General features: G+C 66.8%; 54 protein-coding genes (2 of these 54 cut by a window edge). 29 read left to right on the forward strand and 25 right to left on the reverse strand.

Annotated features, from left to right (window positions below):
- Window positions 1-325, forward strand: the 3' end of a protein-coding gene (locus tag C9412_RS13050; RefSeq protein WP_107232010.1) for an autotransporter outer membrane beta-barrel domain-containing protein. Its footprint begins 2699 nt before the window's first position; 325 of the gene's 3024 nt are visible here — the last part of the coding sequence; the start codon falls outside the window, past its left edge; its stop codon occupies window positions 323-325.
- A 332-nt stretch (window positions 326-657) separates the two neighbouring features.
- Here the strand turns inward: C9412_RS13050 and C9412_RS13055 are convergent, their stop codons facing one another.
- The gene (locus C9412_RS13055; protein ID WP_107232011.1) at window positions 658-1092 is read right to left on the reverse strand and encodes a hypothetical protein; all 435 of its coding nucleotides are present in this window, start codon (window positions 1090-1092) and stop codon (window positions 658-660) included.
- A gap of 396 nt (window positions 1093-1488) precedes the next feature.
- Between C9412_RS13055 and C9412_RS13060 the strand changes: the two genes are divergently transcribed.
- From C9412_RS13060 to C9412_RS20925, 11 genes are all read left to right on the forward strand, one after another.
- On the forward strand, window positions 1489-2508 hold the full coding sequence (locus C9412_RS13060; RefSeq protein ID WP_258190227.1) for a S41 family peptidase: 1020 nt from the start codon (window positions 1489-1491) through the stop codon (window positions 2506-2508).
- A complete protein-coding gene (locus tag C9412_RS13065) occupies window positions 2505-2843 on the forward strand; it encodes a hypothetical protein (protein ID WP_107232013.1) in 339 nt (112 codons plus the stop codon). The genes C9412_RS13060 and C9412_RS13065 overlap by 4 nt, the downstream gene beginning before the upstream one ends.
- 55 nt (window positions 2844-2898) lie before the next feature.
- Window positions 2899-3201 (forward strand): type II toxin-antitoxin system HigB family toxin, encoded by a 303-nt coding sequence (locus C9412_RS13070; RefSeq protein WP_107232014.1) that lies wholly within the window; start codon window positions 2899-2901, stop codon window positions 3199-3201.
- Window positions 3198-3557: a transcriptional regulator gene (locus tag C9412_RS13075; protein ID WP_107232015.1), complete on the forward strand. Its 360-nt coding sequence runs from the start codon at window positions 3198-3200 to the stop codon at window positions 3555-3557. Before C9412_RS13070 ends, C9412_RS13075 begins: the two co-directional genes overlap by 4 nt.
- Window positions 3558-3643: 86 nt before the next feature.
- Window positions 3644-4078: an SseB family protein gene (locus C9412_RS13080; protein ID WP_107232016.1), complete on the forward strand. Its 435-nt coding sequence runs from the start codon at window positions 3644-3646 to the stop codon at window positions 4076-4078.
- 250 nt (window positions 4079-4328) lie between these two features.
- Window positions 4329-7085 (forward strand): type VI secretion system Vgr family protein, encoded by a 2757-nt coding sequence (tssI, locus tag C9412_RS13085; RefSeq protein ID WP_107232017.1) that lies wholly within the window; start codon window positions 4329-4331, stop codon window positions 7083-7085.
- Entirely contained in the window at window positions 7075-8013 is a 939-nt protein-coding gene (locus C9412_RS13090) for a DUF4123 domain-containing protein (RefSeq protein WP_181358688.1), read from the forward strand. The genes tssI and C9412_RS13090 overlap by 11 nt, the downstream gene beginning before the upstream one ends.
- Window positions 8000-10921 (forward strand): T6SS effector BTH_I2691 family protein, encoded by a 2922-nt coding sequence (locus C9412_RS13095; protein WP_258190214.1) that lies wholly within the window; start codon window positions 8000-8002, stop codon window positions 10919-10921. Before C9412_RS13090 ends, C9412_RS13095 begins: the two co-directional genes overlap by 14 nt.
- Window positions 10918-11670, forward strand: coding sequence for a putative type VI secretion system effector (locus tag C9412_RS20915; protein WP_146160142.1), 753 nt, complete (start codon window positions 10918-10920; stop codon window positions 11668-11670). Before C9412_RS13095 ends, C9412_RS20915 begins: the two co-directional genes overlap by 4 nt.
- A 383-nt stretch (window positions 11671-12053) precedes the next feature.
- Window positions 12054-12767, forward strand: coding sequence for a putative type VI secretion system effector (locus tag C9412_RS20920; protein ID WP_146160141.1), 714 nt, complete (start codon window positions 12054-12056; stop codon window positions 12765-12767).
- A 169-nt stretch (window positions 12768-12936) separates the two neighbouring features.
- A complete protein-coding gene (locus C9412_RS20925; protein ID WP_146160140.1) occupies window positions 12937-13683 on the forward strand; it encodes a putative type VI secretion system effector in 747 nt (248 codons plus the stop codon).
- Window positions 13684-13728: 45 nt separating this feature from the next.
- Here C9412_RS20925 and C9412_RS13115 read toward each other — a convergent pair whose 3' ends face one another.
- Window positions 13729-14949, reverse strand: a complete 1221-nt coding sequence (locus C9412_RS13115) for a multifunctional CCA addition/repair protein (protein WP_107232022.1) — start codon at window positions 14947-14949, stop codon at window positions 13729-13731.
- A 29-nt stretch (window positions 14950-14978) separates the two neighbouring features.
- The gene (locus C9412_RS13120; RefSeq protein WP_107232023.1) at window positions 14979-16964 is read right to left on the reverse strand and encodes a transglycosylase SLT domain-containing protein; all 1986 of its coding nucleotides are present in this window, start codon (window positions 16962-16964) and stop codon (window positions 14979-14981) included.
- Window positions 16965-17114: 150 nt separating this feature from the next.
- On the opposite strand from C9412_RS13120, the gene C9412_RS13125 reads away from it, so the two are divergent.
- Both C9412_RS13125 and C9412_RS13130 read left to right on the forward strand, forming a co-directional pair.
- Window positions 17115-17522 (forward strand): biopolymer transporter ExbD, encoded by a 408-nt coding sequence (locus C9412_RS13125; RefSeq protein WP_107232024.1) that lies wholly within the window; start codon window positions 17115-17117, stop codon window positions 17520-17522.
- A gap of 310 nt (window positions 17523-17832) precedes the next feature.
- Window positions 17833-20694 (forward strand): TonB-dependent receptor, encoded by a 2862-nt coding sequence (locus tag C9412_RS13130; RefSeq protein WP_107232025.1) that lies wholly within the window; start codon window positions 17833-17835, stop codon window positions 20692-20694.
- 154 nt (window positions 20695-20848) lie between these two features.
- Here the strand turns inward: C9412_RS13130 and C9412_RS13135 are convergent, their stop codons facing one another.
- The 5 genes from C9412_RS13135 to C9412_RS13155 form a co-directional block, all read right to left on the reverse strand.
- Complete coding sequence (locus tag C9412_RS13135; protein ID WP_107232026.1) at window positions 20849-21529, reverse strand: hypothetical protein; 681 nt, start codon at window positions 21527-21529, stop codon at window positions 20849-20851.
- Window positions 21530-21573: 44 nt separating this feature from the next.
- Complete coding sequence (locus C9412_RS13140; RefSeq protein ID WP_107232027.1) at window positions 21574-22065, reverse strand: hypothetical protein; 492 nt, start codon at window positions 22063-22065, stop codon at window positions 21574-21576.
- Between the two features lie 172 nt (window positions 22066-22237).
- Window positions 22238-24400 carry a ferric-rhodotorulic acid/ferric-coprogen receptor FhuE gene (gene fhuE / locus C9412_RS13145; RefSeq protein WP_107232028.1) on the reverse strand — a complete coding sequence of 721 codons (2163 nt, stop codon included), beginning with the start codon at window positions 24398-24400 and terminating at the stop codon, window positions 22238-22240.
- A gap of 176 nt (window positions 24401-24576) precedes the next feature.
- Window positions 24577-25128 carry a M23 family metallopeptidase gene (locus C9412_RS13150; protein WP_107232029.1) on the reverse strand — a complete coding sequence of 184 codons (552 nt, stop codon included), beginning with the start codon at window positions 25126-25128 and terminating at the stop codon, window positions 24577-24579.
- A 118-nt stretch (window positions 25129-25246) separates the two neighbouring features.
- Window positions 25247-25729, reverse strand: coding sequence for an Lrp/AsnC family transcriptional regulator (locus tag C9412_RS13155; RefSeq protein WP_107232030.1), 483 nt, complete (start codon window positions 25727-25729; stop codon window positions 25247-25249).
- 72 nt (window positions 25730-25801) lie between these two features.
- Here C9412_RS13155 and C9412_RS13160 point away from each other — a divergent pair, with 72 nt between their 5' ends.
- Window positions 25802-26677 (forward strand): EamA family transporter, encoded by an 876-nt coding sequence (locus C9412_RS13160; protein ID WP_107232031.1) that lies wholly within the window; start codon window positions 25802-25804, stop codon window positions 26675-26677.
- Window positions 26678-26755: 78 nt separating this feature from the next.
- On the opposite strand, the gene C9412_RS13165 is transcribed toward C9412_RS13160, so the two are convergent.
- The 4 genes from C9412_RS13165 to C9412_RS13180 form a co-directional block, all read right to left on the reverse strand.
- Window positions 26756-27493: an endonuclease/exonuclease/phosphatase family protein gene (locus C9412_RS13165; protein WP_181358691.1), complete on the reverse strand. Its 738-nt coding sequence runs from the start codon at window positions 27491-27493 to the stop codon at window positions 26756-26758.
- A gap of 53 nt (window positions 27494-27546) precedes the next feature.
- On the reverse strand, window positions 27547-28380 hold the full coding sequence (locus C9412_RS13170; RefSeq protein WP_107232032.1) for a thiol:disulfide interchange protein DsbA/DsbL: 834 nt from the start codon (window positions 28378-28380) through the stop codon (window positions 27547-27549).
- 107 nt (window positions 28381-28487) lie between these two features.
- Complete coding sequence (locus tag C9412_RS13175) at window positions 28488-29135, reverse strand: thiol:disulfide interchange protein DsbA/DsbL (protein WP_057497386.1); 648 nt, start codon at window positions 29133-29135, stop codon at window positions 28488-28490.
- Between the two features lie 106 nt (window positions 29136-29241).
- On the reverse strand, window positions 29242-30042 hold the full coding sequence (locus C9412_RS13180; RefSeq protein WP_107232033.1) for a c-type cytochrome: 801 nt from the start codon (window positions 30040-30042) through the stop codon (window positions 29242-29244).
- 156 nt (window positions 30043-30198) lie between these two features.
- Between C9412_RS13180 and yihA the strand changes: the two genes are divergently transcribed.
- A complete protein-coding gene (gene yihA, locus C9412_RS13185) occupies window positions 30199-30801 on the forward strand; it encodes a ribosome biogenesis GTP-binding protein YihA/YsxC (protein ID WP_107232034.1) in 603 nt (200 codons plus the stop codon).
- A 97-nt stretch (window positions 30802-30898) separates the two neighbouring features.
- Here the strand turns inward: yihA and C9412_RS13190 are convergent, their stop codons facing one another.
- From C9412_RS13190 to C9412_RS13200, 3 genes are all read right to left on the reverse strand, one after another.
- A complete protein-coding gene (locus C9412_RS13190) occupies window positions 30899-31873 on the reverse strand; it encodes an MBL fold metallo-hydrolase (RefSeq protein WP_107232035.1) in 975 nt (324 codons plus the stop codon).
- 703 nt (window positions 31874-32576) lie between these two features.
- A complete protein-coding gene (locus C9412_RS13195) occupies window positions 32577-33401 on the reverse strand; it encodes a helix-turn-helix transcriptional regulator (RefSeq protein WP_107232036.1) in 825 nt (274 codons plus the stop codon).
- Complete coding sequence (locus C9412_RS13200) at window positions 33398-34102, reverse strand: VIT family protein (RefSeq protein WP_107232037.1); 705 nt, start codon at window positions 34100-34102, stop codon at window positions 33398-33400. Before C9412_RS13200 ends, C9412_RS13195 begins: the two co-directional genes overlap by 4 nt.
- A gap of 152 nt (window positions 34103-34254) precedes the next feature.
- Here C9412_RS13200 and C9412_RS13205 point away from each other — a divergent pair, with 152 nt between their 5' ends.
- Entirely contained in the window at window positions 34255-35619 is a 1365-nt protein-coding gene (locus C9412_RS13205) for a glutamate--cysteine ligase (protein ID WP_107232038.1), read from the forward strand.
- 91 nt (window positions 35620-35710) lie between these two features.
- On the opposite strand, the gene C9412_RS13210 is transcribed toward C9412_RS13205, so the two are convergent.
- Complete coding sequence (locus tag C9412_RS13210; RefSeq protein WP_005419275.1) at window positions 35711-36769, reverse strand: NAD(P)-dependent alcohol dehydrogenase; 1059 nt, start codon at window positions 36767-36769, stop codon at window positions 35711-35713.
- 107 nt (window positions 36770-36876) lie between these two features.
- Here C9412_RS13210 and C9412_RS13215 point away from each other — a divergent pair, with 107 nt between their 5' ends.
- Entirely contained in the window at window positions 36877-37761 is an 885-nt protein-coding gene (locus C9412_RS13215; protein WP_107232039.1) for a LysR family transcriptional regulator, read from the forward strand.
- A gap of 68 nt (window positions 37762-37829) precedes the next feature.
- Here C9412_RS13215 and C9412_RS13220 read toward each other — a convergent pair whose 3' ends face one another.
- Window positions 37830-38246 (reverse strand): VOC family protein, encoded by a 417-nt coding sequence (locus C9412_RS13220; protein ID WP_107232040.1) that lies wholly within the window; start codon window positions 38244-38246, stop codon window positions 37830-37832.
- A gap of 115 nt (window positions 38247-38361) precedes the next feature.
- On the opposite strand from C9412_RS13220, the gene C9412_RS13225 reads away from it, so the two are divergent.
- A complete protein-coding gene (locus tag C9412_RS13225; protein WP_107232041.1) occupies window positions 38362-39039 on the forward strand; it encodes an SMI1/KNR4 family protein in 678 nt (225 codons plus the stop codon).
- 127 nt (window positions 39040-39166) lie between these two features.
- Here the strand turns inward: C9412_RS13225 and C9412_RS13230 are convergent, their stop codons facing one another.
- The gene (locus tag C9412_RS13230) at window positions 39167-40270 is read right to left on the reverse strand and encodes an alkene reductase (protein WP_107232086.1); all 1104 of its coding nucleotides are present in this window, start codon (window positions 40268-40270) and stop codon (window positions 39167-39169) included.
- Between the two features lie 130 nt (window positions 40271-40400).
- Here C9412_RS13230 and C9412_RS13235 point away from each other — a divergent pair, with 130 nt between their 5' ends.
- From C9412_RS13235 to C9412_RS13260, 6 genes are all read left to right on the forward strand, one after another.
- The gene (locus tag C9412_RS13235; protein ID WP_107232042.1) at window positions 40401-41306 is read left to right on the forward strand and encodes a LysR family transcriptional regulator; all 906 of its coding nucleotides are present in this window, start codon (window positions 40401-40403) and stop codon (window positions 41304-41306) included.
- Between the two features lie 70 nt (window positions 41307-41376).
- On the forward strand, window positions 41377-41652 hold the full coding sequence (gene frmR, locus C9412_RS13240) for a formaldehyde-responsive transcriptional repressor FrmR (protein WP_107232043.1): 276 nt from the start codon (window positions 41377-41379) through the stop codon (window positions 41650-41652).
- A 58-nt stretch (window positions 41653-41710) separates the two neighbouring features.
- On the forward strand, window positions 41711-42820 hold the full coding sequence (locus tag C9412_RS13245; protein ID WP_107232044.1) for an S-(hydroxymethyl)glutathione dehydrogenase/class III alcohol dehydrogenase: 1110 nt from the start codon (window positions 41711-41713) through the stop codon (window positions 42818-42820).
- An 8-nt stretch (window positions 42821-42828) separates the two neighbouring features.
- The gene (locus C9412_RS13250) at window positions 42829-43185 is read left to right on the forward strand and encodes a YqcC family protein (protein WP_107232045.1); all 357 of its coding nucleotides are present in this window, start codon (window positions 42829-42831) and stop codon (window positions 43183-43185) included.
- A gap of 63 nt (window positions 43186-43248) precedes the next feature.
- A complete protein-coding gene (gene fghA, locus C9412_RS13255) occupies window positions 43249-44079 on the forward strand; it encodes an S-formylglutathione hydrolase (protein WP_107232046.1) in 831 nt (276 codons plus the stop codon).
- A gap of 173 nt (window positions 44080-44252) precedes the next feature.
- Window positions 44253-45698, forward strand: coding sequence for a GGDEF domain-containing protein (locus C9412_RS13260; RefSeq protein ID WP_107232047.1), 1446 nt, complete (start codon window positions 44253-44255; stop codon window positions 45696-45698).
- Window positions 45699-45736: 38 nt separating this feature from the next.
- Here C9412_RS13260 and C9412_RS13265 read toward each other — a convergent pair whose 3' ends face one another.
- Both C9412_RS13265 and C9412_RS13270 read right to left on the reverse strand, forming a co-directional pair.
- Window positions 45737-46207 carry a hypothetical protein gene (locus C9412_RS13265; protein ID WP_107232048.1) on the reverse strand — a complete coding sequence of 157 codons (471 nt, stop codon included), beginning with the start codon at window positions 46205-46207 and terminating at the stop codon, window positions 45737-45739.
- 5 nt (window positions 46208-46212) lie between these two features.
- Window positions 46213-46659 (reverse strand): universal stress protein, encoded by a 447-nt coding sequence (locus C9412_RS13270; RefSeq protein ID WP_107232049.1) that lies wholly within the window; start codon window positions 46657-46659, stop codon window positions 46213-46215.
- 141 nt (window positions 46660-46800) lie between these two features.
- Between C9412_RS13270 and C9412_RS13275 the strand changes: the two genes are divergently transcribed.
- From C9412_RS13275 to C9412_RS13290, 4 genes are all read left to right on the forward strand, one after another.
- Window positions 46801-47709: a LysR family transcriptional regulator gene (locus tag C9412_RS13275; RefSeq protein WP_107232050.1), complete on the forward strand. Its 909-nt coding sequence runs from the start codon at window positions 46801-46803 to the stop codon at window positions 47707-47709.
- Window positions 47710-48048: 339 nt separating this feature from the next.
- Window positions 48049-49578, forward strand: a complete 1530-nt coding sequence (locus C9412_RS13280) for an MFS transporter (RefSeq protein ID WP_107232051.1) — start codon at window positions 48049-48051, stop codon at window positions 49576-49578.
- Window positions 49579-49598: 20 nt separating this feature from the next.
- Window positions 49599-50681, forward strand: a complete 1083-nt coding sequence (locus tag C9412_RS13285) for an HlyD family secretion protein (RefSeq protein WP_107232052.1) — start codon at window positions 49599-49601, stop codon at window positions 50679-50681.
- Window positions 50678-52090 (forward strand): efflux transporter outer membrane subunit, encoded by a 1413-nt coding sequence (locus tag C9412_RS13290; RefSeq protein ID WP_107232053.1) that lies wholly within the window; start codon window positions 50678-50680, stop codon window positions 52088-52090. The genes C9412_RS13285 and C9412_RS13290 overlap by 4 nt, the downstream gene beginning before the upstream one ends.
- 111 nt (window positions 52091-52201) lie before the next feature.
- Here the strand turns inward: C9412_RS13290 and C9412_RS13295 are convergent, their stop codons facing one another.
- From C9412_RS13295 to C9412_RS13315, 5 genes are all read right to left on the reverse strand, one after another.
- On the reverse strand, window positions 52202-52540 hold the full coding sequence (locus C9412_RS13295) for a hypothetical protein (protein WP_107232087.1): 339 nt from the start codon (window positions 52538-52540) through the stop codon (window positions 52202-52204).
- Window positions 52541-52617: 77 nt separating this feature from the next.
- Complete coding sequence (locus tag C9412_RS13300; protein ID WP_107232054.1) at window positions 52618-53559, reverse strand: DegV family protein; 942 nt, start codon at window positions 53557-53559, stop codon at window positions 52618-52620.
- 95 nt (window positions 53560-53654) lie between these two features.
- The gene (locus tag C9412_RS13305; RefSeq protein WP_107232055.1) at window positions 53655-54287 is read right to left on the reverse strand and encodes a 2-hydroxychromene-2-carboxylate isomerase; all 633 of its coding nucleotides are present in this window, start codon (window positions 54285-54287) and stop codon (window positions 53655-53657) included.
- Window positions 54288-54307: 20 nt separating this feature from the next.
- The gene (locus C9412_RS13310; RefSeq protein WP_107232056.1) at window positions 54308-55591 is read right to left on the reverse strand and encodes an amidohydrolase family protein; all 1284 of its coding nucleotides are present in this window, start codon (window positions 55589-55591) and stop codon (window positions 54308-54310) included.
- Window positions 55591-55775: the final stretch of an amidohydrolase gene (locus C9412_RS13315; protein ID WP_107232057.1), read on the reverse strand. The gene runs 1225 nt beyond the window's last position; only the last 185 of its 1410 coding nucleotides appear in the window; its start codon lies beyond the right edge, outside the window — the gene reads right to left on this strand; its stop codon occupies window positions 55591-55593. The genes C9412_RS13310 and C9412_RS13315 overlap by 1 nt, the downstream gene beginning before the upstream one ends.

The raw sequence follows: 55775 nt of genomic DNA on the forward strand, positions 1-55775 counted from the left end.
CTTCGACAACGACAACGCCTGGACCGGCCGCATCGGCCTGCGCCTGGCCGGTGATTACCCGCTGGCCGACAACGGCTGGCAGCCGTATTTCAAGCTGAACTACTGGCACGGCCGCTCCGGCGAAGACCGCATCCATTTCGATGACGACGTGATCATCAATTCGCAGCGCTCGCGCGCACTGGAGGCCGGTGTCGGTGTGGTCGGTCGTTTCAACCGCACCATCAGTGCGTACGCCGTGGCTGATTACACCCGCGAACTGGGCGGCGACCGCAACGAGAAGCGCCGCATCATCGAAGGCAACATCGGCCTGCGCGCGGACTGGTAGCGCCGTCGCGCCCTGGGAGGACCCCGCACACTCCCCACCGACGCCATGACCCCGCTCTGGTAGGTGCCGACCTTGGTCGGCACAACTCCCCCCCGACACCTTGACCCTGCTCTGGTAGGTGCCGACCTTGGTCGGCACAACCCCACCGACGCCATGACCCCGCTCTGGTAGGTGCCGACCTTGGTCGGCACAACTCCCCCCGACGCCTTGACCCCGCTCTGGTAGGTGCCGACCTTGGTCGGCACAACCCCCACCGACGCCATGACCCCGCTCTGGTAGGTGCCGACCTTGGTCGGCACAGGTCCCCCGCGCAGCCGAGCACAGGCTCGGCTCTACAACAACGGTGCGCACGCATCGGGTTCCACCAGCGCACCGGCATGATCGGCCAACACCACCACCGCATGCAGCAACCCTTCCTCCACCTGCGGCGGACACTGCGCCTGTGCATCATCCATCTCGCGTGCGGACTGCGCCGCCAACAACACACCGCCACACGCAACCACCGCCGCCATACAGCGCGTCGCCTCGGCCAACTCCCGACCGCGTGCCTCGCTGAGCTGCCGTTCGCGCCACGCCTCCCCATCGGCGGCGTGACCACGCGCAATGCCACGCAATCGCGCGAAGAACGCCGAGGGCGGCGCGTGTTCATGGGCGTCGGTGAGCGCATCTTCCAACGCTTCGGCGGCGGCAGTGGACAGCTGCAGGCCGGGCAGGGCAGCGCCGAGCAGCGCGTGCAGGCGGGGATAGGTGGGGTAGAGCGTGGTCATGGCAGCAACCTCACAAGGCAAGGCCACCTGCGGGATGCAAGGTGGCGGGCGGTGCGGGTTGGCGTGCCGGTCAAAATCCAAGGGAAAAAAAGCCGACGGATCGCGAGGATCCCCACGCACCGCCCGCCATGGGCGAGCCGGTGCATTGTCGTGATTGCCGCAGTGACGGCAACTCATTCCCTTAGATGTTTGATTCAGGACGCCAATCCCGGCCGGCACAAAGTGCGTTGGCGGAGCCACCTTCGCGCTTTCATTTGAGCAACGACATGAGCAAAGTTGTAAATCGCGCGCCACATTGGGCGTGCTAAAGCCGACATACAACGGCGGCGGCAAGCGCGTATGCTGCGGTACTTGCTCACGACGAAGGAACGTCGAATGTCTGTTGATCTCCGCGTGATGGCCGCTGCACTGGGCGCCCTGTTCTGCACCACCGCACAGGCCGCCGCACCAGACGCCATCGACCTGCCGACGGCACAGGCACAGGCCCAGTTGCTGGACATGCTGGAGAAGGAATCGCTGTACCGCGACCGCGTGGACTGGCGGGCCATCCGCACGCGCCTGGAGGCGGCGCAGAACGACCCGGCCGAGGCCCGTGCGGTGCTGCAGGAGGCCACTGGCCGCAGTTCGGGCGGGCACGGCGCTTGGATCAGCGCGAAGCAGCTGCAGGCGAAAGCGGAACGCTTGGCGCGCGCCAATGGCGCAGTGACAGCGGCTCCGAAAGCAACGACGGCCCCGGCCGAAGCACTGGACCCGCGCATCGGCCGGCTGGAAATCGGGGGCTACGGCGTCATGCAGGGCCCGACGGCGCATCAGCAGATGAAGGAGCGTGCCAAGCGCTGGCAGGCGATCATCGATGATCAGGACAACGGCAGTCGCTGCGGGTGGATTGTCGATCTGCGCGGCAACACCGGTGGAAACATGTGGCCGATGCTGCTGGGCGCGGCGCCGCTGTTGCGTACCACACCCGGCGCCGATGAGAACGTAGGTTCCTTCGCTGCGGCAAAGGGTCCGTCGCTCTGGCGGCTGACACCGTCCAGCGTGCGTCTTGGCGAGCGCGTGCGGATTGATCTTGGCGGGCCCGGCTATCTGCTTAAACACCCGGGTGCGCCTGTGGCCGTGCTGACCGGGCCGCGCACTGCCAGCTCCGGAGAGGCCACCGTACTCTCCTTCCGCGGTCGGCCGCAGACGCGCAGTTTCGGCCAGCCCACCTCGGGGCTGTCCACCGCCAACGTGATGCGGCCGCTGGCCGATGGCAGCGCGCTGCTGCTGACCACCAGCGTGATGCGGGACCGCAATGATCGTGGCGATGGCTTGAAGATCGAACCCGACCAGCGCGTCGAGGGTGATGCCGCCACTGTGGCCGCCGCCCAGGCCTGGCTGCTGGCCCAGCCCGCCTGCCAGGGCAACCGGACATGATCCTGATCGGCCAACAGGAACGGGTGCTGATCGTCGGCCCCACCGAAGCGCACCACTGCCTGCGCTGCCAGACGGAAACCGAGTTCGCCCCGCAGCTGCGTTACAAGATGGCGCGCATCGACCTGCTGTTCGGCTTCACCTACCAGCGCCGCTACGAGCTGGCCTGCACCCGGTGCGAACACGGCTGGGTGCTCGATACCGAGACCATGGACCAGCAGCTGGGCGGGGTACCGATCCCGTGGCGGCACCGCTTCGGCCTGCCGTTGATGCTGGTGGGCGTGGCTGGGCTGGCGGCGGCCGGGTGGCTGTGGCGGCACGGATTCATCAGCGGCTGATGCTGATGAAAATAAGAGCGTTGCTTATATCCCATATTGGGACTAGGATGTCCGCATGAAAGTGGTTGCTTTGGCGACGCTGAAACGATTCTGGGAACGCAACCCCGATTCGGAAGCCGCGCTGAGGTCCTGGTACGACGAAGCCAGGCACGCCGTTTGGGACACGCCACATGACATACGCCAGCGTTACGCAAGCGTAAGTTTCGTGGCGAACAACCGTGTGGTGTTCAACATCAAGGGCAACAGCTACCGGCTCATCGTCGCTGTGGGTTACAGGTTTCAGGTGGTCTACATCAAGTTCATTGGCACCCACGCCGAGTACGACCGGATCGACGCAGACACTGTGGAGTTTCCATGAACATCCAGCCTATCCGTACGGAGAGCGACTACGAAAACGCGCTGCGCGAGATTTCGGCCTATGTCGACAACGAGCCGGAGCCGGGAAGCGAGGAGGGCGATCGATTCGAGATTCTCGTAACGCTGGTAGAAGCCTACGAGGCGAAGCACCACCCGATCGAACCGCCGGATCCCATCGAGGCCATCCGTTTCCGCATGGAGCAGGGCGGTCTGACCGTGAAGGATCTGGTGCCGTCCATCGGCCAGCTCAACCGTGTCTATGAGGTGTTGAATCGCAAGCGCGGTCTGACGCTGGAAATGATCCGGAAGCTTCACCGCAACCTGGGCATTCCTGCTGAAAGCCTCATCGGCCGCTGAAGCCCCGCGTGTCCCTGCCGATGCGCCGCCTCACCTCACCTTCGGCCTGCTAAAGTCTGCCCTGCAATCACGTACCGGAACCGACCATGGACCATGACACCCCGTTCGAACCCCTCAACGACCTCGAGGTAAGCCTGCTGCAGGCCCAGGACGGCACGCTGACCGCTTCGCAGTTCCTCGACGGCCTGCTGACCTCGACGGCGTTCGTGCTGCTGGACAAGGCCATCGGTGAGGACGGTGCGTGGGACGAGAGCATCTCGCCGCTGGTGCTGACCAGCGAGAGCGGCGAGCCGATGTTCGCGGTGTTCACCGCCCCCGAGCGCGCCGGCCTGTGGCATGAGCAGTTGCCGCAGTTCGCCCACGCGATGCCGATCGCGGTGCACGCGCTGCTGGCCGGTATCGGCGACGGCGTCGGCCTGGTGCTGAACCCGGGCCTGGACGTGGGCATGGAAATGATCCCCGACGCGGTGACCCAGCTGAAGCAGCGGGCGGCGGCGATTACGCGCGGCATGGCGCATTGATCCAGTGAGGTGGTTGCCGGCCAGCGGCCGGCACTACCGCGGCCCGCTGCCGTTTTCAGGCGGGCCTGCTGGCGGTTGAAGCCGCCCTGGCGCGCCGCTGACGGGTATTTCGTACTTTTCCTAGCGCGCCCGGCGCCCACGTGGCGCCTGCGTTTCACGGTGGCCCTGTCTGCCGTGTCGTCTTTGCCTCTTCATCGGCCCCTGTTCCCGCAACACGATCACAGCCCCTCGGCCCTGTGCGCGTTGCCCCATGGATGGCTCCGTACCTTCTTCGCAATGGATTGCCCTGCGCTCGGCGTTGGCGCCGCCTCGGAACGCGCGTCGCTTCCTGAGACTGCATACACCGTGTGGCCCCGACGTGCTGGTCGCCGAAACCCTCGATGGCGTCGAGCAGATCGACGGCCTCGGCTTCCAGTGGACGATCACCGCCCTGTCGTTGGACGCCGGGCTGCAGCTGGCACCGCTGATCGGGCAGGGCGCGCTGCTGCAGCTGCAACAGGCCGATGGCAGCGTGCGCCCGCTGCATGGCCGCATCACCGCCGCCGAGCGGCTGGGCAGCAATGGCGGCCTGGCCCGCTATCGGCTGCGGCTGCAACCGTGGCTGGCGTTCCTGTCGCAGCGGGTGGACAGCTACGTCTTCCACGACAAGACCGTGGTCGAGATCGTCGAAGACCTGTTCGCCGATTACAGCGGGCTGGCCCCGGCCTGGCGCTGGTCGCTGGGTGACGCCAGCCAGTACGCCCGGCGCAGCCTGACCACCCAGTACCAGGAGAGCGACCTGGCCTTCGTCCAGCGCCTGCTGGCCGAAGAGGGCATCTATTACTGGTTCGAGCATGCCGGCGAGCCCGGCGGCACGGACTTCGGCGCGCACACGCTGGTGCTGGCCGACCACAGCCACGACACCGCCGAGCTGGGCAGCGTGCGCTTCCATCGCCGCGACGAAAGCGAGCGCAGCGACAGCGTGCAGCAGTGGTCCACCGCGCACCGCTGGCGACCGGGCAAGGTCGAGCGCGCCACCTGGGACTACCGCACCCTGGAGCGCCGCCAGGCCAGCGCCGAGGCCGCGCAGAGCAACGACCTGGGCATCGTCGACCGCGACACCTGCGGGCCCTACGGCTGGCAGGACAACGCCCGCGGCCAGCGCCGCGCGCAGCAGCATCTGGACGCGCTGCGCGTGCGCGCGCATACCATCGACGGCGCCGGCCAATGGCGGGCACTGGCACCGGGCGCGCGCTTCGGCCTGTCGCAGCATCCGCAGGTGGGCGAGGACGCACAGTTCCTGTGCCTGTCGGTGCACCACCAGGCACGCAACAACCTCGATGCCGACGTGTTCGATGCACTGGAGCAGGCACTGGGCCCGTCCAGCGTGGTGGCACCGACCCTGCCGGGCGCACTGTCCGGTCTGGCCAATGGCCAGGCGTCGGGCGAAGTATCCACCGCGTTCTACGACAATCGCTTCGTCGCCATTCCGGCCGAGGTCAGTTACCGGCCGCAGACCCAGGACGGCCACGGTGCGCATCTGCATCCGCGCCCGACCATCACCGGCACGCTCAGCGCGATCGTGGTCAGCGACGGCGATCCGCTGCTGTCCGATCGCGATCACCGCATCAAGGTGCAGTTCCCGTGGCAGCGCGGCGGCAACGCCAGCAGTGGGCTGGCCCATCCCGGTGGCGACGACAACGCTCCGGCCAACGGCGGCGCCTGGACCTGGGTGCGGGTGATGACGCCCTGGGCCGGCGACAACTGGGGCGGCGTGGTGCTGCCGCGGCGCGGCCAGGAAGTGCTGGTGGCGTTCCTGGAAGGCGACATCGACCGCCCGGTGGTGGTCGGTGCGGTCTACAACGGGCGCGGCCAGCAGGACGCACAGCACAACCAGATCAATGGCGGCGGCGCCAGCGCCACCGGCAACGCCGCCGCCTGGTTCGAGGGCAATGACCACGCCGCGGTGTATACCGGCTTCAAGAGCCAGGCGTTGGCCGACAGCCAGGGCGGTACCGGCGGTTACCAGCAGCTGCGCTTCGACGACACGCCCGGGCAGGGCCGCGCGCAGCTGTCCACCACCCAGCACGAGACCACGCTGACCCTGGGCCACCTGAAGGGCGGCCAAGACAACGTGCGCGAGGGAGAGCGCGGCTTTGGCGTGGAGCTTGCCACCCAGGCCCAGGGCGCGCTGCGCGCCGGTCGCGGCCTGCTGCTGACCACCGAGCAGGGCACGCCGCAGATGGCCGCGCCGCAGGCATTGAGCCAGCTGCAGGAAAGCCAGCAGCTGCTGCAGCAGCTGGCCGAATCGGCGGTCAACCAGCAGGCGCAGTTGCCCGACGACCCGACCGAGCTGCCGGTGGACAGCACGCTGACCGAGTTGCAGGAGGCGCTGCGTGCCACCCACAGCGGCAGTGCCGCCGGCAGCATCGCCGGAGGCGACGGCGAAGCGCCCGGCTGGAGCGCGCCGGTGCTGCTGGGCAGTGGCGTGGCCGGCGTGCTGAGCCTGACCCCGGCCGACCAGGTGTGGGTAAGCGGCACCCACACCACGCTGGCCAGCGGCGTGGCGCTGAACTGGATTACGCAGGGCTCACTGACGATGGCGGTGGCCGGCGGGCTGGTGCTGTACACCGCCGGCGTGCAGCCCCGCGGTGAAAGCCCGAACCAGGAGCGCGGCATCGCGCTGCACGCGGCGCAGGGCAAGGTGAGTACGCGCGCGCACAAGCACCAGATGATCGTGGCGGCCAAGACCCAGGTGCGTATCGCCAGTACTGAGGCGGATGTGCAGCTGTCGGCACCGAGCAAGCATCTGCTGGCGACGGCGGCTGGCGCCTACATCCGCATTGAGGGCGACAACATCGAGCTGGGCGCGCCGGGGAAGGTGGAGTTCAAGGCCAGCCAGCGCGATTGGGTGGGGCCGGCGAGTGTGGCGGGGGCGGCGAAGGTGCGTGAAGGGCGCTTCAAGGGCTGTGAGCCGCACTTGAATGCCGCCGTGCGCCGGCAGGAGGCCTGCGCCGATGTCGGTTGAAGCATTGTGCGAACAGCTGGTCACCATCGACCGCAGCAGTGCGGGGCAATGCCACCTGCTGGTGCAGCCGGCGGAAGATCGATGCAAGAGCGATGAGGCCTTCGACGCGTTGCTGGAATCGGTCGGGATAACGCCGGTTCCCGTCGCCATTCGACAGATACCGAAGGCCCTCTGGCCGTCCCTGATCCCCCTCGACCTGGGCAAAGGTACGCATTCCCTGTTGTCTGGCCAGGCGGTGGAAATGGCGATGGCCCAGCGCTCGGCATCGTCGCTGCTGGCCGCGCGCCCACAACGTGCGTGTGCGTGGGTATGGACGTCGTTGCTGACACCACAGCTGGCCAGGCAGCTGGCCGAGCGTGCGGTCGCGCACTGCCCGCATGCGCAGGGCCGGAAGCGGTGGCTGCGCTTCTACGACCCGATGGTGACGGATCTGTTCCTGCAGTGCTCATCGCGTTCGCAGCGGGCGTATCGGTTTGAAGGTGTCACCACGTGGATGTTTCTGGATCGATGGGGAGAGTGGGCCATCAGCAACGCCGTCGCGCCTGCACTGCGCGGTGACCCTTCCGTGTCCTGGTCCGAGCTGGAATCCATCGGTGCCTTGAACCAGGCGTGGATCGGCGCGCTGCGAGCCGGAACGCTGCCGGATCGCGCCACGTTTGCGCAGCTGCAGCGCAGTGTCGGGGAGGGGCGTCGTTGCGGTGTGTCCAGCGGTACGGATCTGGATCTGTTCGCCACGCACGGGCTTTCCATCGGACCTCATTTCCACAGGCATCCCACGGTCCAGGCGCTGCTGGCGCAAGTCGCGCAGGGTGAGCGGTATGGCGAGCTGATTCGACGGATTGGCGACGCGGAGTGGAAGGACATCCGCATCGCGGCGTCCACACACGCAAGTGCGATCAAGGGAGACGGGGCACATGACGCGCGATAGCAGAGACGGGTACGACTCCAACGGTCCCTTTACGGGTGACAGCAACGTGGGGATCCGCAGCACAGGAAGTCCAGACATCGTCGATCTTCCGGCGGTTGCCGCCACGCTGCCGAACGAGACAGAGAAATCAGCCTGCGACGTCTGTCGCTCCACTGGACTGGCCATCCTGCCGGTGCGCTACACGGTGGTGCCTGCCAGCTGCAACGCCGGCCTTGGTGGTCTGTCGCCCGCACACGCCAGCGATGTTGATGTCAGTGCGGCGGAATACACCTACGCGCTTAGAACGTTGCGCCAGGGTCTGCTGTACCTGTACTACGAGCAGGGTCCCTACGGTCCGAAGTACTGGGAGTGCTACGCCATCGCCGAAAACGGCACCCTGTGGCGGCAACCCACCGCCTACAGTGCGCGCGCGATCGCAGGCGGTGGCCTGCCCAGCTGTGGCCGCAGTGGCCACGATCCGATGCGCACGGAGTTCATCACCATCCAGCGCCCGCATCTGTGCGGAACGGTCTGGCTCGCCTACTCCCAACATCCCTGGACGCCAGCGACGCTGGATCGCTATGGAGCTGATCCGGCCCTGCGCGCCGAGCGGATGCAGCCAATCGAGCCAGCTAGGTGGATCACGTCGGCGAGGGCAGAAGGTGATCAAGCGCCATTGAAGGATGCCGCCGGGCTGGCCTCGATCATGGAATATCGATGGCTGGACAACCCCTCAGGCGATCCGCCAGACCTTCCGTACAGCAGTGCGCTTCCGGGTGCCACTAATCCGGACGGAGCGCTTCGCAAGGCGCGGCTGCACGCGCATGGCACGCGCTACCCCTGGTCACGGCGGGACTATCCTCGCAGCGAAGGTATCGACCCACGCCAACAGCGCTTTGAACGCCTGCAGCAACACAGCAGCAACGGGCGCATCGGCGGTGATCGCCAGGAGTACCCGCCCATGCTGCTGGGCCTGTGGGATGCAGTTGGCGTTGTGCACGAGCTCAGCGGCTATTGCAATGACCTGGTTGCCTGCATCAACCAGTTCAAGAGCGAGCGCGAGCTGGAAGTCAGCGCTGTTGACCAGATCGAACAGATCTCGCGCCTGCTGGAGCTCAATGGTGCGGTAATGGCAGGGAACTACGCGGCACAGACGGTGCGCGAAGTGGAGCGTCAGCGCCGCCTCGGCAATCCGTCGCTTCCCTCATGGGATCCCAAGGTAAAGCTTTCCGAGGAGGAGAAGCGGGAACTCGCGCGGGAGTATGAGCGCCAGTTCCTGCCGCTCTATCTGAAGGACGCCCAGGACGCGTGGAAGAACAAGTACTGGCCACTGATTGACGAGCCCCGTTTCACCGCGTTCAAGAGGAACGTGGACGAGATGACGCAACAGGTACTCGACCGGCTGGGACCGAAGATGTCGGTGCTGGTTGCATGGCTCCGCCACGATCTGCTGCTGGCGACGCTGGAGGACTTTGATGGTCAGTCTGCGGCGCAGGGAGTGTGGTTCGAGGAGATCATCGCCGACGCCATCGCGGTGCTTGGCATGCACGAGATAGGCCGAACGCTGTTGACTGAACTGGCTGGCGATCTGGCTGTGACCGGAAGATCGTCTTTGCTGTGGCGAGTCATTGCACAGAATCAGGACGCTGCCCGGCTGGAGCTGCAGCAGACGCTCAAGGCGGCCGAGGCTGGGGCCAACACCATGCTGTCCGCTGCAGATGCGAGCTGGGCGGCCTTTGTGTCCGGGACGGCGCATCTGAAGACCTTCATCTCCAACTATCGCAAGATTGAGGCTGCGCAGAATGAGGCAGTGCCATCCACCGCCAGTGCCCGCATCCTCCGCGCCAGTGGTGTTGATCGCTTCGTCACCACCGCCGGCGCATTCCTGCTGAATCGATTCCCGATGAAGGGCATCCAGGACACCGCCGGCAATGCCATGGTCCGCTTTGTGCTTCTGACACGGGCGTTGATGGAGCGCGATGAGGCCATCAGCCTGGTGGCCGAAGAACTGAGCAGCGGCCAGCAGGGCAAGCGCTACTTCCTGGAGCGCATCCAGTTCTACCGAACCAAGGGCAGCGCGCTACCGATGCAGTTCGCGCTTCGGGACCTGGAGCTGCATCACGGCGCGCTGGCGATGCGCAAGCGTTGGCAGGCTGCGGCAGAGAGCAGTCGCAACGTGGTACGCCTGAACTCGCTGACCGGCGTGCTGGAAATGGCGAACTTCATCCATCTGGCCACGAAGGTGGATAAGCAGACGCGAGACTACGCGACGCTATTGGCCTCTGGAATGTCGCTTGTGGCTGTGTATACCGGTGTACACGAGGCAGTGGCGAAGGAGTTTTTTGGTGCGGGTAGCGCCAGTGCCATACGGATGAAGGTTGCCGGGAGCGTGATGGCAGGGGCGGGTAGTTTTATTGGGGCCTGCTACAGCTTCTCAGATGCGAACCTCGCGCTTGAACGAACAGACTATGCGGCCTATGTCCTTCTTAACATCCGGGGGGCGACGGTAGGGGCGGTGGGTGGTGCTCAGTTTCTGACCGCGCTTGCCTACACGGCTCCGGTGATTGAGCAATGGTTTGGACGCAACTCACTTAGCTTGGGGCTTAGGGGTTTAAGGGCTGGGCTGGAGGCGGCAGCTGCTGTGGAAGGTGCTGAAGTAGTTGCTTCGCAAGCGATGAAACGTGTCGGCGTATGGGTGCTGAGGCTGAGCGGGTGGCAGGTCAGCTTGGCAATTCTGGCTGCTGAGCTGCTTATCTGGACTCTTAGCCCCAATGAATTGGAGAAGTGGTGCATGAGCAGTGTGTTTGGGAAGAGCTCTCGCGACGTCCTGCAGAGAGGGCTTCATGGTGGGAAGCACTTTGCAACGACCCAGGAACAGCAAGTCACCTTTGACAAAGCCATCGGTTCAGTGTCTGTGAGACCGCGATGATCACTGAGCGGAATATGAGCGCAAGTGGGTGCGCGCCATTTAAAACCGAAACTGGGGTTATCTCCAATTTGCACGTTCAGCGCATACTGGAGAATGTGTTCTGGCGCGATGGGGATCGTGAGGGCATGGCCGCCACGGGCGCCGTTGCTGCTGTACTCGGTCTCAGCGGTTCTGCGGCCGGCATGGCCATGATGTCCGCTGAGGAGATGCGGGAGCCAGTCTTCCGAGTTGAGTTCGAGCTGGGCGATTTGCCTGTGAAAGGTCTGCTTTGGAACTGGCCTTTCAAAGAGGGCGATGTAGTGCGGGTCGTGGGGGCTCGCGACCCGGAAGGGGTATTTATTGCTGTCTCAGTCCTGGATGAGTGTAGGAGGTTGATTGTCTCCTATCCGCATATCTGTGCCGGCAGTCGGGCTCACTGGATTTCTGTATCGAGGTACACGCTACTGATTTCATTGCCAATATGTACGTTGTCCACCGTTGGAATTGGCCTGAATTCTCTCGGCATCCTCGAGGACGGATGGATGTTGTTGAAATTGCTACTTTGCATATTTGGTGGGCTTTTGCTCGTCTCTGCCACTGTCGGGATTCGGGTCGGCTATCGATTTCACCGGTTCGCGAGGCTCGCTGACGCCATTTTTGGTTCGCTTGGCTGGGATGACGGCAAGGGCGTGAATCTGAGGCGAATTACAAGAATGAAGAAAAGCCCGAATGATCCTGCTGCGCTTGGTGATACCTACTTCAGGTACTGAACGAAGATTAGTTTTGGTCGGGAGAGGTGCACTTACTTTAGGCCTGAGAGGGCTGCATGCTGGACTTGAAGTTACCGCAGGAAGGGAGGGCGGACATGTAGCCGCATCGCAAGCCATGAAACGTGTCTGCATGTTGATCTTGCGATTGAGTGGATGGGAGGTGGCTCTGGGTCTTCTGATCGTCGAATTTTTGATATGGGCTGTTAGTTCGAATGATCTGGAGAAGTGGTGTATGGCCAACGTCTTCGGCAAGAAGACCAGTGACAGGTCGAGAGGGCGTCGCTCGCCTGACGATGTCTATGCGACTGCACAGGAGCAGCAGCTGGCCTTTGACAGAGCTATTGGTTCGGTTTCGATTCGGTCTCAATAGGTGGGGTGCTCAAGTGAGTGTTGACGAGGACGGGTTGCTTGAAACAGAGATCGGAACTATTTCCGGCCAGAGGGTTCAGTACGTCATGGAGAATGTTTTCTGGCGAGAGGGAGAACGCGTGGGAATGGCTGCGACCGGTGCTTTGTCCGCTGCGCTGGGTCATAGTGGCGTCGCTGCCGGAATGGCGGTGATGTCTTCAGAGGAAATGGAAGAGCCGGTTGCGAGGGTTGAGTTTTTACTCGGTGAGGTGCCTGTTGAAGGGCTGCTTTGGAACTGGCCTTTCAGTGAGGGAGATTTCGTCAGGGTCGTCGGAAAGCGAGATGGTGAAGGGAGATTCTTCGCTCTATCAGTGCTTGACGAGAGTAAGAGATTAATCGTCTCCTATCCGCATGTAAGTGCGGGAAGTTGGGCGCACTGGATTTCTGTAGTGAAGTATTCTCTTATGTTCGCCGTTCCATGCTGGGCAGTTTTCTTGGGTATTTTGTATGTGGTCACATCATTGTCGGTTGAGATTCTAGTGTGCGCATATTTTGCGGGGATGGCTTTTTCTCTTGTGGTTGGTTGCCGGATTGGGCGCAGATTCACTCGCTATGCGAAGATGGCAGATTCTATATTCTCTGCGCTTAATTGGAATCGAGGGGCGGCAATTGACTTGCGGAAGATAACAAGGGCGGTGCGTCAAAAAGGTGATCATGTCGCATTGGGCGACACCTATTTCAGGTACTGAGCGATGTGAGTTTGTTGGGAAATTAAAGTCAGTTTTCCTTGGTCAGGGAATTTCGGATGGCCGCGTTGCACTTGGTGGCGCATGCTTCTATTAACGTTGCGAGGTTATGCGTGCTGAAGGCGGCTGATATCTGTCGCCTTTGGGAGGCCTGTGCCTTACGGAGATTGTAGTGAGTGCCCAAAGTCGATTGCGGACACCTGGCAAAGTGCTGTTCGAAACAGATGCCGGTGTCATTTCCAACCTACGGGTCAGACACGTGGTGCAGAACGTCTTCTGGCGCGACGGGGATCGCGAGAAGATGGCGGCCACGGGCGCCGTTGCCGCCGCGCTGGGCCTCAGCGGGCCCGCCGCTGGCATGGCGATGATGTCCAATGAGGAAACGAAAGAGCCCGCCACCAGAGTTGAATTCCGGTTTGGCGAAATGCTGGTGAAGGGGCTGTTCTGGAATTGGCCCTTCAAAGAGGGTGACTCCGTGCGGGTGGTCGGGCGTCGCGACAAGGCGGGGAACTTCATCGCCCTGTCTGTGCTTGATGAGCAGAAGAGACTCATCGTCTCTTATCCGTATGTCAGTTCAGGTAGCTGGGCCCACTGGATCGCGGTGACCAGGTACTCGCTGGCTCTATCTGTACCCTTGTACATGATCTACATCGTGATTTTTCTGATCAACGCTCTCACGGGAGACGGACTGGCACCCCTGGAGATGATCGCGGATGCGTACTTGATATGCGTTCTGGTTTGCTTCTACCTTGGATACAGAATTGGCCGCCATTTCACGCGGTTCGCAAAGATGGCTGATGCGATATTCGAAACGCTGGGTTGGCCCAATGCAAAACGCATCAATCTAAGGCGTATCACCAAGCAGAAGCGTCAGCCGGGCGACCACCCCGCCTTGGGCGACACCTACTTCAGGTACTGAACAACAGCTGCTGACACCGCACTGCCGTAAGCAAACCGTACATCCCTACCGCGCGGCCGCAATCGCCTTCACCCGCGCCTTGGCCAGCGCTTCACCAATTGCCGGGCCTTTCAGGTGCGTCGTATCCAGGTCCCGCGCCTGTACCGACAGTGCCGCCTGGTGCAGGCGCTTGAGCGTCTCGCCCTGCGGATAGTCGGCATCCTCGAAGCCGAGCCGGCCGCGCTTGTCGGCCTCGCAGCACAGGGCGATGCGGGCTACGCGCTCGGGGCGGCGCAGCGCATCACAACGGCCCAGCAGTTCCAGCACCGTGGCGTCGCGCAGTTCGTCGATGCGATGCACGTTCAGGTGCTCGCGGCAGACCGCTTCGGCCAGCTGCTGGTGTTCGGTGGGCACCTTCAGTCGTGCACACAGGGCCTTCAGCGGCTCGATGCCGCGTTGCTCGTGCATGACGTGGCGCGGCCATTCGTTCGGTGGCGTCAGGCCCTTGCCGAGATCGTGAGTGAGGGCGGCAAAGCCGACCAGGTCATCGCCCGGCGCCAGTTTCGCGGCCATGTCGCTGACCATTTCCTGGTGGATGCCGGTATCGACTTCCGGGTGGAACTCGGGACGCTGCGGTACGCCGTACAGGGCTTCCAGTTCGGGCAGGATCGGGCCCAGCGCATGCGCGTCGTGCAGCGTGCGCAGAAACGCCGAAGGCTGTGCGCTGACCAGGGCCTTGCGCAGTTCCTGCCACACTCGCTCTGGCACCAGTGCATCCAGCTCGCCACTGGCGGCGACCTCGCGCATCAGCGCCAGGGTCTCCGGCGCGACGGTGAACCCCAGCGGCGCGAAGCGCGCCATGAAGCGCGCCGCACGCAGCACACGCAGCGGGTCTTCGACGAAGGCGGGGCCGACATGACGCAGCACGCGCTGCTCAAGATCGCGCGCGCCGCCATAAGGATCGACCAGCGTGCCGGTGTCCTCGTCGCAGGCAATCGCATTGATGGTGAAGTCGCGGCGCAGCAGGTCCTCTTCCAGCGTCACTGCCGGATCGGCATCGACCACGAAGCCGCGATAGCCGCGGCCGGACTTGCGCTCGGTGCGCGCCAGTGCGTATTCCTCGCCGCTCTTCGGGTGCAGGAACACCGGGAAATCGCGGCCCACGGCGGTGTAACCCAGCGCCTCCATCTGCGCGGGCGTGGCGCCGACCACCACCCAGTCGCGGTCGCCGGCAGGATGCTGCAGCAGGCGGTCGCGCACGGCGCCGCCGACAAGATAGATCTTCATGGCGGGATCATCGCACGACCGCGGTGTGATCAATCCCCGCCCTGGTCGGCGTTGGCGGCGCAGCTGAAGTTCTTGCGCTTGTCGACCAGGCGACCCATCAGGCGGTCGCTCAGCGGCAGGGCATCGCCGTTGAGGCGCCAGTCGTAGATCACGCTGAAGGCCAGCACGCGGGCCACGTACTCGCGCGTTTCCTTGTAGCTGATGGTCTCGATCCACAGGTCCGGGTCGTAGCCCGGGCGCTGGCTCTGCCACCGCGCGGTCGGGGTCGGGCCGGCGTTGTAGGCGGCGATGGTCACGTACGGCAGGCCGTCGTACTTGTTCATCAGCTGGCGCAGGTAGGCCGTGCCGATGGCGATGTTGGTGTCCGGGTCGTACAGGCTGTCGGCACCGCCGTAGCCGGTCAGGCCGATCGACTTGGCCACGCCGGCGCCGGTGGTCGGTAGTACCTGCATCAGGCCCATCGCATTGGCAGGCGAGCGCGCGCGCGGGGTGAAGGTGCTCTCGGCGCGGATCTCGGCGGCCACCCAGGCCGGGTCCAGTGCATTGCGTGCGGCTTCACGGCGGATGGTGGCGTCGTGGTGCAGCGGGAAGCGCAGGTCGTACAGGCGCTGTTCCTGCGGCTGCTTGCCGAGCGCGAACACGGCGCGGTCGAACCAGCCGTTGTCCTGTGCTACGCGCACGGCAAGACGGCGCTGGGTGTCATCGAAGCGCGACAACGCGCTGTTCCATTCGGCCACGGCCCAGCCGGTGCGGTCGATCTGGTACAGCGCCATCGCCCGCTGGATGGCCGGGTCGCGTGCGATCGTGGCCTGCGCCTGGGCGCTGTCGTTGGGCTTCCACGGACACAGGGTGTAGCCCTGCTGCAGTTTGTCGGCGGCCAGGAAGCCGTGGAAGGTGGGCGCGCGGGCGGCGTCGCGGAACAGCGGCTGCGCCTGCGATGCCTGGCCGGTCTTTTCCAGCATGCGGCCTTCGAAATAGGCCCAGCGCGAATCGCTGCGCTGCTTGCTGCCCATCTTGCGGATCGCGGTCAGCGCTGCCGGCCAATCGCCGCGCGACATTGCCTCGCGCACGCGCCATTCGTGCAGCCGCTCGTCGTAGGCCGACTCCGGTACTGCGTTGAGGCGGCGTGCCGAATCGGGCAGGTAGGAGGCCACGGTCCACAGCGCGATCTGGTACAGCACCTGGCCCTGCTGCGCGGCGCTCAGGCCCAGCGCCTGCGCGTACTGCGGCAGCTGCTGTTCGGTGGCGCCCGGGTCGGCCTTGGCCAGCTTTTCCAGGCCATCGGTGGCGATGCGCCGGCTGCGCTCGGTGCGCGGCCAGTTCAGCGCGCTGGCATTGGGGGTGTCGACGAAGGCGGCGTAGCTGTTGGCCTGGGTCAGCTCGGCGGCAGGCAGGCCGCGCGCGGCGCTGCGCATCACTGCCGGTTGCTGTGCGTCGGCGGCGGCATCGATGCGTTCCCAGCGCAGGGCGTCACTCAGCCCCCCCTGCGCCTGCAGCACGGCGAACACCGCGTCGCAGCCGTCCGGCAGCGACTTGCCATTCTTGCGCCACAGATCCTGTGCTTCGCTGATCCACTGCGGATCGACCTTGCCGGTCACCTGGCGGGCCGTGAGCTGCGCGCAGCGCAGGCCCACGTTGTCGGTGGGCGCCCAGTTGGCCAGCAGCGTGGGCCAGTCCTGGCGGCGCGCGAGCGAGGGCAGCCACACGCTGCGGAAGGTCGTGGCCACGGCCTGGCCGTCGTAGCGCTTGAGGAAGGCCTGCGCCTGTGCGCGATCGACGGTGTCGATGTTGCGGCGCAGGTTGGCGTACTCCAGCCAGCCATAGGCGGGATGGCGGCTGAGCGCGGCGGCCTGGCCGGGATCGAACTGGCCACGTTCGGCAGCGGCGATGGCCGCCTTCAGTTGAGCGTTCTGGGCGTCGAGGGACTGGGCATTGGCGCAGCCGATCAGCAGCGTGGTGGCCAAGGGCAGCAGGGACAGGGCGGTCGAAGTGCGTCGGGTCATGGCGACCAGCATAGCGGGCGTTGGCTGAATTCAGTTTCGCATCGCGTGCACGTGCAGCGCCGGCAACGACAGCTGAATGACGCTGCAGCGTTGCTGCCGCGGGCACGGTCGCCCGTCGTAACGTCGGGCTTGGGCGAACCGCCCGGCTGCAGGGAGCGGCACATGGCGTTCAGTAGCGCAGGAAGGAGCGGCCCACTGGCGGAGATCAATGTCACGCCTCTGGTGGATGTGATGCTGGTGCTGTTGATCATCTTCATCGTGACCGCGCCGATCGTGGCCCGGCCGATTGCCGTGCAGTTGCCACAGGCCACCGATCGCGTGGTCGATCGCCCCGAACCGCCGCCGCCGATCGAGCTGCGCCTGGATGCATCCAACCAGCTCAGCTGGAATGGCCAACCGATGGCCTTCAACGAGCTGCAGGCGCGCCTGCAGGCACAAGTGAGCGAACACGCAGGCAACCTGCCGGAGCTGCGCATCGCCACCGATCCAGCCGCGGAGTACGAAGGCATGGCGCGGATCCTGGCCGCAGCCCAGGCAAGTGACATGCAGCGCATCGCGTTCGTCCAGTAGGGCTGACTGGGGGCGGCCTGCGTTCAGTGGGCCGCCGTTGCGGTATGGGCGCCACTACCTCTCTTTGAAAGCGGCGGAACTCGGCGCGTGTTGTCGCAGCCGGCATCAAGCTCGCTTCCAGTGAACAGTACCGTCCGGTCTTGATGGCTGGGTTTCTGACGCAATCAGCAGAAAATTGCGTCAAATCCACGTGAAAGGGTGTTCGTCATCACGCCGTGATTTTTACCGCTTGTTTACAAAGGAGACGCTGCCGCCATGCAGGGGGGAGCGCGGCAGCCCATGTCCCGACATTCCTTTGGAGAGAGAGCGAATGAATCACCTGCACCACCGCCCGTTGGCGGTTGCCGTTGCGCTGTGCGTGATGGCCCTGGCACCGTTGGGTGCCGCTGCGCAATCCACCACCAATCTGGACGCGGTGGAAGTCACCGGCACCCGCATCAAGCGTGCTGAAGTGGAAGGCCAGGTGCCGATCCAGACCCTGACCCGCGGCGACATCGAGCGCACCGGCCTGAGTTCGATTGGCGAAGTGCTGCAGCAGCTCACCGGTTCCGGCTCGGCGCTCAACGCCAAGTTCAATTCGTCCGGCAACTTCGGTTTCCCGCCTGATGGCAGCGGCGTGGGTGCCGGTTCGGCCCAGGTCGACCTGCGTCATCTCGGTGCCAAGCGCGTGCTGGTGCTGGTCGATGGCATCCGCTGGGTCAACGAGTCCTCGGCGTCGGGCGTGGGCGCGGCTACCGATCTGAACACCATTCCGCTGGCGATCGTTGAACGCATCGAAGTGCTGGAGGACGGCGCATCGTCGCTGTACGGCTCCGATGCCATCGCCGGCGTGGTCAACATCATCACCCGCCGCGAGTTCGATGGCGGCCAGGTCACGTTGAACTACGGCGAGTACAGCAAGGGCGATGGCACGCAGAAGGGCGTGGACCTGGCCTGGGGCACCAGCGGTGACCGCTACAGCCTGTTCCTAGGTGCCAGCTGGACCAAGCAGGACCCGGTGTTCGCCCGCGACCGCGAGCAGTCGCGTTTCCCGATTCCGGGCACCGGCCTGGCCTTCGGCAGCGGCGGCATTCCGCAGGGGCGCTTCGCCTTCGTCGACCCCAACACCGGTGCCGAGCAGGACATCGTGCCCAACACCGGCGTGAGCAACCCGCGCTATGACGGCAGCGCCGGCTGCAACCGCAGTGATGACTACCACTGCTTCACCAGCGCCGACCGCTTCAACTTCGCCGAATACAACATGGTGCTGACACCGTCGGAACGCAAAGGCCTGTTCGGCCAGTTCCGCTTCGACATCACCGACAACGTGCAGTGGTACATCAAGGCGTTGGGCAACCGCCGCGAGTCGACCAACCAGGCCGGCCCGGAACCGCTGTTCTTCGGTCCCGACGGCGCTACCGGCAATCCGCTGGCCGACAACATCGTGGTCTCGCGCCTGAACCCGTACAACCCGTTCGGCTTCGACCTGGTGTCTTCGGGCAACATGAGCCTGATCGGCCGGCGTCCGGTGGAAGGCGGCGCGCGCGTGTTCAAGCAGGAGGTGAACACCACCTACGTGGCCACCGGCCTGGTCGGTGACTTCCATGCTGCCGACCGCAACTGGTACTGGGACGTCAACGGCATGTACAGCAAGAACAAGGCCGAACAGACCAACTACGGCAGCTACAACATCTACAACGTCAACATGGCCCTGGGTGACCCGGCGGTGTGTACGGCCACTCCGGGCTGCGTGCCGCTGAACATCTTCGGCGGCGCCGGTTCGATCACCCCGGACATGCTGAAGTGGATCCAGCCGGTGGTGCGCGACCGCAGCCAGAACGAACTGAGCCTGTTCACCGCCAACCTGTCCAGCGAACTGTTCACCCTGCCGGCCGGCGCGGTGTCGTTCGCCAGCGGCTACGAGTACCGCAAGTACAAGGGCTGGTACCAGCCGGATCCGCTGACCGTGATCGGCCACTACAACGGCGTGCCGTCGCAGCCGACTTCCGGTTCGTATGACGTCAACGAGGCCTACCTGGAGCTGAGCGTGCCGATCTTCGCCGACTCCGCGCTGGGCAAGAAGCTGGACCTGAGCCTGGCCGGCCGCTATTCGGACTACTCCACCTTCGGCGGCGAGTTCACCCCCAAGTACGGCCTGCGCTGGCAGGTGACCGATGACTTCGTGCTGCGCACCACCTACGCCGAGGGCTTCCGCGCACCGTCGATCGGTGAGCTGTACGGCTCGGCCGCGCGTGCCGATCTGCAACTGTTCGATCCGTGCTCGGTGGGCCTGGGTGGCACGCCGCCGCGCGGCAGCGCGGCCAACTGCGCTGCGCTGGGTGTGCCGGCCGGCTTCCAGCAGGCCAACTCGCAGATTTCGGTGACCACCGGCGGCAACCGCGACCTGGAGCCGGAACGTTCGCGCAGCTTCAGCGCCGGCTTCGTGTGGAGCCCGTGGTTCGGCAACAACACCTCGTGGTCGGAGCGCTTCGACGTGGAAGTGACCTTCTACCGCCATGCCATCGATGGTGCGATCCAGGCGATCAACGCGCAGACCCAGCTGGATCTGTGCGTGGATACGCTCGACCCGGTCTACTGCGATGGCATCACCCGCGCCAGCACCGGTGCAGTCAGCAGCTTCAACAACCGCCTGACCAACCTCGGTTCGATCAAGACCGATGGCTGGGACGTGGACCTGTTCTGGACACTGCCGCAGAGCTCGATCGGCCAGTTCAAGCTGGGCTGGAAGAACACCTTCGTCGGCCGTTACGAGGCCACCGGCGCGGCCGGGCAGAGGCAGCCGCAGAAGCCGGGCGTGGAAGTGGCCGACAGCTCGATTCCGGAATGGACCAGCAATGCCAGCATCGCCTGGACCTTGGACCGCTGGAGCGCCAACTGGACGGTGCGGCATATCTCCGAGCTGACCGAGAACTGCGGTGACGCGGTGGCCTTCCCGGTGTGCAGCAACCAGGCGGCCGGTACCAATACGCTCTCGGCCACCACCTTCCACGACCTGCAGGTGGGCTACAAGATCGACTGGATGAAGGGGCTGCAGCTGAGTGCCGGCCTGAACAACGTGTTCGACAAGGATCCGCCGATCTGCCTGTCGTGCTCGTTGAACGGCTACGACGCTTCGACCTACGACATCCCGCGTGGGCGCTACTGGTACCTGCGCGCGGATCTGCGCTTCTGATGGTGGGATGCCGCGCCGGGATTCTCCCGGCGCGGCACTTGCGCTTGTAGAGTCGAGCTTGCTCGACTGTTCTGCGCGACCGGGTTGAGCAAGCCAGTCGAGCAAGCTCGACTCTACCGACGGCGCGGCGCCGTCGGGATCATGGTTGTGCGGTTCAGTTCCTGCCGCTTGTTGCCGGGAAACCCACCACCAGCGATGTTCCTCCCTGATCCGGTGCATAGTGCACCGAGGCGGCGACGCTCTTGTCGCAGCCCTTGAACGTCCAGCGCTCCTGGATACGGCGTTGCGCGCCGCTGCCGGCATCGCTGACCACCTCGGTCTGGATGCTCTGCAGGGCTGTGCAGTCGAGCAGCGTGGCCGCACCGGTAGAGGCCTGTTTGAAGATGTCTGCGCGCAGCGCGGGGCTGGTCAACGTCGGCCCCTGCATCTCCAGCGGTACATTGAAACGGATGCCGTTGAGGGCCTGCTGGCAGGAGGTCCGAGGGTTGGACGCCAGCCCCGCCTCCAGCTGCGTGGCGGTCTGCTCGCGTACGCGGCTGCGCTGTGTGGCGATGTCCGCCCCCAGCTGCGGGTAGAGCTTCAACGCTGCGTCGCTGCCCCGTTGCGCAGCGTCAGCGTTGTCGCGGCGCCACTGCGTGGAGGCGGTCTGCATCTGCTTGCCCAGCTCGGGCGAGCGCTGCAGGCACTGCCCGGTCACGTAGTCGATCTGCTCGGACTGGAAGAACGTCTTCAGGTCCTGCAACTGCAGCGCGGAGGGTGCATCCACGGCATGGGCGGAGAATCCGTTCATGCCCACCACGGCCATCGCCACTGACACATACATGCGCAGTTTCATCGTGTAAATCTCCGGTTGGAGTCGGTGTCGGCCTGGCCTGGGGGTCAGTCCAGGCGCTGGTCGATGGCGCTGCCGAGCTGGCGGATGTAACTGCCCAGTTTGTCCTTCTCGAGGGCCTGGCTGGTCGAGGCCGAGATGGCGATGGTGCTGCCGCCGGTGTCGGTGGCATACACAACGACAAACAGTTCCGCGCCCCAGCTGAAGGCGCTGGTGGGTGTCTTTGCCTGCAGATAGGCGGTGGGCTTCAGGCCGGCCTGATCAGACTTGCTCCACGCAAGCTGGTCGTCGGTTTCGCCACTGAAGTGGTTGTTGCTCTGGAAGCCGTGGTCGTCTTTCGGTCTTTCCGTTCCGCTGTAAAGCAGCTTCCACTTCTGTTCGGCAATGGCGGCTTTGGCGGCGGCCGCGGCGCTGTCCGGGCCGGACTGGAATTCCAGTCGCGATGCCTCGCCCGCTTCAGCCGATGACACGGTCCTGGGCTTCAGGGTTTCACAGCCACTCACTGTCAGTACGGCAACGATCAGAATCCACTTCTTCATCGCTCACTCCCTGCCTGGTCGGGTTGACTTCCCTGGGGCCGGCGCGATCCTGCGGCCGGCTGGCGGCAAGCTTAGAGGCTTCGTTGTTGCCGCGATAGTGCCCCTCCGCACAGGCCGGGAAGGGGCAGGGGAAGGACCGGACACTGCCGGTCCTTCCCACCTTGTCGGGGCGTCAGAACGACCAGGTGAAGGTCAGCGAGCCGTTGCGGCCATCACCGAACGCGCCGTAGCCGTTGATCTGCGACAGGTACTGCTTGTCCAGCAGGTTGTTGAGGTTGGCCTGCACGCTGAACTCCGGCGAGATGCGGTAGCGCACGAAGGCGCTGACCAGCGCATAGCCGCTCTGCTCGATGCGGCCGTAGGCCGGCACCGGATAGTAGATGCGGTTCTGCCAGTTGGCACCGCCACCGACGGTCAGTGCCTGCAGCGACTGCGGGGTGTAGCTGGTGAACAGCTTCAGCGCGGTCTGCGGCAGGTTGGTATTGATGTCGGCACCGTTGATGTCCTTGGCCACGTAGCGCGACGCACCGAAGGTGGCATTCCAGCCCGGGGCCAATTCACCGTTCAGCTCGAACTCGAAGCCACGGCTGACCGTGCCACGCGCGGCGCGGTAGGCGGTTTCGCCGCCGGTGCCGCCGATGACCGGCTCACCGGTGGACTGGCCGACGTTGTCCTGTTCGATGCGGAACACTGCCAGCGAGGCGTTCAGGCGGTTGTCGAACCAGGCCCCCTTGACGCCCACTTCGTAGCTCTTGCCATCGACCGGATCCAGGTAGCTGCCGTTGCGGTCCTTCAGCGTCTGCGGCTGGAAGATTTCGGTGTAGCTGGCGTAGGTCGACCAGGTGTCGTTGATGTCGAACACCAGGCCGGCATACGGCGTGGTGACCTTGTGCGCGCGGTCGGCGCCTTCGCCTTCGCTCTTCCAGTCGGTGTAGCGGGCACCGATGATCAGCTTCAGCGGATCGGCCAGCGACAGGCGTGCGGCGGCGTAACCGGCCTTCTGGGTGATGGTGCCTTCGCTGGCCAGTGCCAGCGGGTTCCAGTTCGGCTCGCTGATGTTGCCGGTCCAGTTCAGGTAGCTGGCAAACGGGTTCCAGGTCTGGCCGGCGCCGCCGATCTGGTAGTCACCGTAGTTGGCGTAGTCGCGCTTGTTGTAGCTCAGGCCCGCCATGAACTGATGTTCGCGGCCGAACAGCTGGAACGGACCGTCGACATAGCCGTCCACGCCGGTGACCTTGCGCTCGGTGTTGTAGAAGCCCGCCGAGGGCGAGATGCCCGCGCCGGTGGTCTTGTCGAAGTACGACGCGCCACTGGTCCAGTCGTTGTAGGCGGGGTAGAACAGCTTGTCGTCGGCCTTGGTCTCATCGTGGGTGGCGCCGACCTTGAACTTCCAGCCATTGCTGAAGGCATGCTGCAGGGTGGCGAAGGCGCGCTTGCTGGTGGTATCCCAGTAGGTCCAGTTCGGGCTGGCGTTGAACGATTCGTCGTAGCCGGTGCGCGAGCCGTCGGAGTACAGCATCGGGAATCCACCCCAGGTGGCGCCGTTGGCGCGCTTCTGCTGGTAGTCGTAGCCCACGCTCAGCTGCGTGTCCGGGGTCAGGTCGGCGTCGATCACTGCATAGCCCAGCGTCTTGTGCTGGTTGTAGCGGTCCATCTGCGCGTCGGTGTCCAGGTAGCTGCCGATCACGCGGCCGCGCACGGTGCCGCTGGCATTGAGCGCGCTGCCCACATCCACGGTGGTGCGGGTGCGGCCCCAGCTGCCGACGTTGACCGACACGCTGCCGGCCAGCTCGGCGCTGTCGGCGTGCTTGCGGATCAGGTTCACCGATGCGGACGGATTGCCGGCGCCACTGAGCAGGCCGGTGGCGCCGCGCACCACTTCCACGCGGTCATACAGCGCCAGGTCCAGGCCGGAGTCACCGTAGCTCCAGTTCTGCACCATCTGCGTGGGCAGGCCATCGAACTGGTAGGCGTCGATGTAGAAGCCACGCGCGTAGAACTCGGTGCGCTCGCTGTCGGACTGGGTGCTGGTGATGCCGGTGGTATTGCCCAGTACGTCGATGATGTCGTCCAGGTTCTGATCTTCGATGCGCTGGTGGCTGATGATGCTGACCGACTGCGGAATCTCGCGCGGCGCCAGGTCGAAGCGGGTACCGGCCGAGGTGCGTCGCACCGAGTAGCCTTCGGCACGCTCGCCCTTCACCACCACCTTGTCGAGGGTGGTCGGGTCGGCGGCGGTTTCGGCGAAAGCGGCCGGGGCCAGGGCACAGAGTGCAACGAGCACGGCAACGGACAGCCGTTGCGGCTGCGGGGTACGGAAGGTGGGAGCGGTCATGGAGTTCCTGGACGAGCACGCGCGTTCGGCCGACATCCAGGAGGCGAGGCGCTACGGGTGGGGGAAGGGCGGGCAGGCCGTCCTGGCACCACCGGAAACGAAAGAAATGTTAATACGAACTATTCCTATTTACAAATCATGAACGAACGGGGCAATTGTTCATGCGGGCAGTTGGGTCAGCGCAGCAGCGGCAGCGGGTCGCGTGCGCCGTCGGCGCCGTAGATGCCCCAGTGCAGGTGGGGCGGCGTGCCCCTGGCGTTGCCGCTGTCGCCAACCTGGCCGAGCAGGTCACCGGCCTGCACCACCTGGCCGCGCGCCAGGCCCCCGGCCCAGTTCTCCAGATGCGCGTAGTAGTAGCGTTCGCGGGCCGGACCGATGACCCACACCTGGCGGCCGCCCAGCCCTCCATCGCGCACATCAGCGATGACGCCGGCCGTGGCACTGCGCACCGGTGTACCGCGCCTGGCGAAGATGTCGATGCCGGCGTGCGAGCGATCACGACCGCGTGATGCGCCGAAGGTGTCGGCGATCTGGCTTGGGCGTACGCCGTCCACCGGGACCGGCAGGTGCGTGGCGGCCGGCATCTGCGAAAGCGACCAGAGCATGCGCGGTGCGGCCGCCCACGGGCTGTTCCACAACGCGACGGCCGCAACGATGGCACTGGCCAGGAAAAGGCCGCGCAGCAGCCAGCGGCGGAGGCGATGGGCGGGGGAGGGCGGTGTATTCATGGTTTCCGACTGTAGCGTCGAGCCATGCTCGACTGCGGTTGCCTTGCGGTCAAAGGGCAGTCGTCAAGGGGCAGTCGTCAAGGGGCAGTCGTCAAGGGGCAGTCGAGCAAGCTCGACTCTACTGCACCGGTAGCAGCGGCACCTCGAAACTGCGCTTCAGCGTGCCCAGCGCCACCGACGTACGGAAGCGCTCGATGTTGTCATCGGCGCCGAACAGGCGTTCGGTGATCGCCTCGTACTCTTCCATCGACGCGGCCGAAAGCAGCAGCAGGAAGTCACCATCACCGGTGATCGAGTAGCACTGCTGCACGGCCGGGTCGTCCTGCACGCGGCGCTTGAACGGCGCCACGCGTTCACGCTGCTCACTGACCACGCGCACCTCGACGATGATGGTCAACGGTCGCCCGACCTTGGCCGCGGCGACCACCGCCACATTGGCCGCGATCACGCCGCTGTCCTGCAGGCGCTTGATGCGGCGTTGCACGGCCGGGGTGGACAGGTGCACGGCCTCGGCGATTTGGCGCTGCGGCAGGGTGTTGTCCCGCTGCAGCAGGTCGAGGATGGCGCGGTCGAAACTGTCGAGCACGGGGGCGGTGGCCATGGTGAGCAGAAGTTGCACGAACAGGCTGTCAATTGAGCCAAGTGCTCGGCCCTGGCGCAATAGACTTTGCGCATGCAGACCTCACGACTTGCGCCGATGTTGCCGGCGCTGGCGGTGCTCGGCTCGGTCACCTCGCTGGCCATCGGCACCTCTTATGCAAAACAGCTGTTTCCGCTGATCGGCGCGCAGGGCACCAGCGCGCTGCGCGTGGGCTTTTCGGCGCTGCTGCTGCTGCTGTTCTGGCGGCCCTGGCGCTGGAAGACCAGCCGCCCGGACGCCATCACCATCCTGCGCTACGGCCTGACCCTGGGCCTGATGAACCTGCTGTTCTACATGGCGCTGCGCACGATTCCCTTCGGCATCGCGGTGGCCATCGAGTTCACCGGGCCGCTGACGGTGGCGATGCTGTCGTCGCGGCGGCCGATCGATTTCCTCTGGGTGGGCTGCGCGGCGGTGGGGCTGCTGTTGCTGCTGCCGATCGGCGGCGGCCCGGCACTGGACCCGGCCGGCGTGCTGTACGCGATGGGCGCGGCGGCCTGCTGGGGGTTGTACATTGTGTTCGGCAAGCGCGCCGGACACCTGCACGCCGGGCATTCGGTGTCGCTGGGCCTGCTGGCGGCCTCGCTGGTGGTGGTACCGGTGGGCGTGGTGCATGCCGGTGCCGCGCTGCTCGATCCGAAGATCCTGGCGGCCGGCCTGCTGGTGGCGCTGGTCTCCAGCGCGATCCCGATGTCGCTGGAGATGATGGCGCTCAAGCGGCTGCCGAAGGAGACCTTCGGCATCCTGATCAGCATGGAACCGGCGGTGGCCGCGCTGTGGGCGATGCTGTTGCTGCACGAGCACCTGCATGGGCTGCAGTGGCTGGCGATCGGCTGCACGGTGCTGGCCTCGGTGGGCAGCACGATGACCGCGCGGCGGCTGAAGGTGCCGGTGGTTCAGGCCGGGTAGCGCCGGAGAGCGTGCGGACCAACGGTCCGCACCTACCAGAGCGGCGTGCCAACCAAGGTTGGCACCTACCAGAAGCGGTCAGCGCAGGGCGTTGGCCGGGACGTCGATCGCCATGGCCAGGGCGAGGTGATCGGAGAACGCGGCCGGTACGGCTTCCACGCTGCGGGTCTGCAGGCCGCTGCTGACCAGGATGTGGTCGATGGCGCGGTCCGGCCGCCAGCTGGGGAAGGTCGGCACGATGCAGCCTGGCGGCTGCAGCCGGGTCTTCTGGTACAGCACCTGCATTTCCGGCCGCTCGGCCAGGCAGTTGAAATCGCCCATCAGCACCGCGTTCGGGTGATCGGACAGCAGTTCGGCGATGAAGCCCAGCTGCGACATCCGCGAGCCCGCACCCAGTGACAGATGCGCCACCGCAACGGCCAGGCCGTCGGCGCCGTCGCCGAACCTGGCCAGCAGCACGCCGCGCCCGCCGATGCGACCGGGCAGGGCGTGGTCCTGCACTTCCACCGGTTCGAGCTTGCTCAGCAAGCCGTTGGCGCTGGAGGCAACCCCGCCCATGCGCCGGTTCGGCTGGTGGCTCCAGTAGTTGAAGCCGGCGCGCTGGGCCAGGTAGTGGGTCTGGTTGGTGAAACCCGAGCGCAGGCTGCCCGGGTCGGCCTCCTGCAGGCCGACGATGTCATGTTCGCGCGCCAGGCTGGCGATGGCGTCCAGGCTGCTGCGCTTGCGCCCCGCCGGCAGCGCATGTGACCAGCTGCGGGTCACATAGTCGCTGTAGCGGCGGGTACTTGAGCCGGCCTGGATGTTGGCCGTCAGCAAGCGCAGGGTCCGTGTACGGGGGGAATTCACGGCCGGGAACAACGTCCTTTGAATCAGTGAGCCTGGGCCGCACCGCGCTCGCGGGCGATCAGGTGGTCGGCAATGCGCAGCATGTCCGGGAAGCTCTTGCCCTTCACCAGGTACTTGCCGTTGACGATGATCGACGGGGTGCCGCTGATCTGGCTGCGCTGGGCGAACTGCTTGGCCGAGTTGGTCTTGGCATTCACCGCGAAGCTGCCCATGGTGGCGGCGAACTGCTTCGGATCCACGCCGTAGGCGCCGTAGAACTTGGCGATGTCGTCAACCGAATCGGTGCCGCGCTCGCCCTTCAGGGTCTTCTGCGAGTGGATGGCGGCGTACAGCGCTTCGTGGGTCTTCTCCTGCACGCCCAGGGTCTGCGCGGCGTAGAAGGCACGGGCGTAGTTGTCCCAGGTGCCGCCGAACATGGCCGGCACGTAGACGAAGTTCACGTCGCTCGGCAGGCCGGCCTTCCACGGGCCGACCAGCGGCTGGAACGCGGCACAGGCCGGGCAGACATAGCCGAAGATCTCGACGACTTCGACCTTGCCGGCGGCCGGCTGGAACGGCTGGCCGTTCGGGATCAGCTGGTAGTCGGCGCCTTCCACCGGGGCCGGGCCGGTCAGTGCGGTGGTGGTCGGCGCCGGCGCGGCGGCCGGAGCGGCTTCGGCAGCGGCCTTGTCGCCTTCGGCAGCGGCCGGTGCAGCGCCTTCGGCGCCCGCGGCAGGCGCCGCCGGTTCAGTGGTGGCCGGCGCAGCGGCCGGTTCGGCCGGGGCCGCGGTGGTGTTGGCGGTGCCGTCGTCGGCCTTGCAGGCCGCCAGGATCGGCAGCAGCGCTGCGAGGGCGAGGGCGGCGAAACGGGTCTTCATGGAAACGTCTCCAGCATCTGGAAAGGTGGGGCCGGCACCGCAGCACCGGCCAAGGGGAAATGATGACACGCGGCGGCGACAGCGCCGTGTCGAGGGTAGGGGTTGGTTCAGCGGCCGCGGGCGGCGCGGGCCTGGGCGATCAGCGCCGACGCGATGCGCAGCTGGTCGTCGAAGTTGCTGCCACGCACCAGGTACTGGCCATTGATGATGATGGCCGGGGTGCCCGGCACCTTGGTGCGCTGGGCGAACGCGCGGGCGGCATCGACCTTCTTCTGCACGGCCTCGCCACGCAGCGCCTGCAGGTAGCGGTCCGGGGTCACACCGTAGGCCTTGTAGAAGGTGGCGAGCTCATCGGCTGAAACGTTCTGCATCGGCAGCGAACCGTCCTGGTGCAGGGCCTTGAACACGGCGGCATGGCTGCGCTTGGCCACGCCTACTTCGTCAGCGGCGTAATAGGCCAGGGCCCAGGCATCCCAGGGCCCACCAAAGGCAGCCGGGACCGGGGTGAAGCGCACGTCGGCGGGCAGTTTGGCCGCCCAGGCCGCCAGCTGCGGTTCGAAGTGGGCGCAGTGCGGGCAGGTGTAGCCGAACACCTCGACCACCTCGATCTTGCCGGCCAGCGGCTGGAACGGGCCGGGCTGGGCGATGCGTTCGTAGTCTTTGCCTTCCACCAGCGGCGCGCTGGCGGGGGCGGCGGTCGCGGCCAGCGGCAGCAGGACCAGCAGGGACAACAGCAGGCGGGAAATCAACCTCATCGACACGCATCTCCGTTGAAAAAAACAACGCCGGCGCAGTCGCCGGCGTGAAGGAAACATACCGCAGGAGCGGGCGCTGGTGGCGGCCCGCGCCGACCAGTGGTGGTCAGGGGGCGGCGACCGGTTGTGCCGGCGTGGCCGCAGCGGCCACATCGTCGGCCTTGTTGTGCAGGCCCTGCAGGTAGCTCGACAGCGCCTGCACTTCCTGTTCGCTCAGCTTCTGCGCCACCGTGGCCATGATCTGGAAGTGGGTCTTGTCGGTCTCGTGGGTCTGCCCGGCCTGGTACTCCTGCAGGCGGCGGGCGACATAGCTGGCGTGCTGCCCGCCGATGTGCGGATAGGCCGGGCCCGGATTGCCGGCGCCGCTGGGGCCGTGGCAGGCCATGCAGGCCGGCAGCCCACGCTTGGCGTCGCCGCCGCGGTACAGCTGCTGGCCGATCTCGTAGAACTTCATGCCCTTGTAGGGGCCGTCGGCGACGACCGTATCGTCGGCGATGCCGGCGGTGGCCTTCTGGGTGGCGAAGAACGCGCCGATATCGCGCATGTCCTGCGGGGTAAGGTTCTGCACGAACGGCACCATCGCCACCGCCGCGCCGGAACTGCGCTGGCCATTGGCGATCAGGGCCATCTGCTGGGCCACGTAGCGCTCGCTCTGGCCGGCGATGGACGGGTACATCTCGACCGTGGAGTTGCCGTCGGCGCCATGGCAGGCCGCGCAGGCCGAGGCCTTGGTCTGGCCGGCCTTGGCATCGCCCCAGTGGGTCTTGCTGAAATCCACTTCCAGCGAGGCAGTGTTGATCGGCCCGTTGTCGGGCAGCGGGGTCAGCGTGGTCTGCGCGAACGCAGCGGCGGCAACGACGACAGCAGTGGCAAGGGCGGATACGGCAAGAACGCGAGCGTGGCGCATGCTAAAGCTCCGTATGGACCGGGCCGGGCGGTGGCCGCCGGCATCGCCCGGATTATCAACGGCGTTTCCGCGCACGGTCAACGCAGCAGTGCAGCAAAATGCCCCGCGCGGCCCCCGGAACGGGCGCGCGGCGCCGCAACATGCGATCCTAGGCATATGTCATTGCTCATCGAACGCGCCCGTTACCACCTTTCGGCCCACAACGCGCGGCAGCTGCCGCCCGATGAAGGGGCCGAGGTCGCCTTCGCCGGCCGCTCCAACGCCGGCAAGTCCAGTGCGCTCAACGCGCTGACCCGCCAGAACGCGCTGGCCCGTGTTTCCAAGACGCCCGGCCGCACCCAGCAGCTGGTGTTCTTCCAGATCACCCCCGAAGCCAGCCTGGTCGACCTGCCCGGTTACGGCTACGCCAAGGTGCCGCTGGAACTGCAGGCGCACTGGCAGGCCTTCATCGACAAGTACTTCCGCACCCGCGAAGCCCTCAAGGGCCTGGTGGTGGTGATGGACATCCGCCATCCGCTGAAGGACTACGACCGGCAGATGCTGTCCTATGCCGTGCAGCGCGGCATGCCGGCGCACGCGCTGCTGACCAAGGCCGACAAGCTCAGCCGCAGCCAGCAGATGCAGACCCTGCAGAAGGTACGCAAAGAACTGCATTCGGCCTACGGCGACAGCGTCAGCGTGCAGGTGTTCTCCGGTGAGGACCGCACCGGCGTGGACGAAGCCCGCGGCGTGATCGGCGGCTGGTTGGGTCTGGCATAAGGCATTTCTGGTTGCCCGGCTGGCAGCCGGGCGCTACCGACCTGTTTCCTGGTAGTGCCGGCCGCTGGCCGGCAACGTCGCCATGCACGGCGGCACCTCATTTCAGCGGCGAATACTCCACCGGCACCCAGGCGTAGGCCTGGCCTTCACCGCGCACGTGGCCCAGGCCGGGGAATGGCAGGTGCGCACCGGCCACCCACCACCCCTTGGCGGTGGCCTGCAGCAGCAGGCTGCGACGGCTGGCGGTGGCCGCCTTGCGGTCCGAGTCCGCTTCGAACGCCGCCTCCGGGTGCGCGAACTGCACCGCATGGAAGTGCAGCACGTCGCCCCACACCAGCAACGACTGGCCCTGGCTGTCGAACCGATAGGAGACGTGGCCGGGCGTATGGCCGTGGGTATCCATCGCCACCGCGCCGCCGGGCAGGGCATCGCCGGGGCGGAAGGTGCGCAGATGACCGCTGGCCTGGTAAGGCGCCACTGCGTTGCGCGCCAACGGGAAGGCGAAGCGCACGCCCTGCGGTGCGCCGGCCTCGCTGGCGGGATCGAGCCAGTAATCGGCATCGGCCTTGGACAGCCACACCGTAGCATTGGGGTAGGCCGGCTTGCCCTCGGCGTCGAGCACGCCGCACAGGTGGTCCGGATGGGCATGGGTGAGCAGCACGTCATCCACCTCGGCGGGATCCACGCCGGCCGCACGCAGGTTGCCCAGCACCTGGCCCAGGCCAGGGCCGAAGCACTGCGCGGTGCCGGTATCGACCAGCGTCAGGTGGTTGCCCTGACGCACCAGGAAGGCATTGATCGCGGTCTGCAGGCCTTTCTTGTCTTCGGGTACGTAGCGGCCATCGAGCAGGCGGCTGACCAGCGAGGGCGCAACGTCGACCACTTCCTGCCGGCCCAGCGCGACCACGCCGTCGAACAGGGCGGTGACCTGCAGAGCGCCGATGTGCTGGTGGTAGACACCGGGCACCTGCTGGGTGGGGGCGGGCGAGGTGGCTTCGGCCAGTGCGGCCAGGGGCAGGGAGGACAGGGCCAGCAGCAGGGTGGAGCGCAGCGGCAGGTGACGCAGGGTCATGGCGGTTCTCGGTGGATGACGGGTGGTTCGGTTGGCCTAGCGTGCCGTGGCCGGCATGCGCACGGCGCTCAAAGCAGTGCGCGGAATGCTCAGGGAGGAGTTGCTTGCAGGGCTTGCAGCCCTGCACCCGCTGCAGGCAACAGCAACAGCCGAAGCAACGGCGGGCTTCCTGTGGGTAGGCGGGGTGGGTCCGGTTGCGGGAGACGCCGTAAACCCCGCTCCGCGGTCCGGCCCAGCCGCTGGCGGCTGTGCGTTCGGGCGCTTGCGAAGCAGTGCTTCGCAAGCAAAGCGCCCTCACCCATGGGGGCTTGGCCGCGGCATCCATGCCGCGGACACTCCCGCAACCGGACCCACCCCGCCTTCGACAGTTTTCCGCGATCTTTCGGAAATGCTCTTGGGGTCAGATCCGTTTTCCGCAGGAAAACGGATCTGACCCCAGATCGATTTCGATATCTGACAGAAGAATCGTGTCGACCAAGGTCGACACCTACCAACAGCCGCAGAAATCTGTCAGAGGTGGGGCGGTGTGGGTGGGCAGGACCGTTGGCGCCATGGATGGCGCCATCGAGCCCCCATGGATGGGTTTACGGCGTGTCCTGCCCACCCACACCGCCCCGCCATCCCACGGAATGCACGCTGTTGCTGTTGCTTCGGCTCTTGCTGTTGCCTCGGCGGGTGCAGGGCGCAGCCCTGCCGAACCCCCTCAAATGTCTGTGGGAGCCAGTCCGTACTGCTCGGCGAAGCGCTTGCTGAAGCTCGCCGCAGAGCGGTAGCCCGCGCGCGCTGCCACGGTCTTCAGCGGCAGGTCGGTGGTGTACAGCAGCTGCATGCCATGCGCGAGGCGGGCTTCGGTCAGCAGTTGGCGCAGGCTGGTGTCCTCGGCGGCCAGGCGACGGCGCAACGTGGCGCCACTCAGTGCGAACTGTTCCTCGACATCGCGTGATTGCCAGTCGCGCGCGGGCTCGGCGGCGATGCGGTCGCGGATCTGTTCGCCCAGGCTCGGTGCGTGTGGCAGCAGCAGGTTGCCGTGGCCCTGGCGGCACAGGGTCAACACCAGCGTGGCCAGCGCCAGCCGTGCTTCGCTGTAGCGGCCGTCCTGCAGCGACTGCCGCCATTGCCGCAGTACCGCGCCATGTTCGGCCAGGGGCAGCCGTGCCATCACCGGGCCGGCGCTGGGCAGCTCCTCGTTCCACAGCGTGCGCGCTGCCGCCAGCACTTCGGCGCACAGCGGCACGATCGCGCTGAGATAGCGGCCGCTGTGTGGATCGGGGCGGTTGACCACATCGATGCGGCAGCGCTGGGTCAGCAGCAGGATGTCGCCGGGCACGAATTCCAGTGACTGGTGCGCGGTACGTACCTGTTTGCGGCCTTCCAGCAGGATCGCGAACTGTGGTTGCGGGATCTCCACCGAACTGGCGCCATGCTCGCGCCGTGCGGTGATGCAGGCATAACCTTCGGCGCGTTCGCAGCCGGCCAAGCTGGCCATTTCAGCCAGCAGCGCGGAGGCGGGCGGCAGCATGACGGTCATGACACGTGGGCGCCGAGCAGGCGGCCGACGCCGGCGGCGGCCGCCATCGCCAACGCGCCCCAGAACATCACCCGGATCGCGCCACGCAACGGCGGTGCGCCGCCCGCCTGCGCGGCCATCGCGCCGGTCAGGCACAGGCCGAGCAGGGTGCTGGCGGTGGTCATCAGCGCGACCTTGTCCACCGGCGCGAGCAGGGCGGTCAGTACCGGCAGTGCGGCGCCGCAGGTGAACGCACCGGCCGAGGCCAGCGCCGCCTGCAAGGGACGCGCGCGCAGGGTGTCGGTGATGCCGAGCTCGTCACGTGCGTGCGCGCCCAGCGCATCGTGCGCGGTGAGCTGCTGGGCCACCTGGCGGGCCAGCGCCGGGTCCAGGCCGCGGTGGCGGTAGATCGCGCTCAGCTCTTCCAGTTCGCTGTGTGGGTCCTCGTGCAGCTCGCGCTTTTCCATCGCCAGGTCGGCGTCTTCGGTATCGGCCTGGGTCTGCACCGAGACGTACTCGCCGGCCGCCATCGACATCGCGCCGGCCACGGTGCCGGCCACGCCGGTGGCCAGGATCGTGCTGGCCGAGGCGCCGCTGGCGGCCACGCCCACCACCAGCCCCGCCACCGAGACGATGCCATCGTTGGCCCCCAGCACGGCGGCGCGCAACCAGCCGACGCGCTCGGAGCGGTGCAGTTCAGGGTGTCGTGAATGGCGGCTCATGATCTTGAGTGTACGGGGGTCAAGAGGGCGTCGGTAGGATGCTGAAACCCGTCACCGTCGCATGACGCAACGGGGTGCCACGCTATAGTGCGCCCTTGCGATGGAAGGCCATGGGCCCCACATCCCCTGCCACTGTCCAGCGAGTCCTCCCCTTGTCGAGCCCCAGCCACGTCGCCGATACGCCCATTACCGACCGCTCGCAGCTGGTTGCGGAGATCGCCTCCGGCGAGAAGCCCCGTGCGCAGTGGCGCATCGGTACCGAGCACGAGAAGTTCGGGTTCCGCCTGGATGACCTGCGCCCGCCGACCTTCGAAGGCGAGCGCGGCATCGAAGCGCTGCTCAAGGGCCTGGTCCGCTTCGGCTGGCAGCCGGTGCAGGAGAACGGCAACACCATCGCCCTGCTGCGCGACGGCGCCTCGGTGACGCTGGAACCGGCCGGCCAGCTGGAGCTGTCCGGCGCGGCGCTGGAAACCATCCACCAGACCTGCGTGGAGACCGGCACCCATCTGAACGAAGTGGCGCAGGTGGCCGGTGAACTGCAGCTGGGCTTCCTCGGCATGGGCTTCCAGCCGAAGTGGGCGCGCGATGAGATGCCGTGGATGCCGAAGGGCCGCTACAAGATCATGCGCGCCTACATGCCCAAGGTCGGTTCGCTGGGCCTGGACATGATGACCCGCACCTGCACCGTGCAGGTGAACCTGGATTACGCCAGCGAAGCGGACATGGTGAAGAAGTTCCGCGTGTCGCTGGCGCTGCAGCCGATCGCCACTGCGCTGTTTGCCGATTCGCCGTTCACCGAAGGCAAGCCGAACGGCTACCTGAGCTATCGCTCGCACATCTGGACCGACACCGACGCCGACCGTACCGGCATGCTCGACTTCGTGTTCGAGGATGGCTTCGGTTACGAGCGCTATGTCGATTACCTGCTCGACGTGCCGATGTACTTCTCCTACCGCGATGGCATCTACCACGACGCCAGCGGGCAGAGCTTCCGCGATTTCATGCAGGGCAAGCTGCCGGTGCTGCCGGGTGCGTTGCCGACCCTGCGCGACTGGTCGGACCACACCACCACCGCGTTCCCGGAAGTGCGCCTGAAGAAGTACCTGGAAATGCGCGGCGCCGACGGCGGCCCGTGGAGCCGGCTGTGTGCGCTGCCGGCGTTCTGGGTCGGCCTGCTGTACGACGACACCGCGCTGGATGCGGCGTGGGATCTGGTGCGTGACTTCAGCCTGGCCGAGCGCCACGCGCTGCGCGACGGCGTGCCCAAGCATGCGATGAACCTGCCGTTCCGCACCGGCACGGTGCGCGACCTGGCCCGCGAAGCGGTGAAGATTTCGGTGGAGGGCCTCAAGCGCCGTGCCGCGCGCAATGCCGACGGACAGGATGAGAGCAAGTTCCTGGACGTGCTGCAGGAAATCGTCGAGTCCGGGCTGACCCCGGCCGAGCGCAAGCTGGCGCTGTTCCATGGCCGCTGGCACGGCGATGTCGATCCGGTGTTCCGCGAGTTCGCGTACTGATCGCCTCGCGGTGGTGCCGGCCAGCGGCCGGCACTACCCAGAGAAAAACCCCGGCATTGCCGGGGTTTTTCATTTTTGCATCTGCTTTGGATCAGGCTGCGTTCTTCATCGTCGCCATGTCGATCACGAAGCGGTAGCGCACATCGTTCTTCGCCATGCGTTCCCAGGCTTCGTTGACGTTCTTGATGTCGATCATCTCGACATCGCTGACGATGCCGTGCTCGGCGCAGAAGTCCATCATTTCCTGGGTCTCGGCCATGCCGCCGATCGCCGAGCCGGTCAGGTGCTTGCGGCCGAAGATCACGCTGCCGCCGGTCAGCGGCGGGTCCAGCTCGGTCAGCACGCCGACCAGGCACATGGTGGCCTCGCGCTTGAGCAGGCCCATGTACGGGTTGGTGTCATGGCCGACCGGGATGGTGTTGAGCAGGAAGTCGAAGCTGCCGGCGTGGGCCTTCATCTGCGCGGCATCGCGCGAGACCAGCACTTCGTCGGCGCCCAGGCGCTTGGCGTCGGCACCCTTTTCCGGGGTGGTGGTGATCATCACCACGTGCGCGCCGAGCGCCTTGGCGAACTTCACGCCCATGTGGCCGAGGCCACCCAGGCCGATCACGCCGACCTTCTGGCCCGGGCCGACCTTCCAGTGACGCAGCGGCGACCAGGTGGTGATGCCGGCGCACAGCAGCGGCGCGGCGGCCTTCAGGTCCAGCGTGTCGGACACCTTCACCACGAAGCGCTGCTCGACCACCACGTGGTCGGAATAGCCGCCGTAGGTCGGCGCACCGCTTTCACGCTCGCGGCCGTTGTAGGTCCAGGTCGCGCCTTCGGCGCAGTACTGTTCCAGATCGTGCTCACAGGCGTCGCAGTGGCGGCAGGAATCGACCATGCAGCCAACGCCGGCGTGGTCGCCGACCTTGAAACGGGTGACGTTGCTGCCGACCTCGGTGACGCGGCCGATGATCTCGTGGCCCGGCACCATCGGGTAGATCGAGCCACCCCAGTCGTCGCGGGCCTGGTGCAGGTCGGAGTGGCAGATGCCGCTGTAGAGGATCTCGATGCGCACATCGTCCGGGCCGACCGCGCGGCGTTCGAACTCGTACGGAATCAGCGGGTCGGTATGTGAATGGGCGGCGTAACCACGGGCGAGGGACATGGGGAATCCTTGGCAGGGTTTGTCGAAAGGCGTTTTACAATACGCCCCGTACCCAGCGGCAAGAAGCCCGGATATCGGCATGATTCATCAAGTGGAACTGCACAATCATGGCCACTGACAACCTGACCCACCTGGCCGCCTTCGCCGCGGTCGCCCGTCATCGCAGCTTCCGCCGCGCCGGCGCCGAACTGGCGCTGTCGACCTCGGCGGTGAGCTATGCGATCCGCGCGCTGGAAGAGCGGTTGGGCGTTGGCCTGTTCCATCGCACCACCCGCAGCGTGGCCCTGACCGAGGCCGGGCAGCGCCTGCTGGAGCGCCTGCAGCCGGCGCTGGGCCAGGTACATGACGCCTTGGAAGAGATGAACCAGTTCCGCGCCGCCCCGGCTGGCCTGCTGCGGATCAACGCGACGCGGGCGGCGGTGGCGACCCAGTTGGGGCCAAGGCTGGCGCGCTTCCTGCACGCACATCCGGATGTGCGGGTGGAGCTGACCGAGAACGATGGCCTGGTCGATATCGTCGCCGAAGGCTACGACGCCGGCGTGCGCCTGCACGAGTTCGTACCCGAGGACATGGTGGCGGTGCCGATGGGGCCGCCACTGCGCGGCTTGATCGTCGGATCGCCGGAGTATCTGCGTCGACGTCCGGCCCCGCAGCATCCGCGTGACCTGGCCGGCCACGAGTGCATCCGCTTCCGCTTCGCCAGCGGGCATCTGTACAAGTGGCAGTTCGAGCGTGATGGGCAGGCGCTGGAAATCGACGTGCCGGGGCGGCTCACGTTGGGCGAGCAGGGCACCGTGGTCGGCGCGGTGCTCGATGGCATCGGCCTGGCCTATGTGCTGGAAGATACCGCGCGGCCGTACATCGCATCCGGGCAGATGGTGGCGGTGCTGGGAGACTGGAGCGAACCGTTCGCCGGGTTTGCACTGTATTACCCGAAGCAGCGGCAGATGCCCGGTGCGCTGCGCGCGTTCGTGGATATGCTGCGGGAGTGAATCGCGGTGGGTGATGCAGGGCCGACCAACGGTCGGCACCCCCCACAGCCACCCCTTACCGTGATCGCTCATTCCACCAGCGCGTCATACCCCAGGCCGACAAACTGGATCAGGCAGAAACCATGCCCGAACGGATCGGCCAGCACCGCGATACGCCCCCAGCGGCGCTCGCCAACCGGCTGTTCGAGGATCGCACCGGCCGCAACCGCACGCGCCAGCGCGACTTCGATGTCATCCACCACCCAGTCCAGATGCAGCGGCGTCCAGTGGCGCTGGTAATCGCGCACGTCGCCGTCTTCGGTGGCAGGGCTGCCACTGTCGTTCTGCAACAGATACAACGGCGCAGGACCACCCAGCAGTTCCACCGCCCCCGCGCCGAGGCGGCGGCCGACGCGCAATCCAAAGGCGGCCACATAGAACGCTTCGGCGGTGGGCAGGTCGGGCACGTCGATGTTGATGATGAAGCTCTGTGCAGGGGAATGCATGGTAGCGACCCACGGCAGTCGGTGGCCTGCAGTCTAGTCCTGCCACGGCCTGTTGCCGGTTCATCTCCTGCACGGATTCGGGCAAGCTGGGCGACCTCTGTCGACAAGGACTTCCATGAGCGCACTCCCTGACATCGAACAGGCCACCGGGCAGGCCTTCCCCCCTTTGTTCAAGCAGCTGCATGCAGCGGGCCGGTTGAGCTGGGGCAGCCCCCACCCGCAATGGTCCGAAGCGGTGTTTCCGGCGCTGCAAGCTGATCCGCCGGTGCTGCTGTACGCCCAGGATTATGAGCCGCTGGAATCTGACGAGCTGCTGGAGGCATGGCAGGAGTTGACCGCGGAGGATCACTACAATCCCCTGCGCGCCGACCTGCAACTGCTGCCGTTCGCGCGAACCGGAGCAGGCGACAGCTACTGCTTCTGGAGCAACGCGCCCGGTGTTGCCGAACCACCGGTGGTGCTGGTGTGGCATGACGATGATCGTGCCGATGTGCTGGCCGCCAATTACCAGGATTTCCTGTTCCGCAAGATGGTTGAAGCGGTTGCCGAATACGAGCCGCCGTACTCGCTGCTCTCGCACGGCGACCTGGCCGGGAATCTGCAGCGCTGGTTGCAGACCCACCAGCCGGTGCTGCGCAGTGATCAGCACGCGGCGTTGCAGCGGTTGTTCGCCCGTGTAGACGATATCGAAGAAGGAAACATCAGCGACGACGACGCGCAGGCCATCGTTGCCGAAGTGATCGGCTTCGATCAGTTGGACGCGTCGTTCGCCTACGTGCGCGAGGACGCCTGAAGGCCGGGGTCGGATCCGCGCGCGGCGCGGCGCTGACCCCTTCTTCGCCGGACAGGGGTCAGAGCCCTTTCCGTTGAGCGCCGGGGTCGGATCCCCGCCTGTGGCGGGGATCCGACCCCGTGCGGGATCAGCCTGCGGCCGGGTAATCCAGATAACCCGCCTCACCGCCACCGTAGTAGGTGCTGCGGTCAGGCGTGGCCAGCGCGATGTCGCGGCGCAGGCGCTCGACCAGATCCGGGTTGGCGATGAACGGTTGGCCGAACGCCGCCAGATCGATGGTGCCGGCTTCGACCAGTTGCAGCGCGCGCGCGCGGGTCATGCCGCCGGCCAGGATCAGCGTGCCGCCGTAGGCCTGCTTGAACTGCTGCAGGAACGCCTCACCCAGCACCGATTCACCCTGCTGCAGGTTGTCGTTGAGGTGCACGTAGGCCAGCCCGCGCTTGCCCAGTTCCTCGGCCAGGTACAGGTAGGTGGCTTCGTTGTCGTCGTAGAGCGGCATGTCGAAGGTGAGGTTGTTCGGTGCCAGGCGCACGCCGATGCGGTGTGCACCGATGCGCTGCGCCATCGCATCGACGGTCTCCAGGATCAGCCGCGCGCGGTTCGGCAGCGAACCGCCGTAGCGGTCCTCACGCTGGTTGATCAGCGGGTTGAGGAATTGCTCGAACAGATAGCCATTGGCAGCATGCAGCTCGATGCCGTCGAATCCGGCGGCGATCGCATGCTCGGCGCCGCGCACGAAGTCGTCGACGATGCCGGGAATCTCCGCGGTACCCAGCGCACGCGCCGGGGTCGGATCGGCATGGCCGCGGCTGCCGTCGGCCAGGTACACGAACGAGGTGTTCTTCGGCGCGCTGGCCACCGGGCGCGTGCCGGCGCTGACCGGCTGCCCGCCATCGGGCTGCAGCGAGCTGTGCGACATGCGGCCGACATGCCAGAGCTGGGCGAAGATCGTGCCCTGCTCGGCATGCACGGCCTCGGTGACGAGTTTCCAGCCGGCCACCTGTTCGTCGGACCAGATGCCCGGCACGTCGATGTAGCCCTGTCCCTGCGGCGAGACCGGCGTGCCTTCGCTGATGATCAGGCCGGCGCTGGCGCGTTGCCGGTAATACTGCGCGGTGAGTGCGTTGGCGACCGTGCCGGGATTGCGGGCACGGGTCATCGGGGCCATCGCGATGCGGTTGCGCAGGACGGTGCCTGCCAGGTCGAACGGGTGGAACAGGGCGGCGGTCATGTCGGTCGTCTCGGTGCGGGGAAGGGGCGCCAGCGGCGCCATGCACACAGGATGGAGTTGACATGCGGGCGCATAAAGCGCTTCGATCTCCCTCGGTGCGGGACTATTTGTCCCCAATGGAGTGCGAACGATGCTGCCGCTGGAATCCTTGAATGGCCTGGTGACCTTCGTCACCACCGCACGCTCGGGCAGCTTCACCGAAGCCGCCGACGCGCTGGGCATCTCGCGCTCGGCGGTGGGCAAGGCCATCGCGCGATTGGAGGCACGGCTGGGCGTGCGCCTGTTCCACCGCACCACGCGGCGCATCGCGTTGACCACCGACGGCGAGGCGTATTACGCCTCCTGTGCAGCGGCGCTGGAGGAGATCTCCGCCGCTGAAGCCTGTCTGGGCTCGGCCGGCCTGCCCAGCGGGCGCCTGCGTATCGACATGCCGTCCTCGTTCGGTCGGCTGGTGGTGCTGCCGGTGCTGCTGCGGCTGTGCCGGCAGTACCCGGACCTGCAGCTGACGATGACCTTCACCGATCACTTCGTCGACCCGGTCGAGGAGGGCATCGATCTGCTGATCCGCTTCGGTGGCCTGCACCAGGCCGAACATCTGGTGGCGCGCCGGCTCGGGCGCCAGCGCCTGGTTACCTGCGCATCGCCGGAGTACCTGCAGGCGCACGGCACTCCGCAGACCGTGCAGGAACTGGCGCAGCACCGCAGCATCGTCGGCTTCCGCCACGGCCAGCCGGTGGCGTGGCGGGTCGGCAGCGATGATGCGGAAGGGACGTTCATCCCCAACGCGACCTACCAGCTCAACGACGGCGACGCGGTGATCGAGGCTGCCCTTGCCGGGCTCGGCATCTGCCAGATGCCGGTTTCCCTGGTGCGCCTGCACCTGGACTCCGGCGCGCTTCACTCGCTGCTGGACGCGCACATGCAGCGCCATATCGACATCCACGCGCTGTGGCCGCCAACCCGGCACCTGCGGCCGAAGGTGCGCTATGTGGTGGATGAGTTGACCCGGCTCGCAGGCCAGGGCGTGTTTGATTGACCCCCGCGGATTGAGCACGGTGGCGGGGTGTGTATACTATCCCCCAGTATAGTTCCGAGGTGGCCCTGCCATGCCGCACTCCCCCGAAGAGAAAAAGAAGGTTCTGGCCCGCGTGCGCCGTATCCGCGGCCAGTGCGATGCGCTGGACCGCGCGCTGGAAGCCGGCGCTGACTGCGGGCCGGTGCTGCAGCAGATCGCTGCCATCCGTGGCGCGGTCAACGGCCTGATGTCCGAGGTGATGGAGGCTCATCTGCGCGAGGAATTCGGCCAGCCCGCGGCCTCCGATGAACAGCACGCCGAACGCGTGCGCGACATGAGCGCGTTGATCCGCTCGTACCTGAAATAAACCACGGCGCAACATTGCGCCGCCCATCCTGTTACTGCCTGTCTTTGGAGAAGCCACCATGAAGTCCCGTGCCGCCGTCGCCTTTGGTCCCGGCCAGCCGCTGCAGATCGTCGAGATCGACGTCGCCCCGCCGAAGGCCGGCGAAGTGCTGGTCAAGATCACCCACACCGGTGTCTGCCACACCGATGCGTTCACCCTGTCCGGCGACGATCCGGAAGGCCTGTTCCCGGTGGTGCTGGGCCATGAAGGCGCCGGCATCGTGGTGGAAGTGGGCGAGGGCGTGACCAGCGTCAAGCCGGGCGACCACGTGATTCCGCTGTACACCGCCGAGTGCGGCGAGTGCCTGTTCTGCAAGAGCGGCAAGACCAACCTGTGCGTGGCCGTGCGCGCCACCCAGGGCAAGGGCGTGATGCCCGATGGCACCAGCCGCTTCAGCTACAACGGCGAGCCGCTGTACCACTACATGGGCTGCTCGACCTTCAGCGAGTACACCGTGGTGGCCGAAGTGTCGCTGGCCAAGATCAATCCGGACGCCAACCCGGAGCACGTCTGCCTGCTCGGCTGCGGCGTCACCACCGGCATCGGCGCGGTGCACAACACCGCCAAGGTGCAGGAAGGCGACAGCGTGGCCGTGTTCGGCCTCGGCGGCATCGGCCTGGCCGTGATCCAGGGCGCGCGCCAGGCCAAGGCCGGCCGCATCATCGCGGTGGACACCAACCCGTCCAAGTTCGAACTGGCGCGCGAATTCGGTGCCACCGACTGCATCAACCCGAAGGACTTCGACAAGCCGATCCAGCAGGTCATCGTGGAAATGACCACCTGGGGCGTAGACCACAGCTTCGAGTGCATCGGCAACGTCAACGTGATGCGCGCGGCACTGGAATGCGCACACCGTGGCTGGGGCCAGAGCGTGGTGATCGGCGTGGCCGGGTCGGGCCAGGAAATCTCCACCCGCCCGTTCCAGCTGGTGACCGGCCGCAAGTGGATGGGCACCGCCTTCGGTGGCGTGAAGGGCCGCAGCCAGCTGCCGGGCATGGTCGAGGACGCGATGAAGGGCGATATCGAACTGGCCCCGTTCGTGACCCACACCATGGACCTGGACAAGATCAACGAAGCCTTCGACCTGATGCATGAAGGCAAGTCGATCCGTTCGGTGGTCCACTACTGAGCCGCGGCATGGGCTGGTTCGATGCCCTGCGCAGGCCGCGCGCGGACGATCCGCGCGCGGCCCTGGTCGAACCGATCGAGCAGGCGCTGCGTGCGCTGGGCTGGGTCGAGGGACCGGTCGGGCCGCCGCGTGCCGTGGATTCACCGTTCGGTATCGACGAGATGCCGTTCGAGCACTGGCTGGCGCAGGTGTTCCTGCCGCGCCTGCACGAAGCCCGTGCCGACGGCCAGTGGCCGCCGCGCAGCCAGGTGGCGGTGGCCGCGTACCGCAACCTGGACGGCCAGCCCGGCGTCGAACCGCTGCTGCGCCTGCTGTCGCAGCTGGATGAACTGATCAACAAAGGCATCCACGCCGGGCGTGGATAAGCCGACCAAGGTCGGCACCTACCAGAAGCATGCGTGCGCCGACGCGCCGCGCAGGAGAACCTCATGGAACGCATTGAACACCGCGCCTGCTTCGGCGGCTGGCAGGATGTCTACCGCCACACGTCCTCCACGCTGGGCTGCGACATGCAGTTCGCCGTGTACCTGCCGCCGCAGGCGGCCACGCAGAAGCTGCCGGTGCTGTACTGGCTGAGCGGGCTGACCTGCACCGAACAGAACGTCATCACCAAGGCTGGCGCGCAGCGGTACGCGGCCGAGCACGGGGTGATCCTGGTCGCGCCCGACACCAGCCCGCGCGGCGACGAGGTGGCCGATGCCGAAGGCTACGACCTGGGCAAGGGCGCCGGCTTCTACCTCAACGCCACCGAGCAGCCGTGGGCCAAGCACTACCGCATGCACGACTATGTGGCGCAGGAACTGCCGGCGCTGATCGAGGCGCACTTCCCGGTGACAGCTGCGCGCGCCATCAGCGGGCATTCGATGGGCGGCCATGGTGCGCTGGTGATCGCCCTGCGCAATCCCGGGCGCTACCGCAGCGTGTCGGCGTTCTCGCCGATTGTTGCGCCCAGCCAGGTGCCGTGGGGACAGAAGGCGTTCACCGCCTATCTGGGCGCCAACCCGGCCGACTGGGCGCAGTGGGACGCCTGCGCGCTGCTGGCCACGGCCGAAGAACGGCTGCCATTGCTGGTCGACCAGGGCGAGGCCGACGAGTTCCTGCAGACCCAGTTGCAGCCGCAGCGCCTGCAGGCGGCCTGCGAGGCGGTCGGTCATCCGTTGACCCTGCGCCTGCAGCCCGGCTACGACCACAGCTATTACTTCATCGCCAGCTTCATCGGCGAGCACATCGCCCATCACGCCCGCGCCCTGCACGGCTGACTCCCGGTAGAGCCGAGCCCACGCTCGGCTCTCCCTTGGGCCTCCGACTGGATGGCAGCCGAGCATGGGCTCGGCTCTACGGTTATACCCCGCTTTTTTAGCGATGGATCACACCATCGTGGCGCCACCCCGGGCTATCGTGCGCGCGTACGGCTTTGTGGATCGGGGGATGCATGCCGGTAGTGCTGGCGCTGCTGTATGTGCTCTGCCATGGCCTGGTGCTGACCCTGTGGCCGGGATCGGCGGGCGCGGGGTCCTTCGTTTTCCTGACCGGCGCCCCCCTGCTGGCCGCAGCGGCCTGCCTGTGGCGTGGCCAACGCGACCGCGCGGCGCTGGGCTGGCGGGCCACGGCGCTGGCCTTGCTGCTGTGGGCCGGCGGCATGGGCGTGAACATGCTCGATGCCCTTGGCGCCGATCGCGCCGACATCACTCCGCGGGTGAGCCTGCTTCTGTATGTGCTGTACGGCGTGCCGCTGGTGTTCATCCTGGCGCGTGCGCGCCGTGAGCGCTGGTCGATCAGCGTGATCGACGGTGGCATGGCGGCGCTGCTGGGCGTGCTGTTCTTCGTGCATACGCAGTCGTTCGCCGACCGCATCGATATCGACAACCAGGCCATGGCGAACATGCAGCGCATGTTCGACATCCAGAACCTGTGCATCGCCGTCTTCGCGGTGGTGCGCTGGCTGGCCGGCGACGTGCCCGAGCGGCGCAGCTTCTTCCGCGCGCTGGCGCTGTATGCGCTGGTCTATCTGGCGGTGGCGTTCTACATCAATCACTACACCGCCGAACAGTCATTCGGTGCCTACAACGACCTGCTGATCGACCTGCCGTTCCTGCTGCTGGCCGTGCTGGCGCTGCGCCAGGCACCGGCGCCCGGCTTCGTGCTGCACCCCCGCCTTTCGCGGCTGGTCCAGGCCGGCGGGCCGATCATCCTGCCGCTGCTGCTGCTGGTGGTCGGCACCCTGGTGGTGGACCACGCGCGATGGCTGGCGGTGGCCGGCTTCGTGGTCGCCACACTGGGCTTCAGCCTGCGCAGTACCGTGCTGCAGATGGATCTGCTGGAGCGCCAGGCGGGACTGGATGAGCTGGCCCGGCGCGACGGCCTGACCGGGGTGGCCAACCGCCGCGAGTTCGACACGGTGCTGCAGGCCGAATGGAACCGCGCGCGGCGCAATGGCAGCGAGCTGGCCCTGCTGCTGGTCGACATCGACCACTTCAAGGCGTTCAACGACCAGCACGGCCATCCGGCCGGCGATCGTTGCCTGCAGGCGGTCGCGGCGGTGCTGAAGACAACGGCCGGCCGCGCCGGCGACAGTGTGGCGCGCTACGGTGGCGAGGAATTCGCGGTGATCGTGTCCGGAAGTGCATTGTCGGGGGTGCTGGCGCTGGCCGAGCGCCTGCGCGAGGCGGTGGAGGCCCTGCCGTTGCCAGAAGGATCGATCAGCATCAGTGTTGGCGTGGGCTATCTGCATCCACCCGCGCTGGCCAGCGCCGATCAGCTGTTGGCCGATGCAGACGCCGGCCTGTATGCCGCCAAGCGCGCTGGCCGCAACCAGGTGATGCTGCACGCGCACGTCCTCGACGATGAGGGCAACGCGCACGGCACCCTGGACTGCTGAGAACAACCGGCCAGCCCCACGCCCGCGCTGGCGCGGGGTCATCGCTGTCGTTGCCAGCCGGCCGGATCCAGCAGCCGCAGCCCGACCGGCGACAGCGAGCGTGGCCGCAGGTGCAGGTTCGCCGCCTGCACCGCCTGGGCGCAGCGCGCCAGCTGCAGACGCAGCGGCGCCAGCGGGTCGTCCGCGCGCGGGCGCGCATGCCGCCACTGGGCGATGCGCAGCAGGCAGACCAGCAGGTCCAGTTCGCTGGCGGCGATGAACGGGGAGCCGGGCCGCAGCAGGTCGATCGGCGCCGAGGGCGTGGCCAGCAGGGGCAGCAGGCCCAGAAACGCATCGCAGCCCTGCCGGTCCAGGCCGAGATCGCCCAGGCCGATGAGGCCCTCGGCCCGCCGCTCGGGCTCGCGCAGCTGGCGGATCGCCGCCAGCAGCGCCTGCTCGCCGCGGCCGAACTGACGACCGAAGGCGCGGTAGCTGACCCGGGTGGGGAACAACGGAGCGCGGGAGGCCATGGCCGCTAGCCGTGCCGGTCGCGGGTTTCCACCAGCACCGGGCAGGGCGCGTGGTGGATGGTCCATTGCCCGACCGAGGGCTCGAACAGGCGTTCCAGGCGCGACAGGTGGCGATGGCCGATCACGATCAGGTCGCACTTCAGGCGCCGGGCCTGGTCGCTGATGACTTCGCCGGGCTCGCCGGAGGGGATCTGCGCGATGGCATCGACGCCACGTTCACGCAGCTCGGCCAGCGCTTCGGCCAGCACCGCTTCGGCGCGCGAGCGCTGGCGGGCGGCTTCCGGGTACTCGATGCGGTCGGCTTCGCTGGCATCGGCGGCCAGCGCGAATTCGGGGTCGAGCACGCACAGCAGGTGCAGGCGGCTGCGCGGGCCGGCGATGGCCGCGGCCAGGTCCAGCACGCGCGCGTGCTGGGGGCCGCCATCGAGGGCGACCAGCAGGGTGTTGAACATGGATGTCTCCTTGGCAGGCCGGGGATGGTCGCCGATGTCACCGCGCGCACCCATGCCGTGCGCGGCAGTCAATGAATGCGCCAAACGCAATCCACCGTGGTCCGGCGTGCCGTAAAGTCATCTGATCTACTGGAGACTGTCATGCCCCTGCCGGACCTGAACCTGTTGCTGGCACTGGATGTGCTGATCGATGAATGCAGCGTGGCCGCCGCCGCGCGCCGGATGAACCTGAGTGCGCCGGCGATGAGCCGTACTCTGGGCCGGATCCGTACCGCGCTGGGCGATCCGGTACTGGTGCGCGCCGGCCGTGGGCTGGCGCCGACGCCACGCGCGCTGCAGCTGCGCGAGCAGGTGCGCGACGTGATCGAGCAGGCCCATCGCGTGTTCCATTCCGGCCGCGAGATCGACCTGCGCACCCTGGAACGCACCTTCAGCGTGCGCGCCAACGATGTCTTCATCGGCGGCTTCGGCGGGCGCCTGCGCGAGATCTTCCGCCAGCAGGCACCGCGCGCGGTGCTGCGCTTCGTGCCCGAGGGCGATACCGATGACGATGCGATGGCACAGGGGCGGATCGACCTGTACATCAGCACCGCCGGCAAGCATGCGCCGGACACCAAGGTGCAGAACCTGTTCAGCACTTCATTCATGGGCGCCGCGCGCGAGGACCATCCGCTGTTCGATGGCGAGATCAGCGCCGAGCGCTTTGCCGCCTGCGACCACATCGCCGTCTCGCGCCGAGGCCTGCCGCGCGGGCCGATCGATGACGACCTAGCCGCGCTCGGCCTGCAACGCCGGGTGTCGCTGATCAGCCCGACTTTCCATGGCGCGATCTTCGCAGCCGCCGAATCGGACCTGATCCTGCCGCAGATGCCGAGCGTGATGCTGGAGCGCATCGTCGGCATGCGCCTGCCGCTGCGCCTGTTCCCGCTGCCGATCCCGGTGCGCACGGCTGCCATCGTGCAGGCCTGGCATCCGCGGCTGGACAACGATTCGGCTCATCAGTGGCTGCGGCGCGCGATCAAGAATATGTGCGACACCAACATTTCGTAGAGTCGAGCCTGCTCGACTGCCTCAGCCCATCCGTAGAGTCGAGCTTGCTCGACTGCCTCAGCCCATCCGTAGAGTCGAGCTTGCTCGACTGCTGTTGGCGCACGGCAGTCGAGCAAGCTCGACTCTACGAAGCACCGATCCATGGAGCACGATCAGTCGTGCACCACGAAGCGCCGATCCATCCAGTACCGCAATCCGTGCGTCCAACGCACGCCTGGCATGCCGGCTACGCCATTTTTCGCAGCAGATCCCCTCCCTAGACTGCGCTCCCCAGAGTTTCACTGAGCGCATTCCAATGACCACCAACATGCCGTGCACTGCACGGATAGGTGCCCGGCGATGAGTACGCCGGCCGCTGCTGTCCCAGCCACCGCAGCGCCCCGACCTGCCCCCGCCCCCGGGCTCGACCGCCGCATCCTGGTCGGCCTGTGTGGCGTGCTGCTGGCCGTGCTGGTGTCGGGCTTCAACGAGAACGTCACCAAGGTCGCGCTGGCCGACATCCGCGGTGCAATGGGCTTCAGCGTCGATGACGGCAGCTGGATCGTCGCGCTGTACAGCGCGATGTCGGTCAGCGCGATGGCCTTCGCACCGTGGTGCGCGGCCACCTTCTCGCTGCGTCGCTTCGCACTTGCGATGATCGCCGGCTTCATGGTGCTGGGCGTGCTGTGTCCGCTCGCCCCGAACCTGCAGACCTTCCTGCTGCTGCGCGCGCTGCAGGGCCTGTGCGGGGGCGCGCTGCCGCCGCTGTTGATGAGCGTGGCACTGCGCTTCCTGCCACCGGGCATCAAGCTGTACGGCCTGGCAGGTTACGCGTTGACCGCCACCTTTGGCCCGAGCATGGGCACGCCGTTGGCCGCGTTCTGGGTCGAGCAGGTGGGCTGGCACTGGGCGTTCTGGCAGATCGTGCCGTACTGCCTGGCGGCGGTGGCGATGGTCAGTTGGGGCCTGCCGCAGGACCCGCTGCGGCTGGAGCGCTTCGCCCAGTTCGATACGGTCGGCCTGTTGCTCGGCCTGCCCGCACTGGTGCTGCTGGTGCTCGGCCTGGTGCAGGGCCCGCGCCTGAACTGGTTCGACTCGCCGATGATCACCCTGATGCTCGGGGGCGGCGCTGGGCTGATGGTGCTGTTCATGGTCAACGAATGGTTCCACCCGTTGCCGTTCTTCAAGTTGCAGCTGCTGGCCAACCGCAACCTCAGCTACTCGCTGGTGACGCTGGGCGGTGTGCTGTTCGTGCTGCTGGCAGTGATCTCGATCCCCTCCGGTTTCCTGGCCAGCGTGCAGGGCTACCGGCCGTTGCAGACCGCACCGATGCTGCTGTGGGTGGCGCTGCCGCAGGTGATCGCGCTGCCGCTGGTGGCGGCGTTGTTGAACCTTCGCGCAGTGGATTGCCGCTGGGTGCAGGCCACCGGCCTGGCGATGCTGGCGCTGGCCTGCTGGTTGGGCTCGCATCTGGATGTGGCCTGGATCGGCGACAACTTCCTGTGGGTGCAGGTGCTGCAGGTGTTCGCGCAGCCGATGGCGGTACTGCCGCTGCTGATGCTGGCCACCGGCGGCCTGGCCCCGCAGGACGGCCCGTTCGCCTCGGCATGGTTCAACACGGTCAAGGGCTTCGCCGCGGTGCTCGCCAGTGGCGTACTGGACGCTGTGGCCCAGGGCCGCCGCCACTTCCACTCCACCGTGCTGGTGGACCGCCTCGGCGAGCAGCCGTGGCTGGCCGAGGGCCCGCAGTTGGGGGCGCGCCTGCATGCACAGGTACAGGCGCTGACCTCGGCTGACCTGTACTGGGTGGTCGCGCTGGTGGCGCTGGCCTTCATTCCCCTCATTGCCTGGATGCCGACCCGCATCCATCCGCCACGTGCCGTGGCCTGAATCTTTCGCAGGAACCTCTCATGACGATCCATCGAACCTCTCTCCACACCGGCCTGGGCCTGGGCGTGCTGGCCCTGGCCATCGGCGCCTGGCTGCTGCTGCGCGACGGTGGCCACCAGCGAACCAACAATGCCTATGTTGTTGCCGACTACACGCTGGTGGCGCCGAAAATTCCCGGCTTCGTCAGTGCCGTGGAGGTGGAGGACAACCAGGCGGTGAAGGCGGGCGATGTACTCGCCCGCATCGACGACCGCGACTACCAAGTAGCGTTGCAGGCGGCACGTGCCGACCTGGCCAATGCCCATGCACAGCTGGCCAACGCGCAGGCCGCGCTGGCCCAGCAGGGCTCGCTGATCGAACAGGCCAGGGCCAGTGTCGATGTCAGCCGTTCCGAGCTGACCCTGGCCAGCGCCGACCAGCAGCGTTACCGCGAGCTGGCCCGTGATGGCGCCGGCACCGTGCAGAACGCACAGCAGGCGCAGTCGAAGCAGGCCGTGGCCAGTGCGCATCTGCAGCAGGGCCAGGCGGCGCTGTCGACCGCGCGCCAGCGCACCGACATCCTCAGTGCCGGTGTGCAGGCCGCACAGGCAGCGGTGCAGCGTGCAGAAGCGGCGCAGGCGCGCGCCGAGCTGGATCTTTCGCACACCGTGCTGCGTGCACCGATCGATGGCATGGTCGGACGTCGCGCGGTTCGCGTGGGGGCCTACCTCACGCCGGGAACGCCGGTGGCGGCAGTTGTGCCGCTGCAGCGCGCCTTCGTGGTCGCCAACTTCCAGGAAACGCAGATGACCCGCATGCAGGCCGGCCAGCAGGTCGAACTGACGGTGGACGTGTTCCCGGGCAAGCCGCTGCGCGGGCACATCGACAGCATCGCCCCGGCCACCGGCGTCACCTTCGCCGCGGTCGCGCCGGAGAACGCCACCGGCAACTTCACCAAGGTGGTGCAGCGCATCCCGGTGAAGATCGTGCTGGAGCCGGGTCAGCCGCTGCTGGACCAGCTGCGCGCCGGCATGTCGGTGGAAGCCAGTGTCGACCTGGACAGCCGCGCACGCGCGCAGAGCATGCAGCACAGTCCGGGTCATGCGGCCGGGGAGGGGGCATGAGCGCAGTCACCATGTTGCGCACCTTCTTCGCGGCCACCGTGTGCACGGCGCTGGCCGCCTGCACGATGGGCCCGGACTTCGTGCGCCCGCAGGCGGAACTGCCCAGCCACTGGCAGGGTGAGGCGGTGACCGCCAGTGCAATCGATCAGGACGCCGCCTGGTGGGCCGGCTTCAACGATCCACTACTGGGCCAGCTGGCAGGGCAGGTGTTGCAGGCCAATATCGACCTGCAACTGGCGGCCAACCGCGTGCAGCAGAGCCGCGCCGCGCGTGGTGTCAGCGCCGCCGACCGCCTGCCCAGTGTCAGCGCCAGCGCCAGTGGCGCGCGTGCACGCAACAGTGAGGTGGGCCTGAACGATCCCTCCGGTAATGGCGGTCGTGATGACTACGGGCTGTTCCAGGCGGGCATCGGCCTGAGCTGGGAGCTGGATCTGTGGGGGCGCGTACGGCGCCAGCTGGAAGCGGCCGATGCGCGCGTGCAGATGGCCGAGGAGGATGCGCGTGCGGTGCGCACCGCGCTGCTGGCGGAAACCGCGCGTGACTATCTGCAGCTGCGTGCGACGCGGCAGCTGCGGGCGATCACCGAGGACAATCTGAGCATCGCCCACGACATCAAGCGTCTGACCGAAGCACGCCAGCGCCAGGGCGTGGCCAGCACGCTGCAGGTCTCCAGCGCGGCGGCGCAGGTGGCGTCGTTGCAGGCACGCATCGCGCCGCTGCGGCATCGCGAATCGCAGCTGCGCAATGCGCTGGCGTTGCTGCTGGCGCAACCCCCGCAGGCACTGGATGCGCAGTTGCAGGATGCACGTCGCGACTGGCCGGCGTTGCCGGCGGTGGCGGTGGGCGTGCCCAGCGCACTGGCCGAGCGCCGCCCTGACATCCGGCGCGCCGAAGCGGCGTTGCATGCCGCCACGGCGGGAATCGGCGTGGCCAAGGCCAGTTTCCTGCCGCGCATCACCTTGAATGGCGATGCCGGTTTCCAGGCCAAGCAGCTCGATGACCTCGATGGCTGGAACGCGCATCGCTTCAGTGTCGGGCCGTCGATCAGCCTGCCGATTTTCCAGGGCGGGAGGCTGAAGGCCAACCTGGCGCTGAGCAGGCTGCAGCAGCAACAGGCGTCGCTGCTGTTCCGGCGCACGGTGCTGCAGGCCTGGCATGAAGTCGATGACGCCATCGATGGCTATGCCACCGAACAGCAGCGCACCGTGCAGTTGCACGTGGCGGTGGAGGAGAGCGAAACCGCGTTGGGTGCGGCGCGTCGGCAGTACCAGGCCGGCGTGGTCGACATGCTGGATGTGCTCAGTACCCAACGCATCGCGCTGGACAACCAGGCCGCGCTGGCCAACAGCCAGGCCACGGCGGCGATCGCGCGGGTGGAGCTGTACCGCGCGCTGGGCGGCGGCTGGTAGTGCCGGCCGCTGGCCGGCATCTTCATGGGGTGTGTGGATGCCGGGCGGCGGCCGGCACTACCTCGCGCCCCGTAGTTGCCAACCAAGGTTGGCAACTACCAGATCCAGGCCTCAACGCACGTCGCGCAGTTCCCAGTGGCTGCCGGCCAGCAGGCGCAGGCGCTGCTTGAACACGTCACTGTCGATGCGGGTGGTGGCCACCAGGTTGATGCGCAGGTCTTTCTGCTCGCCGGTCACGGTGGCGTCCGGATCGGTCACGCCCCACTGCGGTTCCACCGCATCCGGGTCGGGCTGCTTGGCCTTCCAGCGCTCGAACAGCGTGCCGCTGCGCAGGGCGTTCTGCAGTTCCTCGGCGAAGCCGGCGGCGCCCTGCGAATGGAAGGACAGGTCAGGATCGTTGCCGCGGGCCTTGGACGGGTCGGGCAGGCTGATGTGGTACTGCGCAGGCATGGTGTTCTCCTTGAAGTGCGGCAAGGCTGGCACAGTCGCGGTGGAATCGATGTGCAGATTCCCGCCGCGGTTGGCCTTCATTCAAACCGATGCGGCCCATCGGCAAAGCCCACGGTGACCGCGCCCTTGCCGACGTTGACCATGCCGGTCAGGCTCATCACCGACTCATACACGCTGACACCGTGCTCGGCGCAGACCTGCTTCAATGCCGCATAGCCGGGCAGGGCGCGCAGTTCGTCCAGTTCACCGCCATAGCTGACGCACACCGTCGGTGTCATCAGCCCGGCGCGTACACGCTGGCCCACCACGGCAAACAGCTTCTGTACGGCGTTGTCGAAGCCTTTGATCTTGGCCACTGGCCCGGTCTCGCCGCGGTAGCCGTGCAGCACCGGCTTGATGTCCAGCGCGCTGCCCAGCGCGGCACTGAGCAGGCCAACGCTGCGGTCGCCCTTGTGCCGTGCACGTGCGCGCATGTAGTACAGGTCGCGGGTGACCATGTAGCCATGCACGTTGCCAGCCAGTTCCTCCAGCCGCTCGCGGATCTGCTGCACGCTGGCGTTGCTGTCGCGCAGGCGCACGGCCTCGATCGCGGTCACCGCCTGCGCCGCAAACAGGTTCTGGGTGTCGAGCACGCGCAGCGCGAACGGCGAGTTGTAGCCCGCCGCCTGCCGTACCGGCTTGTAGTCGTTGAGGATGGCGAAGCTGGCCTGCAGCGCGTTGTCGTGGATCGGGCTGCGGGTCTTGGTGATGGTCATGCAGAACACGTGGTCGTAGTCGATCACCAGCTGCTGCAGGAACAGGTCGCGGATCTGGTTGACGCTGAAGGGGATGGTTTCCGCTTCAGCGCCATGCTCGGCCACGTGGGCGTGCAGGAAACTGAGCGTGGCCTGCTCATCGCGGTGATCGGCCAGCACGGCTTCGCCGATGCGGACGGTGATCGGCAGCAGCACGATGTTGTGTTCGGCGATGAAGTCCTGCGGCAGGTCGCAGGCCGAGTCGACGACGATTCCGATGCGCATCCGCGGCTCCCCCTCCAGGGCGGTTGTAGGTTCGGAAATGTGAAAACTATCTCAAAACCGCGCCCGGCGCGCGAGGGAAATACGCCAGTGCCTGTTCAGCGATTGCGCTGCACCGCCACCGGCAGGCTGTCCAGGCGCTGCCACTCGGGTTGCTGCAACAGGCCCGGATCGTCCAGCACGGCGGCCATCAACGGGTGCGCATCGTTGCCCCAGAACAGTTCATCGCCGATGGCCAGGGTCGGCACGCCGAACACGCCGGCGCCGATGGCGGCGTCGGTGTTGCGCCGCAGCTGCTCCTTCACCGCCGGATCGGCAATGGCGGTGGCCACGTCCTCGATGTCCAGCCGGGCGCCGGGCTCGCGCAGGGCCTCAGCACTGTCGCCGGCGTTGCCCTCGCGCCAGATCCAGTCAAACAGCACGTCCACCGCCTGCGCGCTGGCACCGGCCGCCAGGCACAGGCGCAGCGCCGACAGCGGGTTGAACGGATGGCCCGGTGGGAAACGCAGCGGCGTGCCCTCGGCCTGCGCGGTCCACTGCAGCTGGCGGTACATGAAGCGACGCTTGGCCGGAATCTCGGCCGGGCCGAGGTTGCCCAGGTGATGCAGCACCGCACCGAAGGCGATCGGCACCGGCTGGATCTGGCCGACCTGCGGCAGCCGCTTCAGCTTCTGCCAGTGCAGGTAGGAATAGGGCGAGACGAAGTCGAAATACCAGCGCAGCGTGGCCATGAGGGTTTCCTTGAAGGCGGTCAGGGCTGCGCGTTGCGCTGCAGGTAGCGGTCGCGCAGTTCGGTCTGGCGCGAGCGCATCGGCATCGCACGGCCGCCCAGCCAGACCTGTTCGGCATAGTGCGCCACATCCAGCGGGTCGCCTTCCCACAGCACCAGGTCGGCGCGCTTGCCCGGCTCGATGCTGCCGATCTGGTCGGCCACGCCGAACGCCTGTGCCGGAACCCGGGTCAGGCCGGCCAGGCCGTCGGCCCAGGGCAGGCCGTTGGCGACCGCGTTGCCGGCCAGCTGGCGCATCTTGCGCGCGTTGTGCGAGGCATCGCCGCGCTGCACGAACGACACCGCCACGCCGGCCCGCTGCAGGCGTGCGGCGTTTTCCAGGGTGGCACCGATCTGGTCGAAGCTGGCCGGCAGGTTGGCCAGCACGTCGACGAACACCGGCACGTGCGCCGCTGCCAGTTCCGGCGCCAGCTGCCAGGCTTCGCTGCCGCCGGCAAGGGCGATCTTCACCTTCTCGCGCGCGGCCCAGCGCAGCAGCTGGCGGATGTCCGCCGCGCGGTCCACCTCCACCACGATGCGGCCCTGGCCGGCCAGGTAGCGGCCCAGCGTGCGCCGCCCGGCCGGGGTCAGCAGGGCATGCGGCGAATCGGCGGCCACCTGGCCGCGGGCTTCATCCACCATCTGTTGCAGCAGCATCCATTGCGCGGCGCGCGAGTGGCCGGTCAGCTCTGATGCCGCCGAGCCCAGGCGCAGGAACAGGGCGTGCGGCCCGAGGGGATCGGCGCTGCCGTCCAGCCGGACCACGCCGCCCTGGCCGGCCACGAAGCCGCCTCCGGTAGCCGCACCCAGCGCGGTGAAGCCGATGCCCTCCAGCCGCGCCACCGGGATCAGCACCGAAGCCGGGTTGTAGGCCAGGGTGACGTCGAACTCGGGCCGCAGCGGTTGCTCGCCGATCTTCAGCGTGCTGTCGACCGTGCTCGATTCACCTGACACTTCTTCGATGCCGATCTCGGTGATGCCACCGAACAGCGCCGGGGTCAGCGGCCGACCATTGGCCTCGACCACGTTCACCCCGGCCGGCGCCGACAGGCCGACACCCACCGCGCGGATGATGCCGCCCTGCACCAGCACGTCGGCGTTGTGCAGGCTGCCGCGCGTGCTGGCGGTGTGCACCGTGGCGTTGCGCACCAGCAGGTCCTGCGCCGATGCCGATGCGGAAATGCAGGCCAGCACCATGACTGTAGTGCCGAGCCATGCTCGGCTGCCCTTCGCGGCAGACTGCGCCAACTGCTTGAGCACCACCATCAGTGCACCTCCTGGCCGAGCTGGAAGTCGGAACGTGGCGTTGCCGCCGGCGCGCTGCGGTCATACAGCCGGCGGCCATCAATGAAGACCTGCTCGGCCAGCGCATACGAACTGAAGGGGTTGCCGTTCCACACCACCACGTCGGCCATCTTGCCGGTTTCCAGGGTGCCGGTCTGGCCCTCGA

The organism is Stenotrophomonas sp. Nf1 (genome assembly GCF_003028475.1).
Lineage (GTDB): Bacteria > Pseudomonadota > Gammaproteobacteria > Xanthomonadales > Xanthomonadaceae > Stenotrophomonas.

Excerpts from the sequence above, each read along its gene's own strand:
- C9412_RS13055 (WP_107232011.1), bottom strand. The coding sequence starts at position 1,092 with ATGACCACGCTCTACCCCACCTATCCCCGCCTGCACGCGCTGCTCGGC.
- C9412_RS13060 (WP_258190227.1), top strand. The coding sequence starts at position 1,489 with ATGGCCGCTGCACTGGGCGCCCTGTTCTGCACCACCGCACAGGCCGCC.
- C9412_RS13065 (WP_107232013.1), top strand. The coding sequence starts at position 2,505 with ATGATCCTGATCGGCCAACAGGAACGGGTGCTGATCGTCGGCCCCACC.
- C9412_RS13070 (WP_107232014.1), top strand. The coding sequence starts at position 2,899 with ATGAAAGTGGTTGCTTTGGCGACGCTGAAACGATTCTGGGAACGCAAC.
- C9412_RS13075 (WP_107232015.1), top strand. The coding sequence starts at position 3,198 with ATGAACATCCAGCCTATCCGTACGGAGAGCGACTACGAAAACGCGCTG.
- C9412_RS13080 (WP_107232016.1), top strand. The coding sequence starts at position 3,644 with ATGGACCATGACACCCCGTTCGAACCCCTCAACGACCTCGAGGTAAGC.
- tssI (WP_107232017.1), top strand. The coding sequence starts at position 4,329 with ATGGATGGCTCCGTACCTTCTTCGCAATGGATTGCCCTGCGCTCGGCG.
- C9412_RS13090 (WP_181358688.1), top strand. The coding sequence starts at position 7,075 with ATGTCGGTTGAAGCATTGTGCGAACAGCTGGTCACCATCGACCGCAGC.
- C9412_RS13095 (WP_258190214.1), top strand. The coding sequence starts at position 8,000 with ATGACGCGCGATAGCAGAGACGGGTACGACTCCAACGGTCCCTTTACG.
- C9412_RS20915 (WP_146160142.1), top strand. The coding sequence starts at position 10,918 with ATGATCACTGAGCGGAATATGAGCGCAAGTGGGTGCGCGCCATTTAAA.
- C9412_RS13115 (WP_107232022.1), bottom strand. The coding sequence starts at position 14,949 with ATGAAGATCTATCTTGTCGGCGGCGCCGTGCGCGACCGCCTGCTGCAG.
- C9412_RS13120 (WP_107232023.1), bottom strand. The coding sequence starts at position 16,964 with ATGCTGGTCGCCATGACCCGACGCACTTCGACCGCCCTGTCCCTGCTG.
- C9412_RS13125 (WP_107232024.1), top strand. The coding sequence starts at position 17,115 with ATGGCGTTCAGTAGCGCAGGAAGGAGCGGCCCACTGGCGGAGATCAAT.
- C9412_RS13130 (WP_107232025.1), top strand. The coding sequence starts at position 17,833 with ATGAATCACCTGCACCACCGCCCGTTGGCGGTTGCCGTTGCGCTGTGC.
- C9412_RS13135 (WP_107232026.1), bottom strand. The coding sequence starts at position 21,529 with ATGAAACTGCGCATGTATGTGTCAGTGGCGATGGCCGTGGTGGGCATG.
- C9412_RS13140 (WP_107232027.1), bottom strand. The coding sequence starts at position 22,065 with ATGAAGAAGTGGATTCTGATCGTTGCCGTACTGACAGTGAGTGGCTGT.
- fhuE (WP_107232028.1), bottom strand. The coding sequence starts at position 24,400 with ATGACCGCTCCCACCTTCCGTACCCCGCAGCCGCAACGGCTGTCCGTT.
- C9412_RS13150 (WP_107232029.1), bottom strand. The coding sequence starts at position 25,128 with ATGAATACACCGCCCTCCCCCGCCCATCGCCTCCGCCGCTGGCTGCTG.
- C9412_RS13155 (WP_107232030.1), bottom strand. The coding sequence starts at position 25,729 with ATGGCCACCGCCCCCGTGCTCGACAGTTTCGACCGCGCCATCCTCGAC.
- C9412_RS13160 (WP_107232031.1), top strand. The coding sequence starts at position 25,802 with ATGCAGACCTCACGACTTGCGCCGATGTTGCCGGCGCTGGCGGTGCTC.
- C9412_RS13170 (WP_107232032.1), bottom strand. The coding sequence starts at position 28,380 with ATGAAGACCCGTTTCGCCGCCCTCGCCCTCGCAGCGCTGCTGCCGATC.
- C9412_RS13175 (WP_057497386.1), bottom strand. The coding sequence starts at position 29,135 with ATGAGGTTGATTTCCCGCCTGCTGTTGTCCCTGCTGGTCCTGCTGCCG.
- C9412_RS13180 (WP_107232033.1), bottom strand. The coding sequence starts at position 30,042 with ATGCGCCACGCTCGCGTTCTTGCCGTATCCGCCCTTGCCACTGCTGTC.
- yihA (WP_107232034.1), top strand. The coding sequence starts at position 30,199 with ATGTCATTGCTCATCGAACGCGCCCGTTACCACCTTTCGGCCCACAAC.
- C9412_RS13190 (WP_107232035.1), bottom strand. The coding sequence starts at position 31,873 with ATGACCCTGCGTCACCTGCCGCTGCGCTCCACCCTGCTGCTGGCCCTG.
- C9412_RS13195 (WP_107232036.1), bottom strand. The coding sequence starts at position 33,401 with ATGACCGTCATGCTGCCGCCCGCCTCCGCGCTGCTGGCTGAAATGGCC.
- C9412_RS13200 (WP_107232037.1), bottom strand. The coding sequence starts at position 34,102 with ATGAGCCGCCATTCACGACACCCTGAACTGCACCGCTCCGAGCGCGTC.
- C9412_RS13210 (WP_005419275.1), bottom strand. The coding sequence starts at position 36,769 with ATGTCCCTCGCCCGTGGTTACGCCGCCCATTCACATACCGACCCGCTG.
- C9412_RS13215 (WP_107232039.1), top strand. The coding sequence starts at position 36,877 with ATGGCCACTGACAACCTGACCCACCTGGCCGCCTTCGCCGCGGTCGCC.
- C9412_RS13220 (WP_107232040.1), bottom strand. The coding sequence starts at position 38,246 with ATGCATTCCCCTGCACAGAGCTTCATCATCAACATCGACGTGCCCGAC.
- C9412_RS13225 (WP_107232041.1), top strand. The coding sequence starts at position 38,362 with ATGAGCGCACTCCCTGACATCGAACAGGCCACCGGGCAGGCCTTCCCC.
- C9412_RS13230 (WP_107232086.1), bottom strand. The coding sequence starts at position 40,270 with ATGACCGCCGCCCTGTTCCACCCGTTCGACCTGGCAGGCACCGTCCTG.
- C9412_RS13235 (WP_107232042.1), top strand. The coding sequence starts at position 40,401 with ATGCTGCCGCTGGAATCCTTGAATGGCCTGGTGACCTTCGTCACCACC.
- frmR (WP_107232043.1), top strand. The coding sequence starts at position 41,377 with ATGCCGCACTCCCCCGAAGAGAAAAAGAAGGTTCTGGCCCGCGTGCGC.
- C9412_RS13245 (WP_107232044.1), top strand. The coding sequence starts at position 41,711 with ATGAAGTCCCGTGCCGCCGTCGCCTTTGGTCCCGGCCAGCCGCTGCAG.
- C9412_RS13250 (WP_107232045.1), top strand. The coding sequence starts at position 42,829 with ATGGGCTGGTTCGATGCCCTGCGCAGGCCGCGCGCGGACGATCCGCGC.
- fghA (WP_107232046.1), top strand. The coding sequence starts at position 43,249 with ATGGAACGCATTGAACACCGCGCCTGCTTCGGCGGCTGGCAGGATGTC.
- C9412_RS13260 (WP_107232047.1), top strand. The coding sequence starts at position 44,253 with ATGCCGGTAGTGCTGGCGCTGCTGTATGTGCTCTGCCATGGCCTGGTG.
- C9412_RS13265 (WP_107232048.1), bottom strand. The coding sequence starts at position 46,207 with ATGGCCTCCCGCGCTCCGTTGTTCCCCACCCGGGTCAGCTACCGCGCC.
- C9412_RS13270 (WP_107232049.1), bottom strand. The coding sequence starts at position 46,659 with ATGTTCAACACCCTGCTGGTCGCCCTCGATGGCGGCCCCCAGCACGCG.
- C9412_RS13275 (WP_107232050.1), top strand. The coding sequence starts at position 46,801 with ATGCCCCTGCCGGACCTGAACCTGTTGCTGGCACTGGATGTGCTGATC.
- C9412_RS13280 (WP_107232051.1), top strand. The coding sequence starts at position 48,049 with ATGAGTACGCCGGCCGCTGCTGTCCCAGCCACCGCAGCGCCCCGACCT.
- C9412_RS13285 (WP_107232052.1), top strand. The coding sequence starts at position 49,599 with ATGACGATCCATCGAACCTCTCTCCACACCGGCCTGGGCCTGGGCGTG.
- C9412_RS13290 (WP_107232053.1), top strand. The coding sequence starts at position 50,678 with ATGAGCGCAGTCACCATGTTGCGCACCTTCTTCGCGGCCACCGTGTGC.
- C9412_RS13295 (WP_107232087.1), bottom strand. The coding sequence starts at position 52,540 with ATGCCTGCGCAGTACCACATCAGCCTGCCCGACCCGTCCAAGGCCCGC.
- C9412_RS13300 (WP_107232054.1), bottom strand. The coding sequence starts at position 53,559 with ATGCGCATCGGAATCGTCGTCGACTCGGCCTGCGACCTGCCGCAGGAC.
- C9412_RS13305 (WP_107232055.1), bottom strand. The coding sequence starts at position 54,287 with ATGGCCACGCTGCGCTGGTATTTCGACTTCGTCTCGCCCTATTCCTAC.
- C9412_RS13310 (WP_107232056.1), bottom strand. The coding sequence starts at position 55,591 with ATGGTGGTGCTCAAGCAGTTGGCGCAGTCTGCCGCGAAGGGCAGCCGA.